General features: G+C 48.2%; 61 protein-coding genes and 3 pseudogenes. 12 read left to right on the top strand and 52 right to left on the bottom strand.

What is annotated here, in order from left to right:
- Positions 1-57 precede the first annotated feature (57 nt).
- Positions 58-705 carry a TrkA C-terminal domain-containing protein gene (locus PVOR_RS21090; RefSeq protein WP_006211501.1) on the bottom strand — a complete coding sequence of 216 codons (648 nt, stop codon included), beginning with the start codon at positions 703-705 and terminating at the stop codon, positions 58-60.
- A 211-nt stretch (positions 706-916) separates the two neighbouring features.
- Complete coding sequence (locus PVOR_RS32120; protein WP_234973040.1) at positions 917-1,102, bottom strand: hypothetical protein; 186 nt, start codon at positions 1,100-1,102, stop codon at positions 917-919.
- 262 nt (positions 1,103-1,364) lie between these two features.
- Between PVOR_RS32120 and PVOR_RS21095 the strand changes: the two genes are divergently transcribed.
- From PVOR_RS21095 to PVOR_RS21110, 4 genes are read left to right on the top strand one after another with little or no spacing between them, the layout of a single operon-like run.
- The gene (locus PVOR_RS21095; RefSeq protein ID WP_006211503.1) at positions 1,365-2,474 is read left to right on the top strand and encodes a glycosyltransferase; all 1,110 of its coding nucleotides are present in this window, start codon (positions 1,365-1,367) and stop codon (positions 2,472-2,474) included.
- Positions 2,474-4,072, top strand: a complete 1,599-nt coding sequence (locus tag PVOR_RS21100) for a glycosyltransferase family 2 protein (protein ID WP_006211504.1) — start codon at positions 2,474-2,476, stop codon at positions 4,070-4,072. The genes PVOR_RS21095 and PVOR_RS21100 overlap by 1 nt, the downstream gene beginning before the upstream one ends.
- Before the next feature lie 28 nt (positions 4,073-4,100).
- A complete protein-coding gene (locus tag PVOR_RS21105; RefSeq protein ID WP_006211505.1) occupies positions 4,101-4,961 on the top strand; it encodes a hypothetical protein in 861 nt (286 codons plus the stop codon).
- 1 nt (position 4,962) lies between these two features.
- A complete protein-coding gene (locus PVOR_RS21110; protein WP_006211506.1) occupies positions 4,963-6,408 on the top strand; it encodes a methyltransferase domain-containing protein in 1,446 nt (481 codons plus the stop codon).
- Between the two features lie 112 nt (positions 6,409-6,520).
- Here the strand turns inward: PVOR_RS21110 and PVOR_RS21115 are convergent, their stop codons facing one another.
- The 13 genes and pseudogenes from PVOR_RS21115 to PVOR_RS21165 all read right to left on the bottom strand — a co-directional run bounded on the left by PVOR_RS21115 (position 6,521) and on the right by PVOR_RS21165 (position 17,337).
- Positions 6,521-8,656 carry a hypothetical protein gene (locus PVOR_RS21115; protein ID WP_006211507.1) on the bottom strand — a complete coding sequence of 712 codons (2,136 nt, stop codon included), beginning with the start codon at positions 8,654-8,656 and terminating at the stop codon, positions 6,521-6,523.
- 136 nt (positions 8,657-8,792) lie between these two features.
- Positions 8,793-9,377, bottom strand: a complete 585-nt coding sequence (pgsA, locus tag PVOR_RS21120; RefSeq protein WP_006211508.1) for a CDP-diacylglycerol--glycerol-3-phosphate 3-phosphatidyltransferase — start codon at positions 9,375-9,377, stop codon at positions 8,793-8,795.
- A 42-nt stretch (positions 9,378-9,419) separates the two neighbouring features.
- A pseudogene (gene fosB / locus PVOR_RS21125) lies at positions 9,420-9,846 on the bottom strand (metallothiol transferase FosB).
- A gap of 147 nt (positions 9,847-9,993) precedes the next feature.
- Complete coding sequence (locus PVOR_RS21130) at positions 9,994-10,506, bottom strand: 8-oxo-dGTP diphosphatase (RefSeq protein WP_006211511.1); 513 nt, start codon at positions 10,504-10,506, stop codon at positions 9,994-9,996.
- A 174-nt stretch (positions 10,507-10,680) separates the two neighbouring features.
- On the bottom strand, positions 10,681-11,334 hold the full coding sequence (locus PVOR_RS21135; protein WP_006211512.1) for a bifunctional 4-hydroxy-2-oxoglutarate aldolase/2-dehydro-3-deoxy-phosphogluconate aldolase: 654 nt from the start codon (positions 11,332-11,334) through the stop codon (positions 10,681-10,683).
- Between the two features lie 11 nt (positions 11,335-11,345).
- Positions 11,346-11,963: a sugar kinase gene (locus tag PVOR_RS21140; RefSeq protein WP_327196575.1), complete on the bottom strand. Its 618-nt coding sequence runs from the start codon at positions 11,961-11,963 to the stop codon at positions 11,346-11,348.
- Between the two features lie 49 nt (positions 11,964-12,012).
- Positions 12,013-12,306: a PfkB family carbohydrate kinase gene (locus PVOR_RS32870; RefSeq protein ID WP_327196576.1), complete on the bottom strand. Its 294-nt coding sequence runs from the start codon at positions 12,304-12,306 to the stop codon at positions 12,013-12,015.
- 152 nt (positions 12,307-12,458) lie between these two features.
- Positions 12,459-13,961: a tripartite tricarboxylate transporter permease gene (locus PVOR_RS21145; RefSeq protein ID WP_006211513.1), complete on the bottom strand. Its 1,503-nt coding sequence runs from the start codon at positions 13,959-13,961 to the stop codon at positions 12,459-12,461.
- A gap of 15 nt (positions 13,962-13,976) precedes the next feature.
- The gene (locus tag PVOR_RS21150) at positions 13,977-14,423 is read right to left on the bottom strand and encodes a tripartite tricarboxylate transporter TctB family protein (protein ID WP_006211514.1); all 447 of its coding nucleotides are present in this window, start codon (positions 14,421-14,423) and stop codon (positions 13,977-13,979) included.
- Between the two features lie 72 nt (positions 14,424-14,495).
- Complete coding sequence (locus PVOR_RS21155) at positions 14,496-15,308, bottom strand: tripartite tricarboxylate transporter substrate binding protein (protein WP_006211515.1); 813 nt, start codon at positions 15,306-15,308, stop codon at positions 14,496-14,498.
- Positions 15,280-15,483 (bottom strand): hypothetical protein, encoded by a 204-nt coding sequence (locus tag PVOR_RS32125; protein WP_085980670.1) that lies wholly within the window; start codon positions 15,481-15,483, stop codon positions 15,280-15,282. The genes PVOR_RS21155 and PVOR_RS32125 overlap by 29 nt, the downstream gene beginning before the upstream one ends.
- 22 nt (positions 15,484-15,505) lie before the next feature.
- The gene (locus PVOR_RS21160) at positions 15,506-16,267 is read right to left on the bottom strand and encodes an IclR family transcriptional regulator (RefSeq protein ID WP_006211516.1); all 762 of its coding nucleotides are present in this window, start codon (positions 16,265-16,267) and stop codon (positions 15,506-15,508) included.
- A gap of 326 nt (positions 16,268-16,593) precedes the next feature.
- The gene (locus PVOR_RS21165; RefSeq protein WP_040680827.1) at positions 16,594-17,337 is read right to left on the bottom strand and encodes an RNA polymerase sigma factor; all 744 of its coding nucleotides are present in this window, start codon (positions 17,335-17,337) and stop codon (positions 16,594-16,596) included.
- Positions 17,338-17,514: 177 nt separating this feature from the next.
- Here PVOR_RS21165 and clpP point away from each other — a divergent pair, with 177 nt between their 5' ends.
- The gene (clpP, locus tag PVOR_RS21170; RefSeq protein WP_006211518.1) at positions 17,515-18,096 is read left to right on the top strand and encodes an ATP-dependent Clp endopeptidase proteolytic subunit ClpP; all 582 of its coding nucleotides are present in this window, start codon (positions 17,515-17,517) and stop codon (positions 18,094-18,096) included.
- A 75-nt stretch (positions 18,097-18,171) separates the two neighbouring features.
- Positions 18,172-18,384 carry a hypothetical protein gene (locus tag PVOR_RS21175; protein ID WP_006211519.1) on the top strand — a complete coding sequence of 71 codons (213 nt, stop codon included), beginning with the start codon at positions 18,172-18,174 and terminating at the stop codon, positions 18,382-18,384.
- A gap of 34 nt (positions 18,385-18,418) precedes the next feature.
- Here PVOR_RS21175 and PVOR_RS21180 read toward each other — a convergent pair whose 3' ends face one another.
- From PVOR_RS21180 to PVOR_RS21235, 13 genes are all read right to left on the bottom strand, one after another.
- The gene (locus PVOR_RS21180; protein WP_006211520.1) at positions 18,419-19,330 is read right to left on the bottom strand and encodes a phosphotransferase family protein; all 912 of its coding nucleotides are present in this window, start codon (positions 19,328-19,330) and stop codon (positions 18,419-18,421) included.
- Positions 19,331-19,352: 22 nt separating this feature from the next.
- Complete coding sequence (locus PVOR_RS21185; protein ID WP_006211521.1) at positions 19,353-19,880, bottom strand: DinB family protein; 528 nt, start codon at positions 19,878-19,880, stop codon at positions 19,353-19,355.
- Between the two features lie 121 nt (positions 19,881-20,001).
- A complete protein-coding gene (locus PVOR_RS21190; RefSeq protein ID WP_006211522.1) occupies positions 20,002-20,313 on the bottom strand; it encodes an antibiotic biosynthesis monooxygenase family protein in 312 nt (103 codons plus the stop codon).
- Positions 20,314-20,358: 45 nt separating this feature from the next.
- Complete coding sequence (locus PVOR_RS21195) at positions 20,359-20,712, bottom strand: DUF952 domain-containing protein (protein ID WP_006211523.1); 354 nt, start codon at positions 20,710-20,712, stop codon at positions 20,359-20,361.
- Between the two features lie 50 nt (positions 20,713-20,762).
- Positions 20,763-21,455: a cyanophycinase gene (locus PVOR_RS21200; RefSeq protein ID WP_234973041.1), complete on the bottom strand. Its 693-nt coding sequence runs from the start codon at positions 21,453-21,455 to the stop codon at positions 20,763-20,765.
- An 11-nt stretch (positions 21,456-21,466) separates the two neighbouring features.
- On the bottom strand, positions 21,467-21,676 hold the full coding sequence (locus PVOR_RS30210; RefSeq protein ID WP_234973042.1) for a hypothetical protein: 210 nt from the start codon (positions 21,674-21,676) through the stop codon (positions 21,467-21,469).
- Positions 21,677-21,707: 31 nt separating this feature from the next.
- Entirely contained in the window at positions 21,708-22,715 is a 1,008-nt protein-coding gene (locus PVOR_RS21210) for a phosphotransferase enzyme family protein (RefSeq protein ID WP_006211526.1), read from the bottom strand.
- Positions 22,716-22,879: 164 nt separating this feature from the next.
- The gene (locus tag PVOR_RS21215) at positions 22,880-23,428 is read right to left on the bottom strand and encodes an NUDIX hydrolase (RefSeq protein WP_006211527.1); all 549 of its coding nucleotides are present in this window, start codon (positions 23,426-23,428) and stop codon (positions 22,880-22,882) included.
- 41 nt (positions 23,429-23,469) lie between these two features.
- The gene (locus tag PVOR_RS32130) at positions 23,470-23,730 is read right to left on the bottom strand and encodes a hypothetical protein (protein WP_234973043.1); all 261 of its coding nucleotides are present in this window, start codon (positions 23,728-23,730) and stop codon (positions 23,470-23,472) included.
- A 76-nt stretch (positions 23,731-23,806) separates the two neighbouring features.
- Positions 23,807-24,352 (bottom strand): GNAT family N-acetyltransferase, encoded by a 546-nt coding sequence (locus tag PVOR_RS32135; protein ID WP_234973044.1) that lies wholly within the window; start codon positions 24,350-24,352, stop codon positions 23,807-23,809.
- A gap of 147 nt (positions 24,353-24,499) precedes the next feature.
- Positions 24,500-26,194, bottom strand: coding sequence for a M3 family oligoendopeptidase (locus PVOR_RS21225; RefSeq protein ID WP_006211528.1), 1,695 nt, complete (start codon positions 26,192-26,194; stop codon positions 24,500-24,502).
- A 141-nt stretch (positions 26,195-26,335) separates the two neighbouring features.
- Positions 26,336-26,650, bottom strand: a complete 315-nt coding sequence (locus PVOR_RS21230; protein ID WP_006211529.1) for a DMT family transporter — start codon at positions 26,648-26,650, stop codon at positions 26,336-26,338.
- Positions 26,650-26,997: a DMT family transporter gene (locus tag PVOR_RS21235; RefSeq protein WP_006211530.1), complete on the bottom strand. Its 348-nt coding sequence runs from the start codon at positions 26,995-26,997 to the stop codon at positions 26,650-26,652. Before PVOR_RS21235 ends, PVOR_RS21230 begins: the two co-directional genes overlap by 1 nt.
- 151 nt (positions 26,998-27,148) lie before the next feature.
- Here PVOR_RS21235 and PVOR_RS21240 point away from each other — a divergent pair, with 151 nt between their 5' ends.
- Entirely contained in the window at positions 27,149-28,015 is an 867-nt protein-coding gene (locus PVOR_RS21240; protein ID WP_006211531.1) for a LysR family transcriptional regulator, read from the top strand.
- On the opposite strand, the gene PVOR_RS21245 is transcribed toward PVOR_RS21240, so the two are convergent.
- The 14 genes from PVOR_RS21245 to PVOR_RS21310 all read right to left on the bottom strand — a co-directional run bounded on the left by PVOR_RS21245 (position 28,010) and on the right by PVOR_RS21310 (position 37,598).
- Positions 28,010-28,564: a GNAT family N-acetyltransferase gene (locus PVOR_RS21245; RefSeq protein WP_006211532.1), complete on the bottom strand. Its 555-nt coding sequence runs from the start codon at positions 28,562-28,564 to the stop codon at positions 28,010-28,012. The two genes, PVOR_RS21240 and PVOR_RS21245, sit on opposite strands and share 6 nt — an antisense overlap.
- Before the next feature lie 139 nt (positions 28,565-28,703).
- Positions 28,704-29,564, bottom strand: coding sequence for a Cof-type HAD-IIB family hydrolase (locus PVOR_RS21250; protein ID WP_006211533.1), 861 nt, complete (start codon positions 29,562-29,564; stop codon positions 28,704-28,706).
- A 64-nt stretch (positions 29,565-29,628) separates the two neighbouring features.
- Positions 29,629-29,910: a hypothetical protein gene (locus tag PVOR_RS21255; RefSeq protein WP_036641799.1), complete on the bottom strand. Its 282-nt coding sequence runs from the start codon at positions 29,908-29,910 to the stop codon at positions 29,629-29,631.
- A 51-nt stretch (positions 29,911-29,961) separates the two neighbouring features.
- Complete coding sequence (locus PVOR_RS21260; RefSeq protein WP_006211535.1) at positions 29,962-30,621, bottom strand: HAD family hydrolase; 660 nt, start codon at positions 30,619-30,621, stop codon at positions 29,962-29,964.
- 8 nt (positions 30,622-30,629) lie between these two features.
- A complete protein-coding gene (locus PVOR_RS21265; RefSeq protein ID WP_006211536.1) occupies positions 30,630-31,187 on the bottom strand; it encodes a hypothetical protein in 558 nt (185 codons plus the stop codon).
- Positions 31,188-31,209: 22 nt separating this feature from the next.
- The gene (locus tag PVOR_RS21270; RefSeq protein ID WP_006211537.1) at positions 31,210-31,614 is read right to left on the bottom strand and encodes an RDD family protein; all 405 of its coding nucleotides are present in this window, start codon (positions 31,612-31,614) and stop codon (positions 31,210-31,212) included.
- A gap of 36 nt (positions 31,615-31,650) precedes the next feature.
- The gene (locus tag PVOR_RS21275; protein WP_006211539.1) at positions 31,651-31,962 is read right to left on the bottom strand and encodes a hypothetical protein; all 312 of its coding nucleotides are present in this window, start codon (positions 31,960-31,962) and stop codon (positions 31,651-31,653) included.
- A 260-nt stretch (positions 31,963-32,222) separates the two neighbouring features.
- Entirely contained in the window at positions 32,223-32,636 is a 414-nt protein-coding gene (locus PVOR_RS21280; protein ID WP_006211540.1) for a VanZ family protein, read from the bottom strand.
- A gap of 24 nt (positions 32,637-32,660) precedes the next feature.
- Positions 32,661-33,137 carry an NUDIX domain-containing protein gene (locus PVOR_RS21285; RefSeq protein WP_006211541.1) on the bottom strand — a complete coding sequence of 159 codons (477 nt, stop codon included), beginning with the start codon at positions 33,135-33,137 and terminating at the stop codon, positions 32,661-32,663.
- A 132-nt stretch (positions 33,138-33,269) separates the two neighbouring features.
- Positions 33,270-34,184, bottom strand: a complete 915-nt coding sequence (locus PVOR_RS21290; protein WP_006211542.1) for a Gfo/Idh/MocA family protein — start codon at positions 34,182-34,184, stop codon at positions 33,270-33,272.
- 384 nt (positions 34,185-34,568) lie between these two features.
- Complete coding sequence (locus tag PVOR_RS21295; RefSeq protein ID WP_006211544.1) at positions 34,569-35,012, bottom strand: DinB family protein; 444 nt, start codon at positions 35,010-35,012, stop codon at positions 34,569-34,571.
- 41 nt (positions 35,013-35,053) lie between these two features.
- Positions 35,054-36,145 carry a winged helix DNA-binding domain-containing protein gene (locus PVOR_RS21300; protein WP_006211545.1) on the bottom strand — a complete coding sequence of 364 codons (1,092 nt, stop codon included), beginning with the start codon at positions 36,143-36,145 and terminating at the stop codon, positions 35,054-35,056.
- A gap of 49 nt (positions 36,146-36,194) precedes the next feature.
- A complete protein-coding gene (locus PVOR_RS21305) occupies positions 36,195-36,983 on the bottom strand; it encodes an ABC transporter ATP-binding protein (RefSeq protein WP_006211546.1) in 789 nt (262 codons plus the stop codon).
- Between the two features lie 147 nt (positions 36,984-37,130).
- Positions 37,131-37,598, bottom strand: coding sequence for a hypothetical protein (locus PVOR_RS21310; RefSeq protein ID WP_006211547.1), 468 nt, complete (start codon positions 37,596-37,598; stop codon positions 37,131-37,133).
- A gap of 184 nt (positions 37,599-37,782) precedes the next feature.
- Between PVOR_RS21310 and PVOR_RS21315 the strand changes: the two genes are divergently transcribed.
- A complete protein-coding gene (locus PVOR_RS21315; protein ID WP_006211548.1) occupies positions 37,783-38,532 on the top strand; it encodes an MBL fold metallo-hydrolase in 750 nt (249 codons plus the stop codon).
- Positions 38,533-38,583: 51 nt separating this feature from the next.
- On the opposite strand, the gene PVOR_RS21320 is transcribed toward PVOR_RS21315, so the two are convergent.
- A complete protein-coding gene (locus PVOR_RS21320) occupies positions 38,584-39,522 on the bottom strand; it encodes a hypothetical protein (RefSeq protein ID WP_006211549.1) in 939 nt (312 codons plus the stop codon).
- A gap of 161 nt (positions 39,523-39,683) precedes the next feature.
- A complete protein-coding gene (locus tag PVOR_RS21325) occupies positions 39,684-43,022 on the bottom strand; it encodes a DUF5107 domain-containing protein (RefSeq protein WP_006211550.1) in 3,339 nt (1,112 codons plus the stop codon).
- 165 nt (positions 43,023-43,187) lie between these two features.
- On the opposite strand from PVOR_RS21325, the gene PVOR_RS21330 reads away from it, so the two are divergent.
- Together PVOR_RS21330 and PVOR_RS21335 are read left to right on the top strand one after the other, a co-directional pair.
- Complete coding sequence (locus PVOR_RS21330; RefSeq protein WP_006211551.1) at positions 43,188-44,081, top strand: AraC family transcriptional regulator; 894 nt, start codon at positions 43,188-43,190, stop codon at positions 44,079-44,081.
- A gap of 166 nt (positions 44,082-44,247) precedes the next feature.
- Positions 44,248-44,637, top strand: coding sequence for a DUF3221 domain-containing protein (locus tag PVOR_RS21335; protein ID WP_268741806.1), 390 nt, complete (start codon positions 44,248-44,250; stop codon positions 44,635-44,637).
- Between the two features lie 95 nt (positions 44,638-44,732).
- Here the strand turns inward: PVOR_RS21335 and PVOR_RS21340 are convergent, their stop codons facing one another.
- From PVOR_RS21340 to PVOR_RS32150, 6 genes and pseudogenes are all read right to left on the bottom strand, one after another.
- The gene (locus PVOR_RS21340) at positions 44,733-46,844 is read right to left on the bottom strand and encodes an alpha-galactosidase (RefSeq protein WP_006211553.1); all 2,112 of its coding nucleotides are present in this window, start codon (positions 46,842-46,844) and stop codon (positions 44,733-44,735) included.
- 91 nt (positions 46,845-46,935) lie between these two features.
- Positions 46,936-48,549, bottom strand: coding sequence for an ABC transporter substrate-binding protein (locus PVOR_RS21345; RefSeq protein ID WP_006211554.1), 1,614 nt, complete (start codon positions 48,547-48,549; stop codon positions 46,936-46,938).
- A gap of 118 nt (positions 48,550-48,667) precedes the next feature.
- A complete protein-coding gene (locus PVOR_RS21350) occupies positions 48,668-50,506 on the bottom strand; it encodes a cache domain-containing sensor histidine kinase (protein WP_006211555.1) in 1,839 nt (612 codons plus the stop codon).
- Positions 50,484-50,609, bottom strand: coding sequence for a helix-turn-helix domain-containing protein (locus PVOR_RS32140; protein WP_327196577.1), 126 nt, complete (start codon positions 50,607-50,609; stop codon positions 50,484-50,486). Before PVOR_RS32140 ends, PVOR_RS21350 begins: the two co-directional genes overlap by 23 nt.
- A 55-nt stretch (positions 50,610-50,664) precedes the next feature.
- Positions 50,665-50,841 (bottom strand): annotated as a pseudogene (locus PVOR_RS32875) (AraC family transcriptional regulator); the annotation flags it as partial.
- 898 nt (positions 50,842-51,739) lie between these two features.
- Positions 51,740-52,033 (bottom strand): annotated as a pseudogene (locus PVOR_RS32150) (response regulator); the annotation flags it as partial.
- A 167-nt stretch (positions 52,034-52,200) separates the two neighbouring features.
- On the opposite strand from PVOR_RS32150, the gene PVOR_RS21360 reads away from it, so the two are divergent.
- The gene (locus PVOR_RS21360) at positions 52,201-53,178 is read left to right on the top strand and encodes an ABC transporter permease (protein WP_006211556.1); all 978 of its coding nucleotides are present in this window, start codon (positions 52,201-52,203) and stop codon (positions 53,176-53,178) included.
- A 19-nt stretch (positions 53,179-53,197) separates the two neighbouring features.
- The gene (locus tag PVOR_RS21365; RefSeq protein WP_006211557.1) at positions 53,198-54,091 is read left to right on the top strand and encodes a carbohydrate ABC transporter permease; all 894 of its coding nucleotides are present in this window, start codon (positions 53,198-53,200) and stop codon (positions 54,089-54,091) included.
- A 435-nt stretch (positions 54,092-54,526) separates the two neighbouring features.
- Here the strand turns inward: PVOR_RS21365 and PVOR_RS21370 are convergent, their stop codons facing one another.
- Positions 54,527-54,814, bottom strand: a complete 288-nt coding sequence (locus PVOR_RS21370) for a hypothetical protein (RefSeq protein WP_160164023.1) — start codon at positions 54,812-54,814, stop codon at positions 54,527-54,529.
- Between the two features lie 185 nt (positions 54,815-54,999).
- Positions 55,000-55,230 (bottom strand): hypothetical protein (locus PVOR_RS32155; RefSeq protein WP_006211559.1); only part of this gene is annotated, 231 nt, incomplete at its 5' end.

Here is a 55,230-nt window from a genome sequence, read left to right on the forward strand (position 1 = left end):
AACCGTGTCTAACTTTTGGGGGTCACTTCACTTTTATTTGCCGTTCATGATATGAAATTATGATGGATCCGTTGCTTGAATTTCCTCATCCAGCGGACGGTTGATAAACTGCTCCGTTCGTTCATACATGCGTTCATCTCCGACGGCAACAATGATATCCCCTTCTCTTAAGATCACATGGGGACCCGGAGATATGGTCACTTCCGTCCCTCTGCGAAGGGCAATGATGGTGGCGCCTGTATTTTGCCAAAACAGAAGATTTCCAATCGTACGACCGATAACATGCGATAAATCGCTGATTTTGATCTCAACGGGATGGTAGGGCTTTAAATTTTGAAGCCGATCCGATGCCTCAATGATCTGAGTGAACAGCTCGGCAAATTTACGGTCCATCTCTTTCTTCTCCTGAAGAAGCTGTTGTAAATCCTGTTTTAAGGAATACGCCGATTTCAAATAATTGTTCCGGGTCGTATACTCTAATGCATTACGATCCGAGACAATAATAATTTCCTTACCCTGGGATACAGAAACAATATTCTCTTCCTTCAGCAAGCCAATCGCCTTGCGAATTGTTTCTGGTGATACCTGGTATTGACCGGCTAATAAAGAACGTCCAGAAATTTTACTGGCGACGGGAAATTCCCCACTGACAATACGCTGGGCAATATCAAGCGCAATCGATTTATATCCGGCTTTCTCCTGCAAGTTAAACTCGCTCCTTCATGTTCGCTCACATACTATGTCAAGGATTATGAAAAATCCCAAATCCAGTATACCTCATCGTCCATTCAAAATAAATCGGATTATTCAAGCAAGGCTTGCATAGTCCTTTTGAGTAAAAAAAGAAGCAGTATATCAGCCGTTACCAGCGGATATACTGCCACTCAAAAGATGATCGGCGTTTACGGATTCCATGTTAAGACAGCCTGAATATTGACCATACAATCCCTGATGAGGTCGCTCCTCCGAGATTGAGCGAAATGGTAAGGCCGTTGGCATCGTAAAACAAGCCCACCACATCACCTGCATTCAATTGAACGTCGCCTGCCAACGTCACTGCACCGTTGCCTAACACTGCTCTCAAGGTCAAAACCAAGGCCACGTTAACATTTAACAGTGGGAATAATCCGCTAATTAAATCCGTTGTTGTCGGTGAGGTTCTTCGAACGGTAAATGCCGGATTAATTCCAGGCCCAAGAGAAATCGACACAGCAGCTGAAGTAGAATAGTTGGGCGATCGATATTCATCATTTCTGTATAGTCAACTTGAATTATGTAAATAAAACACGGTTCATTTCATAAGCTGACTTGAATATATATCTATCATATTTGGTTTGAATCCATTCTATGTGGAGGTAATCTCATTGATCTCAATCAGTTTATGCATGATCGTAAAAAACGAAGAGCTTGTCATTAACCGTTGCCTGTCCTGTGTTGCCGACATTGTGGATGAGATAATCATCGTAGATACTGGCTCTACGGATCGTACTAAGGCCATCGTTCAATCTTACACTGAGTCTGTCTATGATTTTGAATGGATCGACGATTTCTCCGCGGCACGAAATTATGCATTTAGCAAAGCTTCCAAAGACTATATCCTGTGGCTGGATGCAGACGATGTACTGCTGGAACAAGACCAGCATAAACTAAGAGCTCTCAAGGAAACACTTTCCCCCGACACCGACTCTGTCACCATGCTCTATCATTTAAGCTCCGATGAATATGGTAATGTCACTTTCAGCCTGCGTCGCAACCGCTTGGTCAAACGAAGCAAGTCCTTCCGATGGATCGGGCCTGTCCATGAATATCTGGAGGTCTATGGAAATGTTATAAACAGCGACGTTGCGGTTACACACTTAAGCCTGAATCATGATCCCGATACCGGCCGGAATTTAAAAATTTACGAGAAACGTGAAGCTGCCGGTGAATCGTTCCCGCCACGGGATTTATTTTATTATGCCAATGAATTAAAGGATCACCGCCAGTTCGAGAAATCCATTAATTACTATGAACAGTTTTTACATACCGGAAAAGGATGGATAGAAGATATTCTTACGGCGTGCAGCAGGCTGGCCGATTGCTATCACGAGTTAGGAAATGAGCAAGCCGCATTTGAATCCTCTATCAGATCCCTTCAGTTTGCGGCACCCCGGGCAGAATTCTGCTGCCGGATTGGTTATCGTTTCTTGGAATTAAACAACTACAATACAGCAATCTACTGGTATAAACTAGCGACTGAGCTTAAATTGCCCGCGGATTATATGGGGTTTCACAATCCTTCCTTCTCCACGTGGCTGCCTCATCTGCAATTGGCGGTTTGTTATGACCGGATCGGGGAACATGTGCTGGCCAATCAGCATAATGAAACCGCACTTACTTATCGTCCCGGCGATGAAACGATGCTGGCAAACCAGGCATACTTCCGCACCAAGTTAAAAGAACTTCAGGATGAAGGTGAAAGGCAGGGTGTCTGATGACCAAGGAGCGCATTCGTGTTCTGATTGGCAGTCCCATACGGCAGAAACCGGAAATACTGGACCGATTTCTAACTTCGCTGCTTCGATTGGAGCAGGACCCTATGGAGATAACCTACTTTTTTATCGATGACAATCAGGAGGAGCAATCCAGCGTCCTATTGAGCGAATTTATCCGAAAAGCTAACCATGTCATAATCCACAACATTCATAGACAGGACGACTATATCCGCAACGAGACAACCCATTATTGGAATGAGCAGTTGATATGGAAAGTAGCCGACTATAAGAACAAGATCATTCAATACGCTATCGATTTACAATACGACTATTTATTCCTCGTTGATTCGGATCTGCTGCTGGACCCTCACACATTAAACCATCTCATTGCGGCCGATAAAGATATCATCTCGGAAATCTTCTGGACACGCTGGCAGCCCGAATCAAGGCCTCATCCCCAAGTGTGGCTTAAAGATGAATATACGCAGTGGGAACAGGCCAGAGGTGAAATCCTGGATGAAACTCAAAAAGAAGAGCGTTATCAGCGATTTGTCAGCCAATTGATTGAACCGGGGATATATGAAGTCGGCGGGCTCGGAGCCTGCACCTTAATCAGCCGTCGTGCTCTTATCCGCGGTGCGAACTTCAAGCCGATCTACAACTTATCCTTCTGGGGGGAAGACCGGCATTTCAGCATTCGTGCAGCCGCACTTGGCTTTACCCTGTATGTGGACACTCATTACCCGGCCTATCATATATACCGCGACAGTGACCTTCATAATGCCCAGCTGTTTCTGCAAGCAACGGATGCCAATTCCTCCATCCCCGAGGTTACACTAAGCCAATTAGAAAAACATGATGAAGAGAGTCTAGGTCGGGTTACCCAAGTAAACCGCTCAGCACGCCCGTCCCTCACCCTGACCATGGTGCTTAAAAATGAAGCCAATCGCTATTTACGCCAAGCACTCGAAAGACATCGCAGTTATATCGATCAAGCTGTTATCATCGATGATGGCAGTACTGACCATACCATCGATTTATGTTTGAAGGCACTGAAAGGGGTTCCGATACGGCTGATCAGCAATACGGAATCCCTGTTTCATAATGAAATCGAACTTCGAAAGCAGCAATGGCGTGAAACCCTGAATATCCACCCCGAGTGGATTCTGAATCTGGATGCAGACGAGTGGTTTGAATCTTCCTTTGCCGATGAGCTTCCCTCCATGCTTCAACAGAAGGAAGTCGACTTATATTGCTTCAGGCTATATGACTTCTGGAGCGAGACCCATTACAGGGATGATGAATACTGGAGCTCGCATAAGTATTATCGTCCTTTTCTCCTTCGTTACCAGCCTGATATGATCTACTTCTGGAAGGAATCCGCACAGCATTGTGGCAGGTTCCCGGTCAATGTATTCGATCTCCCGCATCACCTGTCATCTATCCGACTGAAGCATTATGGATGGGCCAAACCGGAACACAGGCTAGAGAAATATAAGCGCTACTCACAGCTTGATCCTGAAGCGCAATTCGGCTGGAGGGAACAGTACGAATCCATTCTGGATGATTCACCTTCTCTGGTTGAATGGGAGGAATAAAACTAACTAATGTGAGGAAGCGAAGGTAATGAGAATAATTCATACACTGCCATTATTCATTCGGGAAGATTCACGGGAGGAAGATTTGCATATGGCTGGCTTGGCATTAAGCAGTCTGCAAAACTCCAAAGACCATAATACGGTACTGTTCAACCAAGGGTGTCTTACAAACGAAGAGCTTCAGGACTGGCTGCTAACTCAAGGCATATCGTGCGTCATTCAGGGAGAGGGAGTCAATATAGGGATCGCAGCCGCTAGACAAGCATGTTTTGAGTTCATATGGGAGCACTTCCCTGAAACGGAGTACATCTCTGAGATTCATGTTGATATGATTCTCCCTACCGGCTGGTACGAACCGCTTCTCCGTTACCTGGCATATACGGGAGAGCCCATGGTTTCTCCCGGTATCGTGACATCAAGCGGAGAACTGCAGCCGCTGAAGGAGTTCATTCAACTACCAGAGACACCGGAACACCTGATGACAGCGCTCCAGCAGCTCTCAAGAGAAGGGACGGCATATGGATTCGTGCATCCGGTCGTTCATAATGCGGAGATCCTGCGCCGAATCGGCGGTTATGATACCCGTTTTCTACCCGGAAAGCAGGGATACGAGGATGACAGTCTGCTTCTGGGGATGCGCTATTATATGGGCATTCGTTCGGAGTGGAGGCCCAAATGCTGCTTGGAATCGTGGGTATACCATGCAACGATGGCACAGCGCATGTCACTTCAGGACAAACATATTGATTTCTCCATCAACGAAGAAGGCTTGTTTCATCAGTATGGAGCATATGGGTTACGGGAACTGGCTGAAATCCACAGGGACTCGCAAGGCTTCCTCCAACTGTTTCATAAATATACACCTAACCGTAAAGGGGGGATTGAATAACATGTTAAGGGATGAGCCGCAGAAGCTGGTTTGGGATCAGTTATGGTCTCGTGAAGTGTCATACCACTGGGATTCATTAAGCCAAACGATATACGACAAGATTATCGACATTTCCAGGGGCATTCAAGGAAAACGCATGGTAGAGGCTGGCTCCGGCTCTGGGAAAATCTCGCTTCGTCTGGCCGCTGAGGAAGCAGAGGTTACCCTGGTCGATTATTCGAAGAATGCACTTTATAACAGCCGCAGCGCCTTCTATAGAGCCAAAGTACCGGGCACCTTCATCCTCTCCGATATTAGAGAAATGCAGCTTCCCGACCACCAATTTGATCTGACCTGGAACGCTGGCGTGCTTGAACATTTTGATGAAGATGAGCAAGTAACGATTCTACGGGAAATGATACGGGTCACCAAGCCGGGAGGGACCGTTCTTGTCATTACTCCATTTGCAGAATGCTTGCCCTACCGCGCCGGTAAAGAAGCCGCAGAGCAGCTCGGCACCTGGATGTATGGAACAGAGTATCCTATCTTCTCACTGAAGGATTCATTTGAGCGGAGCGGAATAGCGCTCATTGAAGAGAGCAGCATCGGCTTTTTAAACAGTCTGGATTTTCTTGATTTCATCCAGGATTCTCAGACCGTTAAGCATTGGCTCACGAAGTGGTATCATGGCTTGACGAAGGAAGAAAAGTGCAATGTGCCGGGGTACCTCCTCGTAAGCGTTGGAGTGGTGGGAACCGTGCCAGGTAAAGCCATGTCTTCATTACACCCTTCGCCTGAAACCCAATTATCGCCAGAGGATAAACTTTCCCGTGCTCAGACCATTATCTCCTCCTATCATGCCAAACGGGAGAAAAGCCACTATCTATCCGCCTACAAGAAAGAAGAATCCACCTACTGGTTCCCTCTGCTTGCGATACTGGATTCATTGTTAGTGGCACGAGGTACCAAGGTACTGGACATTGGCGCAGCTTACGGTACACTCTTGATGTACAGCGTCCTGTCGGGAGCCAAGGCATACGGGCTGGATATGATTCCGGATTACTGGTCCGAAGAGTTGGAACAGGATTATGGTGTACGATGGAATCTATGCAATATTGAAGCTGAGGAGATCCCGGGAAAAGAACAATTCGATGTTATTCTGTTCACCGAGATTCTTGAACATATGAATTACAATCCCCTTCCAGTCCTGCGTAAAATAAAGGACAGACTCACTCCCGGCGGAAGCCTGCTCATCTCTACGCCGTGGAAACGTCACTTTGCTCCCAATCAGTACGATCCGGATCTTCTGGATATGCCGTACTATCAGCCTGGTGACGGATTCATAGATGCGGAGATTAAATATTATACGATCGATGAAATGTATGCCCTAGCAGAGAACACAGCGTTTCAAGTGAAATCATTCGAAGTATACAACGGACATCTGCTCGCCTGGTTTGTAAACAAATAACGCTTTACTGTATGAAGCCTCTGATTCCAATCAACTCAAAAAACAATTGATTCTCTTTTGGACAAACAGCAGCCCGGCTCTGGGTAGAGCCGGGCTGCTGCTATCAATCTCTCTATTTAACAGACACGGTAATGGTTACGGATTTGGAATTGTACTGCCCTTTAATCCGCGCAGTTCCTTTGGAGACCGCTTCAATCCGTCCGTTTGTCACTTTGGCAACGCTAGATTTACTGGTCGTCCAAACCGCGCTGTCACCCACACTTGTCTTGGCTCCAGTATCAAATTCTGCTGTCACCGTAACGGTTTTGACATCTCCCGGCTTCAGATCCAGCCTCTTGTCACTTGCGGTCAATTTGGTCAACTTCGGCACAACGTTGACTTTCACCTTAACTTCTTTGCCCTGGTAGGAGCCCGTAATTGTAGCTGTGCCTTCGGCAACGGCTTTAACGGAAGTTTTCGATACCGTCACAAGAGCGGTGTCCGAAGTACTCCAATTCATCTTGGATGATAGGGAAACCGCCTTACCATTGCTGTAGTAACCTGTGACTTTAATCGATTTGGATTTCTTGATATTAAGCTCGATATTCTCAGGCTCCACCACGATTTTTACAACTTCCTGTTCAACGATGACGGGAATTTTTACCTCTTTATTCAGATACGTTCCCTTCAGCGTTGTCGAACCTTTGGTAAGTCCCTTAAGCGTACCATCCTTGATGACAGCTGCGGAGCCAGTCAGTGACCATTCAACCAAGGACGTCACATCCTTCTCTTCGCCATCCTCAAGCACAGCATTGACCTTCGGAAGTGTATTGCTTCTACCCATAACCAGTTGATATTCTTCTACATCAGACAGCAGAACCAGCACTTTCTCATTAACGGTAACAGGCACTGATGCTACTTCTCTGGACCCAATCTTACCGGTGATTGTTGCTGTACCGGCTCCGATGGCTTTGATTTTGCCATCTTCGGTGGTTACGACCTTCTCATCGCTGGAGGTCCAGGTTACTGCGCTGCTGAAATCCTGTTCCTCATCGTCCAGAAGCGTTCCTGTCACCTTAGGGAAGGATTTGGATTCGTCTTTCAGCACTTCTACCTTCGAATCGGCTACTTCAAACTTCGTAACCGTTGGATACACTTTCACCGTAAATTCTTTACTGATTCCAAGATGACTTACCTTAATGGTGGAGGTTCCTGAAGATCTGGCTGTAATTACGCCTCCGTTAACGGATACGGCAAGCGGATTCGAAGATGTCCATTCACCCGTGACATCAACGGATTGCGAGGCAGCGTTTCTAACCTTTGCCTTAACCGTAATGGAATCATTCATAAACAGGACCGGGTTCTTCACAAAATCCGTTTGATCTAGGATCAAAGCCTCGTATGGATTGCGCACATACACATCCAGTTTAGCTGTTGAGCCCAGGTAGCCTACACTGATTGTAGATTTACCCAACGCTACGGGTTTAAGCTTGCCATCTTCTATTGTAGCTACAGAAGTGTTGGAGGATTTCAGTTCTACCTTGTCCGTTACATCCGTACCGGCATCGGTCTCCGATTGTTTAGCGAAAACTTTAAGCTCTACAGGTGCATCGCCAACTAACAGCTCCTGATCCTCACCTGGTACGATAGCAAGCTTTTGGTAAGGTGCAACAACCTTGATCGAATACGATGCTTTAAGCCCTTTGTATTCCGCAGTAATGGTTACGCTGCCCAGACCTACAAGCGTCAGCTCGCCTTTGCTTACTTTTACTACACTATCATCGGATGTCGTCCACTTTGCTTCCGTGGTTACATCGTTCGTTCCGTCAGCCAACGCTTTAACGGTTAAACCTTCCGTTCCAAGCTTATGCTCTACTTTGTCCGGCTGATCCAGCTTCAGATCATCAATGGCAAATTTGACGTCAACATCTATCGTCTTGATAGCGCCTTTATATTTTGCCGTAATTCTTGCCGTACCTTTCTCCAGTGGAAGAATGAGTCCACCATCAACCTTTACGATCCTTGTGTTGGACGAAGTCCATGTCGATTCATTGGTTACATCCTTCTTCGTAGTTGAACCTTCAATGTTGGCCAATACTCGAAGTTGCTCCGTTGTTTCATTAACGGTTAAGTAAATCTTGCTCTCGTTCGTATCAAATTCAATCGACGTTACGTCCCCGGAGGCGGCGAATACGCTGGTTGGAAAAACCATCGCCAACATCATCACAACGACTAGAAAGATCTTCGTTGTCTTTCTGTTTAAGCTCATTTATTTCTCTCCTTTGTACCTTCTGTCTCGCAGGTATTTTTACCAATCTATCTGTTATATCGACAGTCCCGGTTTAAATCGTTACCTTCCAGAAATAAATTGGGCACAAAGTAGGATATATACCAGTGTCTAAGATTCAGTTCAATTTGATGAGTCTGTAATTGTTCAGCAAATAATGGATGCCGGAATAGATCGTCAAGCCAACAGCAGCAAGCATTAAACATTCATCAACCTGGATCAGTGTTACGAATTGGAACGGATAGTTATCGAGCAATACGGCTGCGATGGCAACAACCTGAAGCACCATTTTTAATTTACCAAGCTTGTCAGCCGATAAGGCAATGCCCTGCTCCGAAGCTACCATCCTGAGCCCCGTAATAACAAATTCCCGCGCGATGATGACAACGGCTATCCACGTCGCAACCATACCGGATTGAACCATCATGATTAAGGCAACCGATATGAGCAGCTTATCTGCGAGCGGGTCCAGCAGCTTCCCCAAATTCGTGATTTGATTGTATTTCCTGGCGATGTAACCATCCAGCTTGTCTGTAGCCGAAGCAAGAATAAATACAGCTAATGCTATGTAACGTCCATTCTCTTGTATAAATCCGAAAAAACGATGCTTCTCTGCCAACCATAGTGGGTACTCCGCAAAAAAAAGAATAAATAACGGAATCAACAATATCCTGGCTATCGTTATTTTGTTCGCAAGATTCACCGGCTCATCTCCTTCATCCGCAATTGGATTCTTCCTTCGCGTTTATTCGGTTTCGTAAAAGGTCATGTGATCCTTATCCGCCCTGTAATAATCCAGTCTGTCTTGCAAACCGCCTGTATGGAACTCAAACATATAGACCATCCGGATCCAGAAAATAAATCGACTTCTTGTCCTTCTCATCCCTTGACCTACCCGGCAGAATCTCCACCTGGAGCGCCTCAAGCCGGAGAAGTGTCGGTTCATAATCATGTTCTTCCATCGAAAAAGCAATATGGGTATACGTTCTATTCGCGGTGCTTCTGTCGACATCTTCTTCATTTAAAGCAATCCACAGTCCGTTCAGATCGAAATAGGCAAGCTTCCTTCCCTTAACCAGAAGTTTGGCCTCAAACACGTCCCTGTAAAAAGCGATGGACCGTTCCAATTCCGAAACAGAAAAGCACAGATGGTTAATGACTTGCAGGTTCATGGTTATGCGACCCCATTTCAGATAGAAGATTCTATAATATCCATCCAGTAGATGAAGCGGTTGACGTATCTTCTCGTACTCAGTCTCAATATGCCGATTAAACCAGTAAGCATGATACGGCCTAAGGCCGGCTTTGTTTGTCCTTCGCTAATCTGCGAAACCTGCCACTTGAGGCAATCTGGCCGGATACTGCTTAACCGTCTCTTCCAGAACTATCCCCGTCTTCTCATCCCATATCTCGCTTAATTCAAATGTGCCTTCTTCAAAAAACAAGGGAAACCGACGCTTAAACCAATCCTGCATGGGCAATTTCAATGCCTCTTCCAGGTCCACCCATACCAGCTCCCCTTCGGGAGGATTCTCCAGCAATTCCCCTCCAAAAGAAGTGGCCAAATAATTAAACACCATATACCGCAGACCTGTATTGGGTTCACACGATTCCTCGAGGCCCTTATAGATGATGTCCTTCACAATCAAACCGGTTTCTTCCCGAACCTCCCGAATCGCTCCGTTCACAATGCTTTCCGGAAAATCCACTTTGCCGCCGGGCGCAATATAACCGGGAAATCCTTTGGCATCCGGTCTATTCATCAGCAGGATTCTGCTTCCGTCTTGTATCATGCACATGGTGTACAACTTCACTTCGGTCTGCAACCTCATCCCTCATTCCTCATTCCTACGGTTCTACGTGGTTATAGTATACAACCGGAAGCTGTTCATTGAAATTCTTCATTTATATCTTCCAGCAAGAATCCACACGAAATGGGAAATCAAGCACCAAAAAAAACGAGCAGCTTCGCACATCTGCTCGTTCATATGATTTCATGATAGCCACTACCTAATCATTTGCATTCTCGCTCTTGTCACACTGGATGTGAATTGCCGTGCAAGCGCAGTTAATTCATCCCAAGACTCATTTTCGATGAGTGCCGGTTTCATCAGTGATCCGCCGATACCGGCTGCAACGGCGCCGGCCCGAATGTAATCCTCAATGTTATCCAGATCGATTCCGCCTGTCGGCATCATTTTAATATGGCCTAACGGTCCGCTAACATCTTTAATAAATTTAGGACCTAGTACGGATGCAGGGAATATTTTGACAACATCTGCACCCCATTCCTGTGCTTGCAGCATCTCCGTTGGAGTAAAGACACCCGGAATCGCAATTTTACCGTAGCGCTTGGCTGCCTTGATGGTCCCTTCGTTTAAGGTTGGGGCAAAAATGAATTCGGCTCCGGCCTGAATCGCCGATCCCGCTGCTTCTGCGTCCAATACGGTTCCGGCTCCTATTACAGCCTGATCCCCATATTTCTTCTTGGCATCTCGTATAACTTGCAAAACATTTGGAGAGTCCATCGTCATTTCAATTCCGGTAACCCCGCCTTCTACAAGCGAGGAAATAACATGCATTACTTTATCCTCGTCCACACGCCGTACAACCGCAATTATGCCGGAATGTAAAAGCTTCTTGAGTTGATCCTGTCCCATCCTGTCACTCCCTATCTCAAAATGTCACGCTGATTCATGCTGAAGCTTTCAACAGAGGCACGGTCCGGAAGCCCTTCCACATCACCTTTTACCGTTACTACCATGGCGCCAATAATACCACCAAGTTCAACCGCTTCCTTAAGAGGCTTCTGCTCAAGCAGGCCGACCAACAAGCCCGCAGCAAAACCGTCACCTGCACCGACCGGGTCCGTCACCCGTTCTACCTTGTGGCTCGGGCAGAATCCCGCTCCCTCATCCACTGATTCGTAATAAGTGCCGGAGCTTCCATTCTTGATGACCATCTTGGACACTCCTGCTTGTAAAAAATAGTCGGCGATTTGCTTATAATCACTTGTTCCAATTAAATACTCCGCTTCATCTACACCCGGCATGAAAATATCAGCCTGTCTGGCAATATCCAGCACGATTTCCTTTGCATTCGGTACATGCTTCATTAATTTAAAGCGAAGATTCGGATCGAATGAGAGTTGGATTCCGTTCTCTTTAGCCATACGAATCGCTTCAAAAACGATATCCAGACAGCTTTCGCTCAGAAATGGAGTGATCCCCGTCAGGTGGATCATTTTTGCCTGCCTTACGTAATTCCAATCGATATCCTCTTTCTTCATGCGGCTGGCAGCCGACCCACTGCGATAATAATAGACCTGTGTGGAGCCTTCACGTAATTTTTTCTTTGATGTAAAGTCCGGTTGGATAGTGACGATCATATCGAACGCATGAGGTATCCACGCCTTCACCGCGTATCGAAGATACCAGATATTTTCCAAGCTCGTCATCCCCTACCTGACTTATCCATCCGGCAGATCTCCCTAATCTGGCTACTCCAATCGCTACGTTGGACTCAGCTCCTCCATGGCGCTTGTTAAACTGGGAAGCATATCTTAAAGGGCCATCGACGGCTGCCTCAAATACGACCATGGTTTCACCAATAGTTACAAGTTCAGGATACACAATATAGACCTCCACTCCAGGTGATCATTTTTTTTTTTTAGTATTATAGAATTTATAAGCTTTCTTGCTACACTGAACAATTCTATAATCGCAAGAAAACCTACCATTGAATCGCGGTCGCTCATCCTTGAATGGCCTCGTTAAAGGTTTTCTTATGCTGCGTTCACCTTTTTATTTTTCTTCAGCTTGCCCCATACGAGAGGCAGAATGAGCGACAAGACGGCAACAATAATAAATCCGAGTGCAATGGGTCTTTCAAGAAAGATACTGTAACTGCCTTCTGACATAACAAGCGAACGTCTGAATTCGCTTTCAGCCATAGGCCCCAGAATCAAGGCCAACACGATTGGCGATGCAGGAAAGCCGTACTTTTTCATAAAATATCCGATAATACCGGCAACAAGCATCGTAAACACGTCAAAAATATTGTTACTGATCGCATAAGCGCCGATTGTGGAAAGAATCAAAATTAAAGGTGCAAGCATTTTCTTCGGAACCAATAGAATTTTGACAAATAACCGGATACCGCTAATCCCAAATATCACCATAAGAATATTCGCAATAATCATTCCGGCAAATAACGTATACACCAACTCACCACTGGTGGCAAATAACTGTGGCCCTGGCTGGATACCTTGAACTACAAGTGCTCCAAGCAGAATTGCCGCAACCGCATCCCCCGGAATCCCCAGCGTCAATAAAGGAATCATGGCACCACCCGTAACGCCATTGTTAGCAGCCTCAGCTGAAACAATCCCTTTAGGATTTCCCTTACCATAAGTCTCTTTCTCTTCTTTTTTCAAAAAACGCTTTCCTTCATTATAAGAAACAAATGCAGCGATATCGGCTCCTGCGCCAGGTATAATCCCGATTATTGTTCCAATAAACCCGGATCGAATCATCGAGAACCAAAGCCTTTTCAATTCATTCCATTTAGGAAGGACATAATTGGCAATAATCTTCTTGATCTTGTCTCCCCCGCCAATCTCACCTTCCATAATGACCAAAGCTTCGGAAACGGCAAAAAGTCCAATCATAACGGGAATAAAGGAGAATCCGTTTAACAGAGAAAGCTGGTCGTACGTGAAACGAGGATAACTCGTCATCGGATCCATCCCAATCGTAGAAATCAGGATACCAAACACCCCTGCGATCAACCCTTTTAAAACAGAGCCTCCCGATACACTGGAAATAATGCTGAGTCCAAACAAGGCAAGCCCAAACATTTCAGGAGCACTGAAATTTAATGCTACGCCGGCAAGTTGAGGAGCTATCAGAATCAGCATGAGAACACTAATTAACCCACCCACACCTGAAGCAATGGCTGCATACCCCAGAGCCTTACCTGCTTTACCTTGCTTCGTCATGGCATGTCCATCAAGCGCGGTCGCGGCTGACGCCGGCGTGCCAGGTGTATTCAATAGAATAGCTGCAATGGAGCCCCCATAAATGGAGCCGAAGTATACTCCGATCAACAGTAGAACCCCGGTTACAGCATCCATCCCAAATGTGACCGGAAGAAACAACGCAACCCCCATTGTGGCCGTAAGTCCTGGAAGGGCGCCGATGATGATTCCGATAATAACTCCACCAATTAATAGGAGAATCACTTCCGGCTGAAAGACATTCCCCAATCCTTGAAGCAGTAAATCCATACACCAAGCCCTCCTTTAATACAAAATACCGTGCGGAATCGGAACGCTCAGCAAGAATTCAAACACGTAGCTAATTCCGGCGCTGATCAGAACGGACGCCACAATCAATGTTGTCCACTTCCGGATGCCCATCAATATCATCCAAGCCAATGTGACTAAAGCTGATGAAACCGTGAACCCCAACCACTGCACGAACAGGACATAAACCATCATGACGATGATTCCGGTTACAAACAATAAAACCGCAGGCTTCCCTGAAACAGCATAAACCGCTCCGTCTTGTTTCTCTTTCCGGCCTATGAGCAGAATCGATAATACACCTAATGCGCTGGCAGCTATTTTGGGAAAATAGTCGGGTCCAGGTCCCAGACCGTTGGAAGATGGAAACGCATTTGCTGTTAACCATGCATACACAGACAAGATCAATAATCCAAATCCAATCACTCGGTTGGCCATGGTCATGGCTGCACCTCCTCTTGTGATAGAAGGGGCTAGTCATCACTAGCCTCTTCTATCCAATTCATTTGTTGAAGGTTAATTCAATTTCAAAGACGGAATCAAATTTGCAAATAACTGATCTTGTTCTTCCAGCAGTTTCGTGAATCCTTCTCCATTCTCGTAACGGTAACCCAGGTTCATCTTTTTGATCTGCTCTTTAAATTCGTCGCTTTGAGCTGTCTTGCCGAATGACTCCTCAAGAATTTTCACAACATCGTCCGGCGTATCCTTAGGAACAGCCAGTCCACGCCATGTGCCGATCGAAAGATCAATTCCGCTTTCTTTTAGTGTAGGTACATCTGGGAGAGACTCGACACGTTCTTCAGCCATCACACCCAATACTTTAAGCTCACCTGCTTGTACTTGTGTAACAACTTCTGCAGGGCTTACAGAAACTGCATCCACATGTCCTCCCAGCAGGGCCGTTACTGCAGGAGCAGCTCCTTCAAATGGGATGTGATTAAATTGGGCACCCGTTTCTTTCTCAAAAGCAGCGGCGGCCAAATGCCAGATCGCACCCGTTCCCGAGTTCCCGACCTTTAATTTTTTTTCTTTTGTAGCTGCGATAAATTCTTCTAACGTATTCCATGGTGCATCTGCTTTTACTGTGATAGCACCTGAATCTTCATTTAATAGCGCAATCGGTTTGAAATCCGTATGAGAAAATTGAGCCAAACCGGAGTGCGGTAATGTAAGCAATTCAACGGTTACCATGGATACCTTATAGCCATCTGCTTTTGCCTTGGCACCGTTCTGCATACCAACCGCTCCACCGCCACCTTCCATATTCACAACGGCAATGGACTGACCCAGGTCATTCTTAGCCATATCTGCAAAGGAACGAGCCACGGTACTCCGTTCCTCCTCCTGCGGCATAAGGTACAATGAGTTCTACAGGTTTACTCGGAAAGTTGCTGCCCTTGCCGGTTTCACTCGAGCCAGACTTTGCTGAATCATTCCCGCCGCATGCGGTTAAAACAACGAACATCGCCAGTAAAATCAAACCAAATTTGTACTTTTTCATAAGAACTCCCCTTTTATTGTTTTTATGATTTAGGTGGATTGAAACCCATTTTTCTCGAAATCGCCAGGGCTGTTTCTTTAGTCCACGGAATGTATTCACGTAGAATATCATCCGACATTCTGGTGATGGGACCCGTAATGCTGATGGCATAACGAGATTTTTGTGTGTGGTCGAAGATAGGTGCCGCAACACAGCGTATCCCTCTCTCATGCTCTTCATTATCGTACGCAAATGCGTTGGCCCGAATGGTTTGGAACTCTTGCTTTAGATCTTCCAGTGTGGTCAAGGTATACTCGGTAAATGGCTGCATCATAACTCCTGCAAGAAGCTGATCCACCTCATCCTCCGGTAAATAAGCCAAAATCGCTTTACCAACCCCTGTGCAATACAATGGGCCTCTGCGACCAATTTGTGAGTAAATCCGGATAGTTGAAGCGTTTTCAACCTTATCGATGTATAACACTTCATTCCCGTCAAGCATGACAAGGTGCACGATTTCGCCCGTATCTCTACTTAATTTTTCGATCAATGGTCTGGCGATATCCACAATCTTTAGATTCTCGGTAACGACCTCAGCCATTTCAATAAACTTCAATCCCAGGCTGTAGATGCTATCCTTTCCCGTCTTCTGAACATAATCCTGCTCTTCAAGCGAAGCTAACAACCGATGTGCCGTACTCTTTGCTACGTCCAGCTTTTGGGCGATTTCTGTAACACCTAAACCTCCGGGATTCAATTTCAGAAACTCCAGTATATCCAGCGCCCTAGTTACTGACTGAATCAATTCATGGCCCCCTTTTTATCTCGTTCCTTAATACGGAACATCATTCCTTAATGTGGTTTTGTTTAATTATAAGAATAAACTGAAAGCGCTGTCAATAGTTTTAATCTAAAAAACCTTGTTCTATTATGCTACAAAAGCCTTCGACTTCGTGTATCAACCAACCGCTGCGTGTTGGATTCTCGCTCTCTTTTCCAAAGAAAAGGTTTCCAGAACATTCACAATATAGAAAAAGACCATAGCATCTTCTGCTTTGGTCTTTTTGAAGAGATAAGAAAGTATAAACTTTAGAGGCTTACCTCCTGATCTCGCAAGAAAAAACTTCCGCTTTACGCGGCCATTCTCATCTCTGGCTGATATCCGCTATACAGCATATAACCCGCGCTCGATGATTGGCCCCCCTGAACCTGCAACGGCTCCATGCTGCCAATGGCCGAAACTTCACTGTTATTCCACTGGATCAGTCTTACAACAGCTTCAATATCACCTGATTGATATGCCTCGGCCAATGCCTGTAGATTCAAGCTGGTCTCTTCCTCTTCCGGCATGGTTAATCCGTGTTCCTCTTCTTCTATGTCCAAGGATTGCAGGACTTTATGTGCACGATGAAGAGCCGCTTTCACTGCCCCATCCGTCGTTTGCAGCATGTTTGCCGTTTCCGAAACGGAATATTCATACACATCACGAAGCACCACCACCGTTCGCTGCAGTGGGGACAAATGCTCCATCAGCCATTGAAAAGCGAACTCGATGTTCAGTTTGCTGTCCTCATTCGATGGTTCTTCTCTCGGTAAGATATGCTCCAGCTTCTCATCAAGAATTCGTCTGTAGGTCAGATCCCGGCGTATCCGGTCAATCCATGTATTCTTGGCAATCCGGAGCAGCAGGGCCTCAGGATTGACATGGTTCCGCTGCTTCAAATGCTCGAGTGCTTTGATCCATGTGTCCTGCACCAGATCATCCGTATCCCATGAGGAGTTTGTGAGGGACAGACAGTACCTGTGCAGCATCGCGTTCAGCTCCGCCAAGCCCTGATCCCCCGGCGAGGTGACACTCGGTCGATAGATCGTCATCAGAAGCCAACTCCCTTCCTTCTCTCGGTAAGATATCTTATATGTAAACGAACGAGGTCTGCCTTTCGTTACTCTCATATCCATCATTTATTTCTTGCTTCCTCCGTATCTTTTGCAGCTGCCTCTTCGTTTACTTGCTGAATCAAGAAAACCTAACGAATATGGAGGATGGAAACCATGAATATTGTTCCTTATGTTGTTGAGCAGACCAATCGGGGCGAACGATCCTACGATATTTATTCCAGATTGCTGAAGGATCGGATTGTGTTTGTCGGTGCAGCCATTGATGATGCAATCGCTAACAGCATTATTGCACAATTGCTGTTCCTGGCAGCTGAAGATCCGGAGAAGGATATCCATATGTATATCAACAGTCCAGGCGGCTCCGTGTCCGCGGGCTTTGGCATCTACGATACCATGCAGATTATTAAACCTCAAGTGAGCACCATCTGTACGGGATTTGCCGCTTCTTACGGTGCAATCCTTCTGCTGGCTGGAGCCACAGGCAAGCGACTCGCACTGCCTAACAGCGAGATTATGATCCATCAGCCGCATGGTGGCGTGCAAGGGCAGGCAACCGATATTGCCATTACGGCCAAACGCATCATAAAAACCCGCGAGAAGCTGGCACATATTATATCGGAGCGAACAGGTCAGTCCGTGGAGCGTGTCGAAATGGATATGGAGCGGGATTACTTTATGTCCGCACAAGAAGCGAAGGATTACGGGATCATCGATGATATCGTCACCAACCTGTGACGATGGAACGAAAGGCATGAACAGGTTCTGCGAAGCACCCGTTATATATTCTATTCACAAGGAGTGAAATCAGGTATGCTGAAAAGTTTGCTGAATCAACAAGTGACCCTTTATTTTACGGATGGAAGTTATGTGCGGAGCGGCACGCTTGAAGAGGTGGGAGAACAGTTCATCCGATACAAGGATGAATATGACATGCTGTATGTACCGTTAACTGCCATCCGCTACGTGTCGGTGAATACGAAGGAAAGAGACAAACCACGAGTTGGATTTACGCCATCTTCCTGATGGGAATACAAGAACCGCATGGGCTTCTTCACGCTCATGCGGTTCTGTTCGTATGGCTGTTTATTTTATCAATTATGAATGACAACACTCGCTGCATACAGACATCATTCTTCTCCCTCTTATGGAAACCGATAAATTGCAGGGCATGTATGACGGAATAGAAATCAATCAGCTCCCGCAACTCCTGATCCGCTCCCCACTGCCTGCACAGCTCCTCCACATAAGGCATACCCTGATCTCCAATGTCAGAGACAACCGCTGTTTGCGTGAGAGCAATCATGTACAGCGGATCTCCGTAACATACCCAATCGAAATCCACGATGCCCTGCAGCTTGCCCTCATGTACGATCACGTTCTTAATCGTGAGATCATCCAGAAAACAGACCGGCTCCACCTGGTTGAGATAAGGCTCGTAATGCTGTTTTATTACCTGGAGTTGGTTAACGGCCTCTGATGACACATCATCGGTTATATTCCCCAAACGATTCTCAAGATTGCGCTCAATGATCTGTGCCCATGATGAAAATGGACCCTGCTCACCGATGGGAACCCATCCAAATCCCTTGCCCTTGGGAAGCTCGGCTACCTTGCGCTCATATGAAATGATTTGGCCTGCGAGAACGGCCAATTGTTCATGTGTCATTCCCTCCAGCTCATAGCGCAGATCCTGACCGGGAAAGCGTTCCAGTATCATATAGGCGTACGGCACCTTCTCAAGAGAGACATCATGATGAATGACTTTCGGTACCGGTAAGCCCAAAGAGGAGAGAATCTCCATATTCTTCGCTGTAAACTCCAGAATTCCGGGCTTGTGATTGGTTCTAAGCATAATTTGTTCGTGTGGAAAAGTCACGCTGTACACCTGGTTGGTGTGACCGAATGACATGAGTTTCATTCTTAACGGTCGGCGGCCATAAAGGTTCGCCATAAGCTCTTCCAAATTCATCTCAAACACCTGCCTCGATGGGTTACTTGTTCGCTTCCCGAATCCGTCCCAGTTGTCTGATGTGAAGAGTTTCATGGATTGCGATAAAATGGGCCCACTGATTCGCGTTCATCTCGAAACCGAAGGGATGCGGGTAACGCAGGTCATTGGTATTCCGCTCGGCCAGTCTCGCAATGATCTCCTTCGTTGTGTCCCGGACCTGATTCAGCTTATCCATCGCTTCTTCATAGGACAATGTACCGCTAGGCACGGCTGCTTTAGGCGCTTCTATCTTTTTGCCGATGATGCCGCTGTTTTGCAGCACTTCGCTTACATCCGTCAGCTTCTCATCCCATGGCTCCGAGGGCAGAGCAGGCTCCTTCTCCAGCATCTGCCGAAGCTGATACTGAATCATTCCTTCAAGCTTGCCCAAATGCTCCACCACCTCGGTTACGCTCCAACCGTCAGGAACTTCACGTAGCTCCTTCTCATCCGCTCCGAAAGACCCCAGCACCATCATTAATTTCTGCCGAACCTGATCCATAAAAGGTACAATATCCTGAAAATTCACTATCAATATCTCCTCCAACTCATTCACTATCCCTCTATATAAACACAGAGCGCTGCCGCTGCATCACTTGTCCCGAGAATATTCCAAGAAGCACCGAATACAGCTAAACAAGTGAAGGAATTTATGAATATCGCTTCATCATGTAGCAGGTATGTACTATATGTTCAACAACAGGGAACGGATCGTAGAAGTGATGCAGGAGATTTTTCCATTCCTGATATTCAGCTGATCCTCTGAAACCTGTCGTATGGTCCTCCAGCGTCTCCCATTTTACCAATAGAATATACTTATGATCATCTTCCAGACACCGTTTCAAGTCATGATGGACATAACCCTTCATCTTAGAGATGATCCCTGACGCCAACTCGAAATTACGTTCAAAATCATCCGTTAGCCCTGTTCTCACCTGCAGTATCGCCACTTCAAGTATCATAGAATTCCTCCTTGGTCATAATGGGTTAGCTGGTTTCTAGTTGCTTTATCCCTGATATTCGAAATCAGCAGAAGCTTGAAACGCAAATACCCCATTCTCGTCAGCTTCCAAACGATATACCTTATGAACTGCGTTCAGGTTCAGCCTTCCATAGATATGCGGGAACAACTGATGCAGTCCATACAAGTCCTCGTATACAATCTCAGCATCCACATCATCTTCTTGAATGCCCAGAACGAATAGACCCGCTGTTCCCTTATAGAGCGTGTTGGCTACTCCGCTGACTTGCTCCTCTGTTGAGCAATGAATAAATTGATCTGTATGTAAACTGTGCGGCTCGTATACTCCTTGCTGCTGTGCTTCCGTCCATGCTTCCATCGAAATAATATGATAGATCATTCCATCCAGTCCCCCTGTCCATCTTTTCGTATATCTTGACACATCATCATTCACGATGTTTCCTTCGCTATATATTCATCCTGCTCAACATCCTGGATGGTTACCATATGGACGGATTCGCCTAATGAGGATGCCAGCCGCTCGTTAATGAACACCGCGCATGCTTGCTCATCAATGCCGAGACCACGCTGTACTTTTTTCGCCTTCATACCCTCTAGCAGATTAGTCTGATCGCCCCACTCCGTATAATGAACGCTGATCAATACATCGGAGAGCAGGCCTACGCCCTGTTTAAACAGCATTACGCTCTGCTCATTATCAAGTGGGGAAATGAGGCAAATCTCGGGAAGAATTAAGGCGCCTGCCGAATTCCCTGCAATCGGAACCCCGTTTTTATATCGGTCGATCAACAGGTCTTTGAAGGCACCCGTCGCATAGTAGCGATGGTATTTCTCCGTATTTCCCCCACCGATAAAAATTCCCGTGGCGCGAGAAAGGACCTGCTCCGCGTGCTCCATATCCAAATGCCCTTCCGCATCAGGAACGATCACCTGTACATCGTGAGCACCCGACTCCCTCCACATCTGTTGAAACAGTGGAACATATTCCTCCCAGCCCGGTCTGTTCATGATGCATAAGGCAATCGTGGCGTCGGAACCTCCCGCTTGCTCTATGAACTGTCTGTTCGCCTCTGCTTGGAAGGAGTTCCCTCCGAGCAGATATACATATCGTTCTCTCATCATAACACCCCTCTCTATTCCTTTTTCTGTGCTCGCTTGTAAACATAGTACAGCAGCACCGAGATAAAATAAATCGGTAGGATGATGATGCCTAACACAGCACTCCATAATACTATGGGAAGCAGATCGCGATCAGTTATACTATCGTAATTCATATAACCGTACACAATCCAAACCAGCCATACCATCGTGACGGCATATCCTATTTTATAAGGTAATCTCACAGCATTCACATCCTAGAAGTTGATTGGGACATTAGAATTTCGAGTGCAACAAATCGGAAAAGGCATGCTGGTTATATTCCAGCCACTCTCTTCTCTTCAAAAGCTGCTTCAACATCAACCGAAAATAAGGGGCGATGCTCCGGCCGGCATAATGTTGTCCAATATAGATGCTTAATAGTGATACGTAATATATCTGCATAACATACGGAATCCACTGAATCTCTGCAGGGGTTAATGTCATATATTTTCGATATTCATCCAAAAACAGCTCTATCTTCTCAAAAGTTTGGTCTTCAAATTGAAGGAGATGATTTAAACAGATCGTTAGTTCCCAAATACGAATATCGTTAGCGGCAAAATCAAAATCCAATACCCCGCTGATCTTCCTGAATTGAGGCTCGATCAAGAGATTAAAGATGAGAATATCATGGTGGACAATTTGTTTAGGCAGAAGATTGAGTTCAGGCGCGTGCCTGTAAATATTCTGGTAATACGCCTGGATAATAGCAATCTGATCGGCATCAATTGCAAAGGGAGGACTGGACAGAAATTCATGGATGCTCTTCTGATACGACAGCGGATGAAGGCTGTAAGGATCATGAAATGCGATAGTAGGACGAACCGAATCAACGGGTACCGATGAGAATTGCTGAAGGGCATACGAAATTTCTCCAACCGTCTGTCCATAACTAAGCACATCCGAATTTCTTAATAAATCTGGAACCTCACCCTCAATAAACCGGGTTATGGAGCCTAAAGAACCATCCGACAGAATAACATACTTCGAGCCATCCTTGCTCGAGAGGAACCCTGGAACACCAAACGATAAAGAGCAATGTTCCAAATAAGCTGTTAATTCCACCTCAAACTGTAATCTTTCTTCATTTTTAGTATGACGATTATATATTCTTGCAACATATTTGCTTTGGTTCAGTACAACAATTCTGGAGTCATTCGTCATGCCAAATGGCACATTGCCCATAGAATGCACAGGCTCATTAAAATAATGCTGCAGCAGCTCTTGAAATAAGTGCTCCATTGTCTACACCTCTTTATTGTCCAGAACATGGCCTTTAGGATCAATCTCATAAACCCCGTCTTCATTCATGGCTTCACTCTGCAATAATCCTGGTATGCCTGATTGTTATCCGACACATGGCCTTACTTCGTTCCTCCCATTCCCATGCTCAAGATATTATAGGTTTATCTACCCGAGAGGTCTTGTTGTCTTATGGCATAAGCCAGCTTATACAGGTCCGCAATATCCTGCCTGCCCGTTTCTTCAAATCTTTGAACCGCCACATCCAATTCGACCGCCTCCACAGCGATCACCTGCTCGCCGTCTTCAGGATTCAGCGGTTCCCCGACGATGCATACATCCCCGTAGCCAACCAATCTGACAAAGCGCGGGTGAGGGATATGCGGACGGTACGGGGTCTTGCAACTGGATTCACAACGAAACTGGCCGAAGACTCGGTACGACTCCAGTTCTGCACCAAGCTCCTCCCTCACCTCCCGTCGCAGCGCGTCCAAATATCGCTCCCCGGGCTCCAGCGTACCTCCTGGAAGCTCCCAGCTTCCATCCGCCACTTGAAAGACAACGCAGCGATTTCCGGTAAACGGAATAATCGTGACATTGCTCACCTTCGACTCATCAATATCTTCGTCTAAATCAAACCTGGCCTTCACAACACCCCAATGGATATCATTCGATAACGCCCGATAGGAGCTTAAATCCGTATTTATTCTCATGCGCTGTTCCCTTTCGCTCTATGCTAAAATTCATGCTTGCTTTACTCCACGTTATACTCGCGAACCATGAGCACTTGCTCCATTCCAGCGTTAAATCCAAGCTCCGTCAGAACTTCCACCAGTTCCTTATGGGAGGCCCGGATATTGAACGCGGATCGCTTGCAGGCATGTCCAGGCTGCATGATCTCAAGCACTGCCCTCTTAAGGACCCCTTTTGCGTCAGGATGTCCGGGAGCTGCCTCACAGCGAAATAGTGTGATTGCAGTCAAACTTCCGGCAGCGTCAAACACTCGCTTAAACAATCCGTAACCCGCGAGCTTTTCTTCCTTATATACAAAAACACACTCACCATCCCTAATATTGGAGGCGTCTGTCTGCCTAGACTTCGCCGGGCAGATAGAAGGCGGCGGAGGCGACCTCAGCGGCCTGGCCTCTGACCAAAGTATATGTTGAAGCTGCATTCTGAACATTAAGCTCCTCAAGCGACTGCTCATTCGACATGATAAGCAGCCGGTCAATGATTACATATCCGACACTTTGATAGAGTCGGATCGCTGCTGTATTCGTGCTGATAGCCTCTAGATAGGCACGATGTATGCCTTGCTTCTCGTAAAGCTCCGAGTTTTTCTCCATCATGGATTTGCCGAGCCCTTTGCCCCGAAAATCCGGAGCGATGGCGGTACCGCTGTTACGTGCAAGCTTAACGCCATCATACTCCCGGAAGCTGTTCATGACGATGCCTGCCGCAGCCCCATCCACATAACAAGCGAGAGATTCCTCCAAACTTAAGCCATCATTTCCGATTCGAGCAATGAAACGCTCCAGCGGCATCGAGGCATTCACGATGTATCCTTCAAACGATTGGTTCCATAGCTCCGAGGCATCCCGAATCGGAAGCTCGCTAAGGGGTTTATAGGTAATCATGGTTTATTTCCTCCTGCTCCATAGGCATGGATAATGCGAAACGGTTCAGACGCAAAATTTCATTCCATTTAAAAACATGCAGGAAGAGCACCTGAGCTGTAACTCAATAGTGTCCCCCTGCATGCGTTGTCACTGCTTATTTACGATTTAAAGAGCTGCATCGTCTACGCTGTCAAGCCACGCATTAATGCTGCCAATGACGGAAGTGACGCAGCCATCCTCGAACGGCGAGATCAAGCCGGCTACCTTCACCAATTCGACGAAGGACTTGCTTCCGCCTTGACGGCAGAGGTGCAGATAATCTGCCCATGCGGCCGATCGATCTTCGTGCATCTTCTTCCAGAATTGGAAAGCGCAGATTTGAGCCAGCGTGTAATCGATATAATAAAACGGCGAACTAAAAATATGACCCTGTTTATGCCAGAAACCGCCTTGCTCCAGGTACGTGTTGTCATCGTAGTTCCGGTGCGGCAAATACTTCCGCTCAATCTCACGCCATGCCTGTTTCCGCTCAGCCGGCGTTGCATCCGGATTCTCATAAACGAAATGCTGGAATTCATCAACCGTTACTCCGTAAGGAATGAAGATCAGCCCGCTTGCGAGATGGTCGAAACGGTATTTGTCCGCTTCATCTTCGAAGAAACGGTCCATCCAAGGCCATGTGAAGAACTCCATGCTCATGGAATGAATTTCGCATGCTTCATACGTTGGGAATCCATACTCCGGAACCTCGAAACCTCTGCTCTCGTATACTTGGAAGGCATGACCAGCTTCGTGTGTCAACACATCAATATCACCGGACGTACCGTTGAAGTTGGAGAAAATAAAAGGTGCGCCGTACTCGCTGATATAGGTACAGTAACCGCCGCCCTGCTTGCCTTTTTTGGCTACCAGATCCATCAGACCGTTCTCCTGCATGAAGGTGAAGAACTCATGGGTTTCCGGTGACAACTCCTCATACATCTTCGCTCCGTTGCTCACGATCCAGTCTGGATCACCCTTCGGTGTTGCGTTCCCCGATTTGAATGCAAAGTTCTCATCATAATACAGCAACTGGTCCACATCGATACGATTCTGCTGACGTTCCTTCAGCTTGGATGCAACCGGAACGATATGCTCCAGCACCTGGCTGCGGAAATTAGCAACCATCTCTGCGTTGTAATCCGTGCGTGCCATGCGCGCATAACCAAGCTCAACATAATTGTTGAAACCCAGCTTCTTGGCCATCTTGGTTCTCACTTTTACCAGATCATCATAAATGCGGTCGAAAGTTGCTTCATTCTCGGCCATAAAGCCGCTGGAAGCCTCCATGGCGCGTTTGCGCATATCGCGGTCCTTGGATTGCTGGAAAGGCGTCAATTGCGGTAGCGTACGCTCCTCGCCTTCAAATTGGATTTTGGCAGAAGCGATCAGCTTCGAGTATTCGGTGGTCAGTTTATTCTCCTGCTGCAAATCCTCAATAATCTCGGGACTGAAGGTTTTGAGTGATAGCTCTGCAAGCTGGAACAGCTGCCGGCCCCATTTATCCTCAAGCTCGGTTCTGAATTTCGAATCCACGAGAGCGCGGTAATAATCCGTTATGTATTCCTGAATCACCGGTCCGTTCTCGTCAAAGAAATCCTGTTCAGCCTTATAGAACTCATCGTTTGTATCAATCGAGTGACGAATACTCACAAGCTGACCGAGTGTATCCATCTCACTGCGGAGTTTATTGATGCGGGTCATCGCCTGATCCTGCTCTTCATACGTGCTTGCTGAAGTAAAGGCGTTGAGTTGTTCTTTAAACTTTTGCTCAAAAGCTTTTACATCGGGACGTTCATAGCGATATTCGCTGAATTTCATAGGATACACCTGTCCTTTCAATGATAAAAAATGCATCGTGGCGTCAGATGGAATGATTTCATAACACCAAACTCTATGTAAATTCTATATGCGAATCTCAATATCCTTCACAAGCTTTCGAATTTCTGTTCGATTGCGACGTCACGTTATCATCTTAAGACCGATGACTGAAGCCAGAATTAAACTAATGAAGAATACGCGCCGCCATTCCTTCGGTTCTCCAAATGCGAACATCCCCAGCAGTGTGCTTCCCGCCGTTCCCATTCCTGTCCAGATGGCGTAGGCGGTTCCCATGGAGATAAAATTCATCGCATACGTCAGCAGCAAGAAACTCGATCCAAGCGAACAGGTCAGAAACAAATAGGAGCCGAAGCTGCGAAGCAAGGCCACACGTCTCAATGCAATGACACCCAGCACTTCGCACAACCCCGCGGCGATCAGAGCGATCCATTCCATCACAAACCACTCTCCTTCGCCTGACTATCCGTTTCCTTCGTAACGAGTTTAAGCCCGAGCACACCCGCAGCCAACATGCCAATCAGCAGAAGTTTGACCGGGTTTGCCTGCTCTCCAAAAACCAGAATCTCCACCAGCACCGTTCCGGCCGTCCCAAGACCCGTGAATATAACGTACACCGTGCCAATGGGCAGCTTCGCCGCAGAATCCAAAAAAACTTTAAAGCTGAATAAAATCGAGACAATGGTAATGAGCCACTGCCACCAGACATCGGAATGCTTCAAGCCGGATACCCATACCACTTCCAGCGCCCCCGCCAACAATAAAAGCCACCATTCCTTCTTCATCCTGCAACCACTTCCTTTCTGCTCTTATAATCGTGAACCTTATTGATTCGCAGTTGTGATTGTAATCTAAAATCGACATACCGTATAATGATAATTAATAATGTTGTCATCATTATTAGTGATGTCCGAAGGATGGAGAGGCGGCAGCTGTATGGAGCTTACGGATTTGAAGGTTTTTCTAAGGATTGCCGAGGAGGGGAACATCACCCGTGCTGCTGAGCAGCTCGGATATGTGCAGTCCAATGTGACGGCCCGGATCAAAAAGCTTGAGAATGAACTGGGTCTCCCCTTGTTCAACCGGCACTCCAACGGCGTGACGTTGACCGAGAAGGGGGCCACGCTCAGGGATTATGCGTACTCCATTCTCAATTTGTCGGAGGAAGCCATTCGATCGGTACAGGAAACACCGTATCCCAGCGGCTGCTTAACCATTGGCGTTGTGGATACGGTTCATTGCGGGTACTTCATACAATCCTTGTCGGACTATCAAAATATGTACCCGGACGTCTCGCTTTCGTTATTGACGGGAAGCTCAGCCGAGCTAATCTCTCAAGTGCTGAACTACCAGCTGGACGGGGCCTTTGTAACAGGAAGTCTGCCGCCGAAAGTCGTTGCCGAATATGTGGATCAGGACGAGGTCAAGCTGTTAACGAAATCGAAGGAGCAGCCATTTCCCGATCTTGCCACAACAAAATGGGCCGTCGCCCCGTCGGGATGTCCGTTTCGAAGCACCCTTGAAAAATGGCTGTTAAGTGAAGGCATTCCGCTTACCAGGATGATCGAAGTGTCGTCGCTCGAAACTCAGCTCGGTATCGTGCGTTCAGGTCTTGCCGCTACATTGCTGCCAAGCTCCGTACTGAGCGGAGAATGTGCGAATATGGGCAGCTATTCCATACCGGAGGCCTATCGTCATAGCACAACAAGCCTGATTCGGCGGAACGACCGGTTCAGGAACAAGGCTTTTTCCGCTTTTGCCGAGCTGGTCAAGGTCAATTTTGAAATAAAGGAGCATTTATAACCGAATAATGGAGTAAACCAGAATATCCTCATAGCGCCCCTTCACCTTGAGATAATGGCGGAGCCTCCCTTCCAGCTTCATCCCAGTCTTCTCCATCACCCTATAGGAACCTGTATTATCCGGGTGGCATTTGGCCTCAATACGAACCAGCTGCAATTGGTCGAACCCGAATGTAATGACCCGCTCGATCACTTCCGTCATGATTCCCTGGTTCCAGAATTGATTGGACAATACATACCCGAGCTCCGCCTTGCGATGATCATTATCCCATTCAATGAAACTGCAGGTTCCGATGATAACGCCGGTCCCCTTGTGTTCAATCCCCCACGGCCCGACCTTCTGCAAGGTATATCGCTGCTGCACAAACTCCAAGAACCGCTGGGTGTCATCTGTCGATTGATGCGTATTCCATAAGGTATGTCTGGATACCTCAGGCACGGAGCAGTATCTGTAAATATCCATCAGGTCCCTTTGGGTAATGGGTCTTAACAAGGTTCTTGCCGTCTCCAGAATAGGGAATGGATCAAAAACATCTTCAATCTTTTTCATAAGCCCACCTCCAGATCAATAGATTTCTTCTGCTAGATTCATTCTCATTATTCGCCCCCAGAAAGTTCATATTCTAACCCTGTTCTGAATACTTCGGCCATCTGTATCTGACCCATTATCCGATGGTTGCATGTGTTCTTTAGAGAATGGTCTCTGTAATCGACATCTCCATCTGCTGCTGGATATAACGCGCCACGCCATCAAGCTCATTCGAGTCGATGATATGGTCGGCCAGCCGCTGAATGCTCTCATGCGCATTCCGCACCGCAATCCGGGTGCCTCCGGCTTCGAACAGCCCTACATCATTGATGTGGTCGCCGAACACCACCGTGTTCTCCAGATCGATGCCCATATGGGAGGACCATAATTGAAGCCCGTCTCTTTTGTTCGCTTTGGCATGGCTGAATTCCAGAAAATAATGGTTCGGGATATAGTAATCGGGCATCATATGCGCGTGAATCACATCCCCGAATAATTCCGTGACCTCGTGCCTGATCGGCTCCAATTCCTCATGTAATCCGATGTATGTAAGAGCTAATGTGCGGTAATCCGAGGGGCAAATCAAGAACTTCACTTCCATGAACCTCGGATCATGGGGACGACTATGGAAAAAAGCCTTCTCTCCCTCTCTTTGCAGCGACTCATGCAGAACACGCTCCTGATGGTCCACATCCAATGAAAAATAGTAAGGAGTAATGCCATACTTCCTCCCAACGTCGATAATCTCATTCGAGATATCCCGCTCCAGCCAGTATCCATCTATAACGGAACGGGTCAAGCCGTCGTATATCAATGCACCGTTATACAGAATCGAGGGGTATCTCCAAGTGATGTCCGAGACAACGCTTAAAGCGCTAATATATCCGCGAGCTGTCGCAAACGTAACGACCATATCCTGCTCCAGCGCACTGGAGATAACCTCCGTTGTGTAGGACGAGAGTCTCTGATCCGATCGCAGCAGCGTTCCGTCCAGATCGGTAATATAAACTTTGTTCTTCATGTAGAAGCCCTGCCTCCTTCCCCGTACTGTTGGGTACAGATAAATTGCTTCATATTAATATGATTTAGACCCCAAGGATCAGATAACCCAGTGTCATATAAAGAACCAGAAATAACAATAACATCGAATGTCCAGCAATGGCTGTGATACCGATTCGCGAGAGACTGCCGCGATATTTGCTTACAAGCGCCAGCAGGATACCTACGGGCGACAACAGAAGAATCGCAGCGAACCAGAGTCCCTGAAACGGACTGCCCGCCACAAACGGAAACAGGAAGCTGTACAACGTGAACAGCGTAATGCAGACAAATAAAACAAGAGACAAGTGGGATACATATCTTCTCATCACGTAACCTCGGTCAACATACCTGACAGAATGCCTGCCCTGCGAATGACCTCAATCCTTTCCTAGCGGCTGAAGAAAACCGAGAACTTCCCGTATATCCTGAATTTGCGCAAACGGAGCAACATCCATGCTGTTCATTTTCGCTCCGTCTCCACGATAAGCAATGAACGGCATTCCAGCACTCTCGGAAGCCTTGCCGTCAACCCATGCATCTCCCACAGACAGCCATTCCTTAGGCGACGTATGCGAAAAATGCTTTAGTACCTGCAGATAACCGTCCGGTGCAGGCTTCAATGAGCCCATGGCTTCTCTGCCGATAATAAGATCGAAATAATGAGCGACCCCGTTCTCGTTCAGTGCCGACATCGCCGCTTCTAAAGCGTTATTGGTCACAATGACCAGGTGCAGCTGCCCGTGCAGCTGCTGGATGAGCTCCATGGACCCTTCCTCAAGATGGGCTCCGATCATCCCTTGGATTTCATGTTTTTTCGCAATATCCCACATTTCGCTACTCAGCTCTTCCGACAGTAAACCCGTGTTCATGGCTTCTGCAATGACGGTAGAGGTTGTGTGGAGGTCCAAGCTAAGACCTGCGGGCAACAATCGGTGGTCGCATAAAAATGTATAGATCTCACGTTTCATGGCTCCAAAATCAATGCTTGAATGCAGCAGCGTATTATCCATATCAAACACAATGCCTTTGATCATCATTTCGATATCTACTCAACCCCATTCATGGAAACTCCATCAATCGCAGCCCCTGCGGGCAGTCCTGATTTGGGGATGCTGATCAGAGACGTAATGCTGGCATCGCCGGGGTAATCCTTCGTGCCATCGCCCTGATGAGGTTCCAAAGTGATATAAAGGTGATTCTTATCGTTCCCTTTCTGTTCGCCAGCCATCTGAATCGACGTAATCCGAAACCCTTTGGACGTCGGAAGGAATCCCCCGCTAATCAACATATAGAATTCCTCATCCGTTTCCTTGAGTACCCATCCTCCGGGAGCCAGATGAATTCCATCCTCGTAAAGCTTCTCAATTTCCGGATCAAGGTGCTCTTCTGTCCGATACTCCCACGTAAAGTCTGGGGCGGTTTTGGAGTATAAGAGCTGAGAGTACGGAACTTCCCGATAATCTGCTTCTTGTCCCGGACGTTCTTCTTCGCTCACGCTTTCTGTATAAAATGACTCGCCCGACCTCTGATCATAACATCCCGAAGACAACGTCATGGCTACAAGCAGCGCAAACATCAACCTGCTGTTAATCCCTACTCGCATGGTTCATAATCTCCCTGTTTCCCTAGTCGTGTACAACTTCCGTACCCGCAATAAAATCATGAAGGGAACGCTTATCCTCACGCAATGCCACCATGAAAATGCTCACAATGATTCCGATGCCAAGCGTTAACGCATACACGATTCCTGCTACGAGGTTTCGGAGCAGCATCGTTCCAATGCCCGGCGGCTCAAGAAAATCGAACTTTCGAATGCGAATGCGGCATATGCGCTTCCCAATGGTATAACCATTCCAATACACCGGCACTAGAAGGCCGTATAGAGCATAAATCAAATTACTGATCGGCTCATTCTCATAATCCCCTGTGATTATGCCTGCAATGATGGATAAAGGAAGTCCAATAATCAATCCATCCAGAATATTTGCGCCAAGTCGGATCCAAAAGCCAGCCACTTGGTTGTCGTTCATCCCATTCCCCCCTCAACGTTAAGAACCTCAAACAACTCAACGCTTTATTTTTTGCACCCTTCGTTTATCATTAGGCTGATCAAATTCTCTCCAGTTGCTCTTGATTTTTCTGAGATCCTGCTCGTGCCATCGACGAATCGTAGGCCCCATGAAACACAAAATACCGATGGTCAGGCTAATTATACTCAATATCAACGGTCCTCTTCCTACATAACTTAACATCGCCTCATACATCTCTTTGTTCCATGACGAGACATTCGATCCGAATATGGCAGCTGCGATATACCGGGTTCCATACAAAAAGACGGATATGCAGATAAATATCATGCCCATCGTTTTATGATTCATAGGTGTTCAGTCCTTCCTTATGATCACTGGCCTGCTCTCCAAGCTTGATAAAAAAGCTCTCTACACCATCCTTTAAGTCCTATGTACACTTTATGCCTCAGTCAGCTTGCTGAACACAGAATCTCTCACGGATGCCTTACCTTCCCGCACATATTTTCCCAATCCCTGATATCATTGTAAACTCCAGCTTCTCATCGAACAATCACCGTAGTGAAGCCGTTCTGCTCCTTATCATAAACGATCGGGTTTTCTATCTGCCGCTACCTGGCTCTCCATTTCATACTGATACGCAGCAGCCCGTAACCAATCGTAGCCCCTAGCGAATTCAAGATAAAATCATCGACATCGAAGCTCCCTCTCCGTGTGATCAGCTGTGCCATTTCGAGCAGGAACAACCCGATTACAAAGACACCCAGCATCTTCAGATAACGAAGCCGAAACAGGAGCGGGAGCAGCACGCCAAAAGGCACAAACACAGCGATATTCCCCATAATATTAATGATCGAGCTCATCGAGCGAACAGGAAAATAGGTGACCATCGTCGAGAACGGAACAAGATTATAGCTGTATTCATGACGTACGGTCCGGCCGAAGCCCCAGAGCATCCAATAACCCAGCAAAATGGTGTATCCGATTAGAAGGATCAAGGCGATCATTTTATAAGGTGATTTCATTTACGTTCTCCCGGTTCGTCTGGCTCATACATATTTATCCAACATATAATCCTCAATGATCTCGATATTTCTACGCTCCTGAGCGTACTGCTTGATGTGATTCCTGATATTAGGATATAAAATAATGCCGTCAAGCTGGCTAAGCGGTATCCATTTCACATCGGATTGATTCGGATCCGGCGTAGGTGGAAGTTTAGGGAACGCCCCCTCTAGCGGATAACATTCAAAAACGATATACAACGTATGAATATCCGATATGTTATGGCGTACTTGCTTATGCGGGGCATTTTCATACACAAACGCGACAGGTCCTGCCTCAGCTTCCAACATGGTTTCCTCGTACAATTCTCTCAAGGCGCCTTCCACAATCGACTCTCCCGGCTCGGCTCCTCCCCCGGGCAAATTATAATGGACTCCGTTCTCGTCATCATATTCAACCAATAGAATCTGCTCGTCCTGAAAGACCAGGGCCGTCGGTCTCACCCGGATATGATATGTCACGTATCCACCTCTCTCTGCTAAAAACTTGGGGCAAACGCCCTTGGTCTGTCCATCATACAATTAGCGGTACCGAATAGGAATAGGTTCTACTGGAAAGTACACGAACGGACATCGACATATGTCATGCCTATGTTACGCCATGTTATAACCATCCAGCCTCACCGTTTCTCCGGTTTCGCGGGAGACATTCGCCGCCTCCAGAAAACGAATGATCTCCAGAGTTTCAGATAAGGGAACACCCGATACACCTGTCGTGAACATCTGCATGATCTGGTCCAACAGACTCGCGTAGTACGGTTTGGAATGCTCCATGATGTCCACAAAACTGCTGACCTCTGTACGATGAATGGTGATCCCGAAGCGATCATTGCCTGCACGATTACCACGAATCGTCCCGATTCTCCCATCTTTCCAAACTGCTGTTAATACGTCATGGAACTCCGTTGCAGCAGTATGTACACTTTCGCACCCTGTACCGAGAACTCTGTACAGCATCTCAGCCGCGTGAATGCCATACCAGAACAATCCCGGCTGTGTGGGCTGAAGGGGAAGCGGTCCCGCGCAATCTACCCCGATGATATCCCCTTCCCCGCAACGGGCCAGTTCATCCTGAAGCCCTTGGGCATACCGAAGGGACGAGCTGCTCATCACCGTCACCTGAAACCGATCGGCCAGTTCGATCATCTCCTTGGCATCCTTACTCGTCACTGCAAACGGTTTGTCAATAAATACCCGTCGGCAATACGGAGCAATCGCACGAAACAAGGATAAATGCGTCCTTCCGTCAACCGCTACCAGCATCACGGCATCGACTTGTTTTGCCACGTCTTCCGGACGATCCAATATTTCGGTTCCCCATGCAGCGAGTTCCTTCGTATATCCCTCCACCCGGCTCATGCTAAGCTCAAAGTCCGGCGACCCACCGGGAAAAGCTGCCGTTATCCGTGCGCCGGGAACGTAATATGGATGGTCTGTGTCAAACAGCATTTTCGAGAAAATGGAGACATGCGATGTATCCAAACCAATCATACCAATCTTTACTGTCATGAGTTTATCTCCCTCACCTTCAGTTTGAATATGATGCGCAAGCCTTGCCATTGCCCGTGTTACGGGACGAGATCCAGCAGCGCTGGAGCATATGCCTAGGCATTCACTCCATCATATCACCCCTGTTGTCTAACGGACGCAACTTTAATTCGTCTTTTAATCCAGGCTTGCATCCAATAGAAACAGACTGCCCTCGTCCGATTACAGACGTTGACAGCCTTCTTAGGTCGAGCTATAAATGCTTCGTGCAATTGAACAACGGGCAATCGCTCCATGCCTAAATCCAAAACCTTAACAACAACAGATCCTAAGGCTGCAAATTCAGCGCCTGAACTTACAAGATACCTTCTATTTATCATGAGCACGCTAACCCCGCGGCTGCGGTTATGCCTCGATTTGTTCCAGATGATGAATCAGATGATCCACATAATCGTTAAACAACCACTCCAGCGTAACCTCCGTTTTGTCCGGGAGCACGCACTTTTTTTGAAAATCGGAGGTCTCGGCTGCTCGCATCACTCGCAGAATCATCCGGTTAAGGTGCTGCCACAGCGACAAAACTTCCGATGGATCATACTGATTCTGGTAATCGTGCACCTGAACCCAGTCGTTCTGTGCGTACCCCTGAATGGCAATGGGATACTCGGACAGCAAAATTTTCACGAACCGAACATGGTTATGAACCGCCGAGTCGCATAAATGGCCCAGGATCTCCTTTTTGGACCATTTATCAGGCGAGAGTTTCAAATTAAATTCCATCTCGCTCGTGGCGGTTACAATCTCCGTCATGTCAGCAATTAATTCGTCCAGCTTCAATATCGATTCCATGTTTTCTCTTCCTCCTTAAAAACTCCTCTCAGCCAACAAGCTTAGAGAGATTGATTCAGTTCTGTTCTTGTAAGCGGCAGTCCCATAAAATCGCTATAATCCTTGGCGGCTTCCATGAACTTCCCTTCCAGATCGCCTATCGATGCGAACGGGTTTAATGTGATTTCGATGCCGCTGCGTTTGATCTCCCGCTTCCACACGCCGACGATTTCCCCGCCTATGACCATCAACGGTTGAAAAACCCCGTTGCGATGGGGGGCGATCTTGGGATCGTGCTCGGTCTCTATGATTGCGCTGCGGTCTTTGTAACCCAAGTAATATTCATCGAATCCCGGAAGCAGAACAACCGAATGGGTATCCCCAGACACCGGCGGACCAGAGGCTGAAACCCAGTATTCCGTACCATGCACATGGACAGATCGAAGCTCGGGTTTAATCATATCCAGGCCCCGTCTAGCTTCTGTCAGCGTCAGACCGCTCCACCATGCAAAATCCTGAATCGTTGCAGGCCCATGACCAGTAAAATATCGAAGCGCAAGCTCCGTCAATGCTTCTTCGTATGTAAGCTCTCTGGAATTGCGTACCCATTCGTCCAGCAGCACGAAGGTTTGCTGTTTGCCTTCAAGCGGGCCGAAGCAGATCATGCCGCTTCGCCCCAAATATCCAAGAATATAATAGCCGCGGCCATTCTTTGTGCTGATTCCCGCTTCCTCCAGCAGCTCCATCAATCTGGGACGGGAGACGGGCGTGCAGTCCTTCATGGCTTCATACAGGACATTTTTACATTTGTTCATGGTGGCTGCATCCAGATCAAGCTCCGTTTGTTTTTTCTGGTCATTGGAATACAGGCGCGATTCTGTCAGCTTCACCATCCATTTAACATCCTCAGCCGGTACGAAGAATATCGTCCCGCGCATCGGCCAGGTCAGCACAATCTTGCGATCCAGCACCGCCTGCTCCACATCATACAGCCTCGCAGATTGCGTACGCAGCCCGATCCCCCACACTGCCTGATGATAATCCTGTGCCTGCACAGCCCCGAGTCCTCTGACTGCTGCCTCCGGACTCTCATACTTCGTGCCTGTTATCCGCTGATTGAACAGCCTTGGATCCGATATGATTTGACTTGGCACCCCATCCACTCCCCCTGATCATGAATATCGCAGCGTGCTCAACACCTCTTTATTTTAAATCCGGAATGGACATCCAGGCACGATCATTCTGCCAGCTCACCTCTACCGGTGTCTCGAAGAACGAAGTCAGATTGTCGCTTGTCAGCATATCCTTGGAAGGCCCCTTGCCAAATACACTGCCCCGGCGAATGAGCAAGGAGTGCGAGAAAATCGGCAGAATCTCTTCAATATGATGCGTAACGAACAGCAAAGTCGGTGCATCGGGTTTTGATGCCAGTGCAGTGATACTCGACAGCAGCGCTTCCCTCGACAGAAAATCAAGTCCGTTGCAGGCCTCGTCCAGAATCAGCAGTCTTGGGGATGCCATAAGCGCACGGGCGATCAGCAGCTTCTGCTTCTCCCCTTGCGAACAGGTTTCATAGGTACGGCCCAGCAAATGGATGCAATTAAAATCCTTCATCAGCTGCTCCGCTTGTTCCCGGTCCGCTTCATCAACCTTCTGGTATAAACCGATCGATGCATGTTTACCGCTAATCACGACATCGAGCGTAGACTCGCTGGGCCGGATTCTTTCTTGCAGAGAGGAGCTAACCCAGCCTATCGATTTACGCAATTCTCTTAAATCCACTCTGCCAAAAAGATTCCCGAGCACCGAAACAGTCCCGCTAGTCGGCCAGATGTACCCGTTAATCATATTCAAAATCGTTGTCTTGCCGGAGCCATTCAGCCCAAGAACCGCCCAATGCTCTCCTTGCTGTACCGTCCAATCCACGCCTGTAAGAACGGTCTTCTGTTCCCGTCTCCAGGTTACATTATTCAGTTCAATCGTCGTGTTCATTGCTGTTCCTCCCCCTTTTTATTCGCTTGGTCGCCGCGTTTCTCTTTTCAAGGATTATACCAGCAATTACATATTCCTCAATAGTTAAATGATGTTAGGTTAAGTGACGCAATGGGGGTGATAAATGACTGATACAGCCTTATTGCGCTACCCAGCATGGTTACGATCCTTTAGCATTTGTTGGATTTCCTCCAGAAGCTCCGTATTTCGAAGCATCAAGTTTTCATTTTGTTTCTTCGTTTCCTTATTTCGTTTAGCGCTATCCAATACGAGCATAAAACTGATCGCGGCCGAACAAATCGTCAGACCTTCAGCTAATATGGTAAGGTCAATTCCTGAGTTTAACCCCTCTACAACTCTGAACACGCCGATAAAGAATAAGATTGCAAGCACAACAAGAGAAAAACGGATCATTTCCTTCCGATTGAGCAGCAGTTCTGTTTTTTGTAAAACGTACACTAGCGGTTTACCAAGTATTTTCAAGCCATCCACGTACGCCTTTATGATAAAACTTAACATTCGTTTCTCACTTTCTTTGGACATCGCGTATTCTATTATCCCCGATATTAAAATAGGCGAAGTTATTACTAGTAATTTAAATATGGAAACAAGCATCCAACAAACTCCCCATTCTGAAAGCAATCACGAAATAAATGTTGACAAATAAATTTTTATATGTTATGATAAAATATTTACTATTTACACAATTATATTGATTTGATATTCTACTTCTGCTTAAACTTCTCTGGAAGATGAAATAGGGATAGGTGATATCCCTTAATAGTGGAGGTATGTAGATATGCTAATCAATCAAGGTATCAAAATGCTGGAAATTTCCGCCGCGATGATGGGAAGAATCGAAACGATCCATCCGACATTGATATGGGATCATCAGAATCTGGTTCTCATCGATACCGGCTATCCCGGACAGTTCGCGCTTATTCAGGAGCAGCTATCGAGCTGCGGAGTATCCGTTCAGGTTATAACCAAAATCATTATATCACACCAGGATCTGGATCATATCGGCAGTTTGCCGGATGTAATCCGTAACAGCAACCGCACACCTGAAGTGTTCGCCAGCGAAATAGAGAAGCCTTACATCGAAGGGGACAAGAGACTTGTCAAATTATCTCCTGAGTCCATAACACAAGCGCTAGCTTCGCTTCCTGCCGCCGTTCCGCCGGAGTGGAAGAACGCTTTTAGGCATACTCTTGAGAACCCTCCCCAAGCGGAAGTGAACAGTATCCTGCACGATGGCGAGGAACTTCCGCTAGGTGGCGGCATCATAGTTATTCACACTCCGGGTCACACCCCAGGTCATACCAGCTTGTATCACCGACCGAGCAAAACCTTGATTGCCGCAGACGCAATGAACGTTAGAGACGGTCAGCTGCTGGGACCGGACCCGGCAGCCAGTTCTGACTTGGCGTTAGCCAAGCTTTCCTTACAGAAGCTCACTCACTATGATATTCATAACGTGATCTGTTATCATGGCGGCTTATACACCGATAACCCCAATCAACGAATCCGTGAATTAGCTTACGAATGAAATCGTGAAAGCATCCTCACCCAAGAGCAAGATATCCTATTTCTTCAACCATCATATCCAGCAAATCTCAAGATACCACGTATACGTGCCGCCCGCCGGTACCTCCGCTGCCGCCTGATGACCCATCGCATACGAAAGGTCGTCAAGCAGCCCCGTAGCAGGCTCAATCGCCAGATGATACTGCCCTTGGTAACCGCCATAGTTCGCCCACACCGATAAGTACGGCACCTTCTCTGGAGGGAACATCAAGCGGATGCCTTCTTCAGTCCGGGGATCATAGAGTGAAACCTTGCCCTCGGGCAGCTCTCCCGCAAAATAATATTTCTCTGCTGATTGCTCATGCCGGCTGCCGGTTCGATCCAAGCGGATATCCACTCTCTCCTCCAGTGGCTGCGGCCATTTCAGGACATCGCCGGTTATGCCCAATCGGCCTTGGGCGGAATACGATACAATCATCTCGGTCAGCTCTTCGGGAACCATCATCTCCATCCCCTCCTCAATCTGAAATAGCGGATGGGCCGCCCATAAGAAAGAGAACGGAAATTGGCTCGGATTGCAGACTTCATAATCGATCCGCAGGCAGTCCTCGCGGGGGAAGGAATATCTTTTGCGCAGTTGGTAAGGCATTCGGATCCCCTGTACGCTGCAATGAAGCTGCTCTTGCTCGCAGTGAACCGCCCACGGGATGGACCATACCTCGCCGTGATCCGGGAGCTCAGTTCCCTTCCATGGGAATGCAGGGTACCGGCATGTATTGATCGTCGGAAACATCTCATCCCAGCCGCTGCCGTCCCGATCTCCGAAGGAGCTTGCATATTCGTTCGCTTCCAGCTTTCCGGCTGGCTGCGTCAACCACTCCCGTCCGGTTCTGCAATTGCGGAGCGAGATTACCCTGCTTCCCAGTTCAGGCACCATAACCAGTTCCATAACCCCAGTGCTTCCTGTCCATACCTCATATCCATCCAGCTTCCCTTGGCTCCAGATCAACATGGTCATCCTCCTTCGTTCCTTCCATATAACCTTTGAAAAACACAACACAAATGCTCAAGGACCGTATACCATACGGTCCTTGATTTTGTACATCTTTGCGTATTGTCCCTTCGCACACATGGCCAGTAGCACGGGCACACCTGGAGGGCGTCCGAACACAATTAGATGGAAGCCGAGCACAGCGCCAAGTGTTGCGCCGCTCCTTGATGATGAGGCTCCAGCTTGAGCGCCTGCCCCAAGTGCTTCTCAGCATCCTGCCGTTTATTTAGACCGAGATAGCCAAGGCCCATCATATAATGGCAGTGAATCTCGTTTCTTCTGTTCAGATCCTCGTCAAACACGAGGAAATCCGGCAGCGATACCGCAAAATAATCGATGCTCTGCGGCTCGAATATATGCTTCTCCCCGTAATCAATCAGCTTGTTGAAGCGACTCCGCGCCTCAAGCTCTCTGCCCAGCTGTCTTAGCGCGGCCCCTTGATAAAAAATCATGTGCGGCGGCTGATCGTTATAATACATCGCACTTGTCGGTTCATCCAGCCCTTCGGATGCTCGCTGGAAGTATATCTTCGCCTCTTCCGGTTGGCCAATACCTTCGTACGCACAGCCTAAATAATAGTCGATGTTATTCTCTTGCGCGCCCGTGAGTTTGCCTTCATTGATGTTGAGCGGATACTGCTTGGCTGCAAGCAAATGCGTCACGGCTTCCTCATATCGATGCTCCATCAACAGGCCCTTCGCGAGCTCTACCCGAGCCAGTACGTATTGCGTCGGCACCTTACCCTCACCGCCCTCCCATGGATGGAAGTGACGTTTCAGAATTAATGCCAACGCCTCCTCGTAACGATTCAACGTGTTGTGCAGCGTAATATACTCCAGATATAAATCGTCGCGCAGCTCTACCAGCTCCATGTGCTCCTCCATCGCCTTCAAGCGATCAGCCGGGGCATGCCCTAACTTCTTATACAACTGGTCCAGCTCGTAGAAGACTCTGGCATCCGCCGGGTTCAGCGAGAACGCGGTTTGCAAGGAGGCCAGCGCCTGGGCGTGGTCCTGCCTTTTGTTATAGTAAGCCAGCGCCAGATTCCGCTGCGGCGTAGGGAAGCTGTCATCCAGAGCAACTGACGCTTCCCAACTGCTTACGGCTTCCTCGTAGCGCTTCTTGTCATACAGCAGATTCCCTAGGTAATACAACGCCTTGGCATCATCAGGATGAACCTTGAGCGCTTGCTTCAATGTTACATAGTCATATAGGGAATTCGGGAAGCAGTAGAACGGATCGGCCGCAGAGGCCATTCGATAAGAGGCGGATGCCTCTTCCTCTTGGTTCATTTTCATGTGGTAGCTGCCCTGATAATAATGAACCATCGGATATACCGCAGGACTGGTACGGCGTTCGATAAATTTGAGAATGTCCAAGGCATCGCCATACTGCCCCGCATCCGCATAATCCTGGGCAAGGGCGATATAGTGGTGCGGATCGTCACGCATAAGCTGGAAGAGCGACTCCAAAGTACGCTGACTGGTATCCTCTTGCTTCTGTTCTCGATATACATTCACCAGCTCATTTCTCGCACCCGCATCCATCGGATCCAGCTTGATGGTTTCCTGAAGCCACAGTTCCGCTTCGGTCAAGCGTCCCAGCCTTCTTAGGATGATGCTCTTGAGATGGCGCGCTTTGTAATTCCGGTACTGGGCAGCCAGGGATCGTTCGATCAGCTCGAACGCCTCCTCATACTCCTGCTTCTCGCAGGCAATCTGCGCCAATGCCAGATAACCCGCACCCTGCCAGGCTCCCGACCAGACAGACTTGTAGAAATAAGCGTATGCTTCATCAAGACGCCCCTGCCATTTCAGGACTTTGCCCAAATGGTAGAACGGCTCGCTGTCATACGGACGTGCGTTATGGCGAGTCAGGGTCTCGATGGCTTTTTTGAAATAGGCTTCACCCTGCTCCAGGCAGCCCCTGCGCAGCAGCAGCAATCCGTAGGCGTTGTTCAGCCTCACATCCCCCGCATCGCGCCGAAGTCCTTCTGTATAGTAGGCTTCCGGTTCATAAGTGGCGTGCCGGTACTGTTCCAGATGCTGCCCTGCCAAGTAAAGGGCCTCGGTATTCTTCAATTCCTCCGGCGCACCAATCGCTTGGGCCGGGTCCGGAGTTCGCTCCAATCCGCGCGGCTTCGGTCGGTAGGACACCAATTCGCTGCCGTCCGCAGCAATAACCGCAAGCCTCAAATTCTCTTCATTCACATCGTGATCCAGCTCGATCACGCTCTTGAAGGTATCGGCAGGGGACAGCTTGACCTTACGGTCCAAATACGTCTGTCCCCCTCCCGTCAATAGAATGCGAGCCTCTTCCCTGACCGAGGTGGCATAAGCATGTACCACCGCCTGCTTGCCCTGGACTTCCAGGTTAACAGCCGCATCGATAGAAGCATTCTTCACCATGCCGATGTTTTTATACGGCATGAAGTACTGCTTGAAGCTCTTCTCCTCGTAAGGCGCGAGCCAGGTGAAATCCGGCTGGTTGTCGGTGTATACGCCGGTCATAAGCTCGATGTACGGACCGTCTTCGTCGGTCAGATTGCGGTCCCAGGCTTGGCCGAACTCGCCGTGACCCCACGTCCACTGTTTTTTGCCGGGGGAGATATGTTTATTGGCGATATGCAGAATTCCCGCATCCAAGCTATGATCATACCCGCCCACGAAATTGTAATCCGAATGATAGGCCATATAGGAAGTAGGTACCGGGATGTTGCGGTACTTGGAAATGTCCACGCCTGCGGAATAGTCCTGCTTATAGTAGGTGCCCGTCGCAATCGGGAACTTCGACACATCCCGTTTCCCATGGTCGAACACCGCATGAACATCCGGCGGGAATACGGACTGGGTGTGATCGTTGACGGCCACGGCCGGATTCGCCCACCAGAGAAAGGTCTGCGGCTCCGAGGTGCGATTGTACATCTGCGCATGAATTTCCAGATAAGCCTTCCCCGGATAGAGCGTGAACCCGGTGGACACCTTCGTTCCATACATTCGATCGATCTCGCCGACCCATACCGTTTGGCTGCCGTCTGGATTCCCTTCCAGCCTCCAATTCACTTCCCCATAGGTGTTCGGACGGTGATGCTGAGGCCAGTTGAATTCGATCCCCCCGGATATCCAGGGGCCGGCAAGTCCAACTAAAGCCGGTTTGATCACTTGATTGTAGTACACAAAATCATAGTTGTTGGTTTTGTCGATAGCCCGGTAAATCCGCCCGCCAATCTCGGGCATGATTTGAATCTGGACATAATCATTTTCCAGGAAAATGATTCGGTAAGGCTTGGGCACCTTCTCATCGTGAATTTTATCAATGACAGGCAGCGGATATACTCTCCCCGAGCTCCCCTGATATACCCGTTTCTCCAGAAACATGGGGTTGCGGTCCGGCTTGCCCACCTCATACGTGGGGATTTCCACCGTCTGCTCCCATACCCTTACTTGCGATGGCTGTGTCATGATCATCATCCCTTTCGATTTCGTAAACTCGGCTGCTTCTGTTTCTATCTTAGTAGTCCGAGTTCACAGGAGCCATTGACGATCTCATGTTCATGATGGATTATATTCTGATTGTTCATATTCCACACGGTTGACAAACACCAGCCCCCGAATCATAGTATAACTATGGATAATTTACGAAAATCAGACGGATTTCAATCCCAGAAAATTATCGTCCTGCCGGATCATATTATGCAAGAAGCTGCCCGGCATCCGCTTGTTCAGCCTCTGCATGTGACGGACATTGGATATTTCCCGCGTGCGCTTCATCACTATCGGGAGCGTCCGGAAGGCAGCGCGGCTTACATCGTTATGTATTGCGTGGATGGAGAAGGCTGGTGCCGGATGAACGGCCATAAAGCGTTCCGGCTTCTCAAGGGCCAGGTGGTTGTCATTCCGCCGGGTACTCCGCATGCGTATGCTTCGTCGGAGCAGCAGCCCTGGAGTATTTACTGGTGGCATATGAAAGGGCAATCTGCGGGCGATTATTACGAAGGCTTCAGCGACGCCGCGGAACCGGCGGTCATTCCGGTCGATCAATCGCGGCGAATGGTGGAGCTGTTCCAGGAGAGTTATGATCTGCTGCAAAAGGGATATACGCTGAACCATATTATCCATGTCTCGCAATTGGCGGGCCACCTGGCGGCTATCATCCGGCTTGCCCGGCTTCAGCCCCAGCATGGGCTTCAACCGCCGCACAAGCACGATCTGGACGAGACGTTGCGCTTCATGACAGAGCATCTGGAGCGCAATGTGAGCCTGAAGGAGCTTGCGGCTTATGCCAATCTGTCCGTCCCTCACTTCACCTTCCGATTCAAGGAAGCGACGGGTTATTCCCCGATCGATTACTACCTGCGCCTCAAGATCCAGCTCGCTTGCCAGCATCTGGACCTGACCGGCCAGAGCATCAAGGAGATCAGCCACCGGCTCGGGTTCCAGGACCCGTACTACTTCTCGCGGCTGTTCAAAAAAATCATGGGCAAGTCCCCTTCCGATTATCGGGATACCCGGAAGGGGTAGTCTCGTCGCCGCCCGATTCGATCTTTACCACGTCTACTAGCCCTTACTATTTTCAGGAGGAAAAAGCGATGAACAAATCTCTGCTTGTCTTCATGATATTGGCTATCCTTATCTGTGGTTTGCAGTAAATAACAGTGATAGCGCGGACCAACCTGAGCCTAAGTATATCGGGTATGTCGTTCAACAAGAAGGGAACAGGATCTTGGTAACCCATTACGATGAACAATCCGAATTAAATGACGCGATTTGGATAAGAACCAAGAAAAATATAGCGTTAGGTCAAAAAGTTTCCATTGAACTCGATGGCGGCATCGAAACCTCCTATCCTGCCCAAGCTTCAGCTAAGAACATAGATATCATCAAAACCGAACAGCCTGAAACATCCCGACTCACTCAGCAAGAAGTCATTATCAGGACATTGGACCACTTTAACACGATCGGATTGCCGTTTGTTAAATCGATACATTATTCCGAGGCGAAGAATGTTTGGACCGTTGTCATGCTTGACGGCCAATCCGATGTAGTGGAGGATATGGAATTTACAATAGAGGGCTAGCAACGATAATATTGACGTAAGCGTAGAAGTCAACGGCAAAAAAACGCCGTATCGTCTATAAGACAACACGACGTTTCCGTTCCGGTAGACAGCATCTATTCTTGAATCTGTATCCGATAAACCAAGCTGTCAAAATCCCCGCGCAAGGGCAGCTCAATTCCGATGTTCATCAGAGCCCTGCCGCTCCACTCGCCCTCCACTCCCTCAATAGCATACGGCTGATCGGCTTGCAGCCCTGTAAGCCGCAATCTTGGCAGCGGTTCGCCCAGCTTCTGGCTGTGCAGGAACGCAAACAGCACATTGTCGCTTCCGTCTTCGCTGCCATATTGTACGGCCGTTACGCCTTTATGCTGTAGCGAGGACAACCGATACTGGCTGCCGAATTGGACCAAATGACGAATCGATTTATACTGCGAGACATACGCGGCCGACTGCTCCATCAGCTCATCGCTCCATTCATTGAGGTTTGCGCCGATACCGAGTGTCCCCATCATGGCGCTGTGAAAGCGGTACTTAAGAGATACTTCTCTCTTGTTCATGCCGGTCGGCGACTCGGTTACCCAGCAGGTCATCATCCGCGGCGCATACGAATACGAGAAGCCTTCTTGAATGCTGAGACGGTCAAAAGCATCGGTGTTATCGCTCGGCCAAGCCTGGTCCGCATAACGGAAGATGCCAAGATCAATGCGCGCTCCGCCTCCGGCACAGGTCTCAAACGCCACATGCGGGAATTTGCGCCGCAGCTCCGCCCAGATCTCGTACAGACTCTGTACGTGGCGAATCCAAATCTCCTTCTGGCGGTGCAGCGGATGATCCTTCATTCCGGGCTCCGTCACCGTCCGGTTCATATCCCATTTAATGAACTTGATGTCATGCTTCTCCAGCAGGTCGGTCATAAACTGCAGAATGTACGCCTTAACCTCCGGCTTGGACATGTTCAGCAGCAGCTGATTGCGAAGCTCGGACCGCTCCCGTGTTGCGAAATGGTACACCCAATCCGGGTGCTCACGGTACAGATCGCTGTCCGGATTGACGGCCTCGGGCTCCACCCAGATCCCGAATTCCATTCCGAGCTCATGTACCTTGTCGATCAGCTCGCTCAGGCCGTTCGGGAATTTCTCCCGGTTCACGTACCAATCGCCCAGCCCCGCTCGGTCGTGATTCCTCTGCCCGAACCAGCCGTCATCCACAACAAACAGTTCAACGCCCATGTGTGCCGCTCGCTCGGCGAGGGCCATCTGATCGGTGGCGTTCACATCGAAATACGTCGCTTCCCAGGAGTTGTACAGCACAGGCCTGGTTTCACCACTCGGCAGCACGTCCGAATACTGGTACCGATGCAGCTGTCGGCTCATCCCGCCGAAGCCGCCGCTGCTGTACCCTCCAACGAAGCAAGGGGTATCAAAGGCTTCGCCTGCTCCGAGTACCCACTCGCTGTCAAAATCATGAATGCCTCCGGTCACCCGAACATGATCGAACACCGTCCGCTCCGCCGTGATTCTCCAGTTCCCGCTCCAGGCTAGCGCGCCGAACCAGACCTGCCCCTCCGATTCCGTCGCCTGTCCGTTATCCATCGCAAACCACGGGTTGGCATGGCTATCCGTAAAGCCTCTGCGGGATTCCAGCACCTTCTTCCCTTCACTGAGGAAGGTGTTCCGAAGCTGGAACTCGCCGGACCATTTTCCCGTTACATGCGTGAGTCGGTAATCCGCCAGATACGGCATAACCCAAGCGGCAGACTGCACATTTTCCAGAACGATATCCGTCTCACCGCGGTTCACGATCCGGGCTGTCCGCTCGATGAGGTCATGTTCAGGGATTACCCGGTATTCCAGCTGGACCTCAAACGGATACACGTCGTCCTTCGTCGTGATGACCAGGGCTTGCCTGCCATCCCGCTCCACCGTTTCATGCCCGGCATAACGAACCGACAGGTCGCGCACGCCGTCAGACATGCGGATCTTCAGGCTGGGCTCGCTGTATTTGACTCCGCCCCAGAAGCTGTATTCCTCTACCTCCGAATGCACTTCCGCGTCGAACGAGCTATGTGATCTCGGCTGAAGCAGCCGTGCCGCATCTTCCACCCCGACAGGCTGTCCCCAATACAGATGCTGCAAGCTGCCTTGGTCGTTAATCCCGAATAAATACGTGCTGTTCTGGGTCTGAATGGCAAAGACCCGATGCAACTCTTGATATTGAATGGTCACTGAATATCATCCTTCCGCTGCGCATTGATGTTGGATCATAGAGTAAAGGGGAGCCAAAAGACGAAGCATCTTCTGACTCCCCTCAGCACGATTATTTATCCCATAATTGTTGACGTTGGTTGTAGTTGTCCGTATAGATCTTTTCCAGCTTGGCAAGTCCAGCTGCCTCAACCTCTGCCATCATCTGGTTATAAGACTCCACCACTTGATCCTCGGAAGGCGACAGGGCCATCTTCAGAAAATATTTATTGATCGTATCATTCACCTTCGTCTCCATGATGGCCTCCGGCGTTCCGCCTGCAGGTCCCAAATTGTCATAAGGTGCCGTATCAAAGGACGTGTCCGCCAGATTCTTAATCGCCAGATCCGTGACCGGATCGGTTTGGTAACGGCCCATCAGGTCATACGGGGTACCGTCCTCGCCGGGACCGTTCTTGATCATCCAGGTCCACTTGCGGATGCCTGTTGTACGAGAGGCCTCGTCCCAGTTCTTCTTGAAAGCATCCAGCACTTCCTGTCTTGGCACATGCTTGCCGTCCTTCATATCCCAATGCTCGCCCTCAACCCCCCACATCAGCAGGTACTGGCCTTCCTCGCTGGCGAGGAAATCCAGCAGCTTCATCGTTCTGACCGGATCCTTGTTGGAGCGGCTGATCGTGACCCCGTCCCAGCCCAGAGAGCTCTTCGGTCCGTAGGTTGTCTCTTCGGGCTTCACGCCCGGGGCCAGCACTTTATATTGATAGAATTGGCGCTCGTCCTCGGTGGCCTTATCGGCGGCTTCGGTTTTGAGCAGCGCATTCGCATTGCCCACATTCCACAGCGCTTCCGCCGTGGCAAATACGTTGCCGTTGCCCAGCTTCTGCTCGTACTGCTTGGTCTTCATCGTGGCCCATTCCTTATCGAGCAGCCCCTTGCGATACAGGGAATTCAGGAATTTAACCATTTCAAGGTAGCGGGGATCGCGAATGTCCTTCTTCAGCTCACCGTTCGTTTCGTAATACGGCATGATGCCGTACATCCCTTTGAAGCTGCCGCTGACGCTCCCGATATTCTCGCCATTAAGTGACATCGGAATGCTCTCTTTGCCGTCGATGGTCGGATATTTCTCTTTGAATTTTACCAGCAATGCCTCGAATTCTTCCGCCGTGAACGGCTCCCCATTGTCCATCTTATCGCCGACGCCGAGCTCCTTCATGATGTCCTTGCGCATCATGAATCCGAACACCGGGTACTGCTCCAGGCCGTACCAATTGGAGAAATAATAATTGTTGCCGTCCTCGCTTCTCGTTTTGGTCAACGTATCGCCGTACATTTTCTGAATATTAGGTCCATGTTCTTCGATCAGATCATTCAGCGGAATGACCGCACCGGAGGTAATATATTTGTTCATGATATCGCTTCCACGACTCATCAAAATAACATCGGGAAGATCACCGCTGGCCAGCATCAGGTTCAGCTTCTCTACCGGATTGCCCGTAGGCTGCTGGATTTCAACGGTGACCCCCGTCTTTTCCGTAATCACTTGCGCAACCGGATTGGTGAAGGCATCCCCCGTGTTTTGGTCAAACCAGGTTAACGTAATGGGTGCGCTGCTGTCCCCTTCCGTACCGCTGTCTCCGCCCGATGCCGCCTTCTCGTTGCCGCCGCAAGCCGAAAGCGTTGTCATAACAAGGGCTGCTGCCAGAATCAATTTTAGTTTCTTCATACCCTGAACCCCTTTCTAAGGTCGTCATATTCATGTGATCGAATATATCTATCATTGTAAAAACAGGGAGTTCATTGTTCTATAACGCAATCTTACAATTCATAATGCAAAACGTCTGTCATTCCAACAAGGCCTGCTGCTTATCCAGTTGATATTCGGGATGCCTATCGGAGATTACAGGTATCCGAATGGTGACCGCCGTTCCGATGCCGAGTCGGCTGAAGATGCTGACACCATATTCCTCCCCGTAGGTGAGCTTGATCCGGTCATCCACATTTTTCACGCCATATCCGGACAGATTGCCGGATTTATTCAGGGCTTGATCCAACTGCTCCGGCGTCATCCCGATGCCATCATCAATAACCTGAAGTACAATGCCGTCACCCTCACGCCTCACCTTCACAATGATGTTGATCCCCGACTCATCCCATATGGCATGATTGATGCAGTTCTCAATGAACGGCTGCAGAATGAGCTTGATGGTCGTGGTCCCGAACAGCTGCTCATCCAGGTCATAATGCATATGCAGTTTATCCCGAAACCGTATTTTCTGAATCGCTACATAGTTCTTCACCAGATTGATTTCCTGTTCCAGCAGAATGATGCGCTTCCCCTTATTCAGCGATACCCTGTAATACTTGGCCAAGTAATTAACCATCTGATACACCTGCATCGCCCCTTCCTTCAACGCCAGGGAAGATATCGAGGACAGGGTGTTGTACAGAAAATGGGGATTGATCTGCGCCTGCAGGGTGTTCAGTTCCGACTCTTTCCTTGCTATCTCCTTCACGTACCCGTCATGGATCAAGGTCTGAATGGTAGAGGCCATCTTATTGAATGCAAAGGACACCTGGCCGATCTCGTCATGCCCCATTGGTTTGATCGACAGCCGGAAATCCCCGCGCTCCACCTTCCGAATCTGCTGCAGCAGCACCTCGATGCGCTTGGTCATGAACTTGGTCGTAAAATAGAGCAGCAGGACCGCGATGCCAATCGCTACGGCAGAATACCAGATGATATTCCTGGTCGCCTTGTTTGTATTGGCGAGCAGCTCGTCATATGGCACGGTAATGACCGTGGCCCAGCCGTTACTCAGCTTTTTATATGTAAAAAAGCGTTCCTGCCCGTGTATTCGAATATCGAAATAACCGTCGTCCTCCGTCAGTTTCTCCTGAATGGGAAATACGTCAAACAGCTGGTTCGACTTCAGCTCCTGATCTCCCGTGCTGATCACGCTGCCATTTTGGTCAATGATATAGACACTCTTGTTATAGTTCTCCATCTTGATCAGGGAGTAAAATTCATTATCGTTAATGTCGATGGTCAGAATGCCGTACGGATGCTGCAGACTGAAATAACTCAATGAACGCGCAATGGTGATTGACGCCTCTTCGGCCCGGAAGTCCTCGGAATGGAAATACACCGTGTTTCCCGCGGCCTCCAGCACCTGTTCTTCTAACGATGGGGCTAGCTCCTCCGTATATTTGACATATTGACCGTCGGAATAGAGGGTATGGTTGCCCGTATAAATCGTAATGCCCAGAATGTTGGCATTCAGCGTCATCAGGGACGGCAGCGTGCGGTTGATATATTGGAATGCATCCAGATAATAATAAGCCTGCTCATAATCGGTAGACAGGTAATTACGGAGCTGGGCATCCATGTAGAGAATGTTCGACAGTTGATTGTAATACTCCAGCCGCTTCTCCACATTCGTGTTTATCTGTGCCAGCGATCCGTTCAGCGCGGTATAGGTATGCTCCGTAATGGTGCTGCGGGTCGAGGAATACGAGTAATAGATCAATAGCGAGAACGGCAGGATGATCACGATCAGGAAGATAAAAAAGAACTTGTGCCGAAGCCGCCAATTGGAATACGCGCGCTTCTGGCCGAGTGGGAAGGACCTCGCGATACGGCCCAGCCTTCCGAGTGGGCTATATGCTTTTTCGGTATTCATTAGGCGTGACTCCTTGGCTCTTGAGGAATAAGGAAATGAAGTAGGACGTGCTCTCGTAACCGACCCTTTGAGCGACATCCTGGACTTTCAGGGAAGTCGTCAGCCAGCAGCTCCTTGGCTTTGCTCAAGCGAATTCTCGTTAAATAATCATGGATCGTCATCCCGGTTTTCTCTTTGAAGATGGAACGCAAGTAGTTGGGAGACAGATATACCTGATCGGACAAACTGTTGATGGTAATGGCCTGATGAAAGGTCTGATCGATGGTCGTTCTCACCTGATGCACCAGTCTCGCATTTTTGTCCATGAACCGGTGTTCCAGCGTATCGATTAGCATGCCGGGCAAACTCCAAGACAATCGCTTCGATTTCCATAATCGTCCGACATTGATAGATGGATTGGTACAGCTCTGCCCGCTTGTGGCTCTCTGTCATCGGTTCATGGATCTGCTCCAGCAGACGCTCCACCACGCCAATCGCAAAGTCGCACACCTCCGATTTCGTAATCCGAAGTTTAACCAACCGACTGAAGAACTCCCGCAGCTTCTGCGCGGCCTGTTCCAATGCCAGCTGATGAATATCCTCGAAATAAGCGGCCTCTTGAAAGGGAGGAATTTGGCGGCTCCCCAGCTGCCGCTGCACATCCTTGGCATAGATGACTCTCCCGTTCCCCACGTAGAACATCTCCTCCAGCATGAAACGCGTCTCCCGGTATAAATCCTGGACGCGGGACAGCTCCTCCGGTTCTTCATTGACAGCCGCCGTCATCGTAAAGCCGAGCGTACCCTGCATCTCCTTCAGAACATCTTCCCAAGTAAACCGACTCAGATGGTAAGCAGCATCCATCAGGATGCCAAGCTCCCCTTCCCGGCAGACAACAAAGTCAGCCTGCAGCTTTTTATCCGCGAGCCATTCCTCCATATAAGTCTGAAGGCGTGCCAGGCCATCCTCCATGGACAGTCCCGATGGTGTGACGCTTTGACTATCGATACTCAGCAGAGCAAGGGTATACGTCTTGGGCTCCGAATCACGGGACAGCTTATGGTAGCTGCCAGCCAGGTTCAATAAGCGTTCCTCGTTCTTCTCAAAAATCATTTCTTTTACAATATTGGATTTGGTCACGCGAATCGAACGGTTCTTCATCCGTACTTCCTCGCAGCGCTGTTTCACTTTATCGATAACGCTTACAATTTCACTTAAATCCAGCGGCTTCAATAAATAGCCGACCGCTCCCACATTCAAAGCTGACTTCACATAATTGAATTCATCATGTCCGGTCAGGAATACGAACTGAATCCAGTCGAACTGCTCACTCACCTGCTTAGCCAAATCAAGTCCGTTCATCACAGGCATCTGGACGTCCGTCAGCACGATATCAGGCTGGATCACTTCAATCTTCTCAGCAGCATCCCTGCCATTCAGGGCTGTTCCGGCGACATATATCCCCATCTCTTCCCAACGAATATAATCTCGGATCATCTCAAGCTCTAGTTCTTCGTCATCCACGAGAAAAATGCTATACATGTTCATACCCCCTGTGTCAGCTTATCCCTTAATATTATAGCGATTTCGCCATTTTAACTATGGGAACAAACAATGTAAGTTATTTTCAAGCATCATTCGTTACATTGTCATATCGACACTCTTTTTTTGGGAGTCTTATAATTTTAGATAACTTGAGATGCGAGGTGCCCCATATGAAACCTGCTACAACACTACAGACGCGGAGTGACATCAACATAAGTCCTCCCGGAAAAAGACGATGGGCCATTCTGAAGCAGCAGAAATATCTATTCCTGATGATGCTGCCAGGTCTGATCTGGGCCATTGTATTTGCCTACACGCCCATGGTTGGTTTATACATGTCGTTTGTCAATTACCAGCCTACCCTGGGCGGCTTCTGGTCGACCCTGTTCACAAGCGAGTTCGTCGGCTTCGAATGGTTCCGCTACTTCTTCAACAACGGCGACTTCTGGATCGTTATGCGCAATACGCTGGCTTCCACGCTGATCACGCTTCTGTTCTCCTTCCCGATGCCGATTCTGATCGCCATCGCGATTAACGAAATCAAGAACGTGAAATTCAAAAAGACGGTGCAAACCGCCTCTTATCTTCCGTATTTCATTTCCTGGGTAATTGCGGCAAATATCATCGTCACCCTGCTGTCTTCAGATGGTGCAATAAACGGCATATTGAAGTTCTTCCATATCACCAATGAAAGCGTTTTATTCTTGCAGAACGGAAAATACTTCTGGTGGATCGTCGCGCTCGGCAATACGTGGAAGGATATGGGCTACAGCTCGATTATGTATCTGGCAGCGATATCGTCCATTAACCCGGAGCTGTACGAGGCTGCCAAGGTGGATGGCGCGAACCGATTCAAGCAGATTCGGTTCATCACCCTGCCTCATCTGAAACCGACCATTGTCATTCTGTTGATCTTGGCACTCGGCGGCATTCTGAATGCGGGCTTCGACCAGCATTTCCTGCTGGGCAACGACCTGACGCGGGATTACTCGGACGTGCTGTCCACCTATTCGTTCCGCTACGGTATCCAGAACGGCATGTTCTCCTATGCGGCAGCCGTTGGCATGTTCAGCTCCGTTGTGGCCTTCATCATTGTGGTCATCGTCAACTATACGGCGAAGAAGCTCAACGGCCAGTCCCTATTCTAAACCATAAGGAGGTACATCCATGTTAAGCAAAAAAACCATGCCCGAACGTATCTTCGACGCCTCTTTATATGTATTCCTGGCCGGCATCTTTCTCGTGACCTTCTATCCCTTCTGGAATATCCTGGTCATCTCCCTGAACGATGCCACCGATACGATGCGGGGTAATCTGTACTTCTGGCCTAGAGTGCCTACCATCGAGAGTTACGTGACCATCTTCCGGAATCCGGAGATATGGAACGCCATTCAGGTGACCGTACTCCGGACGGTTGTCGGAACGGCGGCCTCCATCTTCTTCATCACGCTGCTCGCCTATCCGCTCAGCAAGCGCAGCCTGCTCGGCTGGAAATACTTCTCCTTCTTCTTTGTGTTCACGATGTATTTTGGCGGCGGCCTCATTCCAACCTATATGATTATCAAATCCCTGGGACTGATCGACTCCTTCTGGGTCTACATCTTCCCCGGCCTGATCGGCGTCTTCCTGATGATTCTCGTGCGTACCTTCATGGAGCAGATCCCCGGCGAGATCGAGGAATCCTCCAAAATCGACGGCGCGAACGACCTGCAGACGTTCTTCCGCATCATCATGCCGCTGTGCGTGCCGGTGCTCGCCACAATCGGCCTGTTCCTGGCCATCGGCCACTGGAACTCCTGGTATGACTCCTATGTCTATACCTACAAGCCGGAGCTCAAGACCTTGCAGGCCGTGCTGGTCAAAATCCTCAACCAGTTCCAAACCGCCGGCATGATATCCGATGCCCAGCAGTTGGCCCAGGGCTCCAAGCGGATCCCGGTGTCCAGCGAAAGCATCCGCATGGCGGTGACCATGGTCGCCACGCTGCCGATCATTATGGTGTATCCTTTTGTGCAAAGGTATTTTGTGAAGGGAATTATGATGGGGGCTATCAAGAGTTAGAATTTTGTTGGGAAAGAAGAGAAGCCCTTACCCGGGAGGGGTAAGGGCTTGATTTTAATTTCTAAAGCTAAGTAAGTATTGTTTATAAGAATCTTCTTTAACTTTTGCTTCGGAATTTTATCTCTTCTTGTTTTGTAATCAAATCTCAGATAATCTTCAGTTTTTAGACGCGTGGGTCAATAAATAGCTATACGCAATGGATAAGAAGCAAGTTTGTTGTAGCACTTAAAGGCTTCAAAAGCTCTTTTTACCAAGGGAACCAGTTCACCGGATACTGAATATACCGTGACTTTTCCTTGGCTAATCTATTGGGTGCTTTATGAGTTGTCATAAGGCATCGTCACGAAATTTACTGGAATAAAAAATCTCTACTTTTGTTTAAAAATTGGCAGCCATAAAAAAGATGAACCTTCTGACAAGACATTCAAAATACAACTACAGATTATCAAGCAATAAATGAGTAAATCCATCGCTATTAATTGCTAACCTAATATCGTATTCAGACCAAATCCATACTTGCGAATTAGTTATTAGGGGAACGAATTGATTACTTTGAAGTGCTTCCTTAATTTCAAAACGGAATCGCTCATCGCCTAGTTTCAGATAACGTTCAAGTCTATGTGGGGGATCAGATAAAAACTTGAATTGTTGGATTAACTCTTTTGGAGCAAATTCATCATAAGTAAGTGATTTAATTTTTAAAACTATATTATCTTGAACCATTAACTTTATTATAAATTCATCAAAAAATTGATAAACGACATCATAATTTCCCAATTTTAAAGTGTAATTTGAGAAACATAACTGTTGTATGCTCCTTTCAATATCCTTACTAAATAACTGACAATAGGAAAGGAGAGCCGAATCATCTACATGGTATAAGATTTGAAGTGGCCTCCCTTCATAAATTAATACTTCTCTTGTAATTCCTTGGTAACCTTATGCGTTGGCAACGTCTTGTATTCAGCTAAATCATTATCTAATGCCTTTTTAAATACTTTATCAACTGATTCTGTATTAACTATTCCTGACATTAACACATCAAATAAGTCCCTATAGAACTTATCCCTATTATTCATTATCTTTTGATGGTTTTTTGAGAAATTTTCATGTGAGCATTTTGCATTAATCTGAGTCCT

It is taken from the genome of Paenibacillus vortex V453 (genome assembly GCF_000193415.1).
In the GTDB taxonomy this organism is placed as follows: Bacteria; Bacillota; Bacilli; order Paenibacillales; family Paenibacillaceae; genus Paenibacillus_AQ; species Paenibacillus_AQ glucanolyticus.

Excerpts from the sequence above, each read along its gene's own strand:
- PVOR_RS21100 (WP_006211504.1), top strand. The coding sequence starts at position 2,474 with ATGACCAAGGAGCGCATTCGTGTTCTGATTGGCAGTCCCATACGGCAG.
- PVOR_RS21105 (WP_006211505.1), top strand. The coding sequence starts at position 4,101 with ATGAGAATAATTCATACACTGCCATTATTCATTCGGGAAGATTCACGG.
- PVOR_RS21110 (WP_006211506.1), top strand. The coding sequence starts at position 4,963 with ATGTTAAGGGATGAGCCGCAGAAGCTGGTTTGGGATCAGTTATGGTCT.
- PVOR_RS21115 (WP_006211507.1), bottom strand. The coding sequence starts at position 8,656 with ATGAGCTTAAACAGAAAGACAACGAAGATCTTTCTAGTCGTTGTGATG.
- PVOR_RS21130 (WP_006211511.1), bottom strand. The coding sequence starts at position 10,506 with ATGAGGTTGCAGACCGAAGTGAAGTTGTACACCATGTGCATGATACAA.
- PVOR_RS21135 (WP_006211512.1), bottom strand. The coding sequence starts at position 11,334 with ATGGGACAGGATCAACTCAAGAAGCTTTTACATTCCGGCATAATTGCG.
- PVOR_RS21140 (WP_327196575.1), bottom strand. The coding sequence starts at position 11,963 with ATGAAGAAAGAGGATATCGATTGGAATTACGTAAGGCAGGCAAAAATG.
- PVOR_RS21145 (WP_006211513.1), bottom strand. The coding sequence starts at position 13,961 with ATGGATTTACTGCTTCAAGGATTGGGGAATGTCTTTCAGCCGGAAGTG.
- PVOR_RS21150 (WP_006211514.1), bottom strand. The coding sequence starts at position 14,423 with ATGACCATGGCCAACCGAGTGATTGGATTTGGATTATTGATCTTGTCT.
- PVOR_RS32125 (WP_085980670.1), bottom strand. The coding sequence starts at position 15,483 with ATGAAAAAGTACAAATTTGGTTTGATTTTACTGGCGATGTTCGTTGTT.
- PVOR_RS21165 (WP_040680827.1), bottom strand. The coding sequence starts at position 17,337 with ATGACGATCTATCGACCGAGTGTCACCTCGCCGGGGGATCAGGGCTTG.
- clpP (WP_006211518.1), top strand. The coding sequence starts at position 17,515 with ATGAATATTGTTCCTTATGTTGTTGAGCAGACCAATCGGGGCGAACGA.
- PVOR_RS21175 (WP_006211519.1), top strand. The coding sequence starts at position 18,172 with ATGCTGAAAAGTTTGCTGAATCAACAAGTGACCCTTTATTTTACGGAT.
- PVOR_RS21180 (WP_006211520.1), bottom strand. The coding sequence starts at position 19,330 with ATGAATTTGGAAGAGCTTATGGCGAACCTTTATGGCCGCCGACCGTTA.
- PVOR_RS21190 (WP_006211522.1), bottom strand. The coding sequence starts at position 20,313 with ATGATACTTGAAGTGGCGATACTGCAGGTGAGAACAGGGCTAACGGAT.
- PVOR_RS21195 (WP_006211523.1), bottom strand. The coding sequence starts at position 20,712 with ATGATCTATCATATTATTTCGATGGAAGCATGGACGGAAGCACAGCAG.
- PVOR_RS21200 (WP_234973041.1), bottom strand. The coding sequence starts at position 21,455 with ATGATGAGAGAACGATATGTATATCTGCTCGGAGGGAACTCCTTCCAA.
- PVOR_RS21210 (WP_006211526.1), bottom strand. The coding sequence starts at position 22,715 with ATGGAGCACTTATTTCAAGAGCTGCTGCAGCATTATTTTAATGAGCCT.
- PVOR_RS21215 (WP_006211527.1), bottom strand. The coding sequence starts at position 23,428 with ATGAGAATAAATACGGATTTAAGCTCCTATCGGGCGTTATCGAATGAT.
- PVOR_RS32135 (WP_234973044.1), bottom strand. The coding sequence starts at position 24,352 with ATGATTACCTATAAACCCCTTAGCGAGCTTCCGATTCGGGATGCCTCG.
- PVOR_RS21225 (WP_006211528.1), bottom strand. The coding sequence starts at position 26,194 with ATGAAATTCAGCGAATATCGCTATGAACGTCCCGATGTAAAAGCTTTT.
- PVOR_RS21230 (WP_006211529.1), bottom strand. The coding sequence starts at position 26,650 with ATGGAATGGATCGCTCTGATCGCCGCGGGGTTGTGCGAAGTGCTGGGT.
- PVOR_RS21235 (WP_006211530.1), bottom strand. The coding sequence starts at position 26,997 with ATGAAGAAGGAATGGTGGCTTTTATTGTTGGCGGGGGCGCTGGAAGTG.
- PVOR_RS21240 (WP_006211531.1), top strand. The coding sequence starts at position 27,149 with ATGGAGCTTACGGATTTGAAGGTTTTTCTAAGGATTGCCGAGGAGGGG.
- PVOR_RS21245 (WP_006211532.1), bottom strand. The coding sequence starts at position 28,564 with ATGAAAAAGATTGAAGATGTTTTTGATCCATTCCCTATTCTGGAGACG.
- PVOR_RS21250 (WP_006211533.1), bottom strand. The coding sequence starts at position 29,564 with ATGAAGAACAAAGTTTATATTACCGATCTGGACGGAACGCTGCTGCGA.
- PVOR_RS21255 (WP_036641799.1), bottom strand. The coding sequence starts at position 29,910 with ATGAGAAGATATGTATCCCACTTGTCTCTTGTTTTATTTGTCTGCATT.
- PVOR_RS21260 (WP_006211535.1), bottom strand. The coding sequence starts at position 30,621 with ATGATGATCAAAGGCATTGTGTTTGATATGGATAATACGCTGCTGCAT.
- PVOR_RS21265 (WP_006211536.1), bottom strand. The coding sequence starts at position 31,187 with ATGCGAGTAGGGATTAACAGCAGGTTGATGTTTGCGCTGCTTGTAGCC.
- PVOR_RS21270 (WP_006211537.1), bottom strand. The coding sequence starts at position 31,614 with ATGAACGACAACCAAGTGGCTGGCTTTTGGATCCGACTTGGCGCAAAT.
- PVOR_RS21275 (WP_006211539.1), bottom strand. The coding sequence starts at position 31,962 with ATGAATCATAAAACGATGGGCATGATATTTATCTGCATATCCGTCTTT.
- PVOR_RS21280 (WP_006211540.1), bottom strand. The coding sequence starts at position 32,636 with ATGAAATCACCTTATAAAATGATCGCCTTGATCCTTCTAATCGGATAC.
- PVOR_RS21290 (WP_006211542.1), bottom strand. The coding sequence starts at position 34,184 with ATGACAGTAAAGATTGGTATGATTGGTTTGGATACATCGCATGTCTCC.
- PVOR_RS21295 (WP_006211544.1), bottom strand. The coding sequence starts at position 35,012 with ATGGAATCGATATTGAAGCTGGACGAATTAATTGCTGACATGACGGAG.
- PVOR_RS21305 (WP_006211546.1), bottom strand. The coding sequence starts at position 36,983 with ATGAACACGACGATTGAACTGAATAATGTAACCTGGAGACGGGAACAG.
- PVOR_RS21310 (WP_006211547.1), bottom strand. The coding sequence starts at position 37,598 with ATGCTTGTTTCCATATTTAAATTACTAGTAATAACTTCGCCTATTTTA.
- PVOR_RS21315 (WP_006211548.1), top strand. The coding sequence starts at position 37,783 with ATGCTAATCAATCAAGGTATCAAAATGCTGGAAATTTCCGCCGCGATG.
- PVOR_RS21320 (WP_006211549.1), bottom strand. The coding sequence starts at position 39,522 with ATGTTGATCTGGAGCCAAGGGAAGCTGGATGGATATGAGGTATGGACA.
- PVOR_RS21325 (WP_006211550.1), bottom strand. The coding sequence starts at position 43,022 with ATGACACAGCCATCGCAAGTAAGGGTATGGGAGCAGACGGTGGAAATC.
- PVOR_RS21330 (WP_006211551.1), top strand. The coding sequence starts at position 43,188 with ATGGATAATTTACGAAAATCAGACGGATTTCAATCCCAGAAAATTATC.
- PVOR_RS21345 (WP_006211554.1), bottom strand. The coding sequence starts at position 48,549 with ATGAAGAAACTAAAATTGATTCTGGCAGCAGCCCTTGTTATGACAACG.
- PVOR_RS21350 (WP_006211555.1), bottom strand. The coding sequence starts at position 50,506 with ATGAATACCGAAAAAGCATATAGCCCACTCGGAAGGCTGGGCCGTATC.
- PVOR_RS21360 (WP_006211556.1), top strand. The coding sequence starts at position 52,201 with ATGAAACCTGCTACAACACTACAGACGCGGAGTGACATCAACATAAGT.
- PVOR_RS21365 (WP_006211557.1), top strand. The coding sequence starts at position 53,198 with ATGTTAAGCAAAAAAACCATGCCCGAACGTATCTTCGACGCCTCTTTA.
- PVOR_RS21370 (WP_160164023.1), bottom strand. The coding sequence starts at position 54,814 with ATGGTTCAAGATAATATAGTTTTAAAAATTAAATCACTTACTTATGAT.